Raw genomic sequence first — 43174 nt, 5'->3', positions numbered from 1 at the left:
GGACGCACAATCATTTGATCGGCTAAAGATTGAGAAGAGGTTGAAACAGCAGTTTGTTGTTTTTCATCAGAAAGAGGATGAGAACTTCCTGAACCTAAGACTTCAGTAACGTGACTTCTAAGAGAGGAAATAGTTGGAGATACAGAAGCCTGAGATTTTTGCCTTAAGTTTTGGCGGTTTTTTCTTCGACGTGGGAATTTAATAGCATGCTCTTGTGGTGCTGTAATCGTTGAAAGAGAAGAAACTGATTGATTTTGATTTAAATGCCGCATAGATCTGCTTCTGCGTGGCGCACTATCCATGTAAACTGCAGTCAAATACCAAATTTTTCCCTCTTCATTCTCAATATTTTTGTGTTTTAAGCCATAAGTATAAGTTCCTCCATCAACCATTACAGTTTTTGCGCCAGAAAAACTTTGTAGAGTAAAAGATGCGCTACCACTTTGATCAAAAATTAAATCAAGTCCTGCTGAAGAAGGATCAACAACTTCAATACCAGAATCTACGGCACTTATTGTGTGAAAACCACTCCCATTCTCAATAAAGAGGTAATCACCTTTTCCTTCTGCAAGGCTGACATTAAAATCGAAGTGTAGACTCCCTGCTAGATTATTAATATAAAGCTGAGAGTAATATAAATCATCTTCAGAAGAGGTGAAAATGACTTTTCCTACACCGCTTAACTGCTGAATGCGTGTACTTTTGTCGTCAACCCCACGAGCAACGGAGTATAATTGAGCGTCTTCTCCATTTAATTCAATGTTTTCTACTATAGTTTGTTGACCATCACCTCCAGCATCAAGATAGATCCCACCAAAATCTTGAACTTTTATTTCTCCTCCTAATATTGCACTAGGAGAAATACATGAATTGGCATTACCTTCAATCGTTAGATTCTTCACAATTCCACCCGCATAGACTTCTTGAACACCACCAGTGCGTAAAATTACTCTATTCGCTTCACCCCCTGCTAATACCCGCTGTACACCACCCGCGAAAACCTCAGTATTCACAGCTAAACCACCACTCTTTTGTATAAAATCATCATCATCTGCGAACCACTTAGCAAGAGTTTGTATTCCTCCACTCATCACTTTTGTTCCCACAGCCATCCCATCATCATATACATTCTGCTGTCCTGGCGTATCACCTTGACCATAAAGTGTCGTGTTATAAGCGCTGCTCCCCACAATTCCACCATTTACATAACCATCTCCGAAAACAAGCTGCTCCCCACCATAAATTTCAGCTCTCAATGCGGTTCCTCCTCCCTCCACTCTTTGTTTTCCACCCTCGTAAATAATCGTAAATTCTGAAATCCCTTGTTCCCCTACAATCTCAACACCACCATTTTCAATTGTCGTATTCTTACTGAAACCACCAGTCTCAACATAGAGTGTTGCAGTTTCCGGAACCGTATTATTAATGGATAATTTAAAATCATCCGTTTCTCCATCACCAACAATATAAACTATGCTATTGTCACCGAGCACGGAGCTTTGCAAAATTTTTTCACGTGTGCCAGTAATGAAATCCTCTGCATGAAAACTGAAATCACCTTTATAAGAATTGGCTATAGAATCTTCCAAAGGAGAACCATACTTTTCTTGCTCAAAAGATTCAGCTATAGCCAACTCCGTATGAGATGGAGGAAAGATAGGAGAAGAATTTTTTTCTGGCATAGATGGTGTTGATAAAGACCAAATCTTTCCACCGTTATGATCTTTTTTCTTGAGAGCGTACATGTAGACTCCATTATCAACAGTAGCTATCTCTTCACCCCAAAAATCTATCAGAGTAAAATGCGCATTTCCGCTTTGATCATGAATTAAATCAAGTTCCAAAACTAAATTCTGATCTTGTAGAGGAGAATTGGTAATTTCAACACCAGAATCGATAACGCTTATGGTGTGATGACCTGCTCCTCTTTTTATGAGAAGATAATCACCGCGCTGTTCTACAAAATTAGTATTAAACCTAAAATGTAAATTACCTGAAAGATTACCGACCTCAAGTTTAGAATAATGTGGATTAAACACGGTAGAAGTAAAAATAACGCGCCCATTCCCGCTTAAATCCTCAATCAAAGAGCTTTCACCGTCCATCTTGGAAGCAATAGAGTATAATGTGGTATCTTTGTCATTTAAAACAATTTTTTCTACTTCAGTACGAGATCGCTCAGTACCAGCATAAAGATAAATCCGTCCAGAATCATGAATCATAGTGCTTCCTTCTAATGTTGCACCAAAATGTAACCACGATTGTGCTTGATCCTTAATTATTAAATCTTTTACATAGCCTCCTAAATCTATTGCTTGGAAAGCATTCCCTTGTAAGAGAACACCAATCGCGATTCCTCCCGCTAAAACGTGTTGCTCTCCACCAGAAAAGACCTTCGTATCAAATGCAAAACTGCTATAATGGTCTAGATCTTCTTCCACAAAAAGATTTTGTACCCCTCCTTCCATGATCTTTGTGCTAAAAACCTCTCCATCATCATACACATTCTGGTATCCTAACACTCCATTTTTACCAGAAACGATAGTGTCATAGGCACTGCTTCTTACCATCTCACCTTTGATATCAGACTTTCCTGAAACAAACTGCTCACCACCGTAAATTTTAACCCCTTCAGCTTTTCCCCCATCTTCAACCTTTTGTTTTCCCCCTTTCTTAACTGTACTATCCTGTGAAAGACCCTGTGTTCTAACAAGCTCAGTGCCGCCTCTTTGAATTGTTGTATACAAGCTAAAACCACCGTGATAAACGGAGATCTTTCCACTGTCTTTAACTGTATTACTAATCGAAGTTTCTCCAGTGCTTTCAACTTTCTCACTGTTACTATCAAAGCTAGGATCAGCAATCGTAACAATCATTCCCTTTTCAATTGTGCGTTCTGTGAGATCATTCGATAATGAAGCTATAGCAGATGGTTGCAAGCTAAAATCAGAAAATAAAGAGGTATTTGTCTCATCAAGAGCATAATTCGCATCTAAATACCAAATTTTACCATTGCTCTCATTTTTTCTCTGTTTCAAACTGTACATGTAAGTTCCGGCATCAATAGCTTTGATTTTTTCACCAAAAGTGTTTGTCAGAGTAAAATGAGCGTTTCCACTATGATCAGAAATTAATGTAAACCTTTTGTGGGAAGAGATTGTGATCTCACCCCCAGAATCAGTAATACTTACTGTATGATAACCTGAACCACTTTCTTTAATGACAAGATAATCACTAAGGTGCTTGGCAAAATTGACATTAAAATTGAAATGTAAAGAACCTGAAAGATCATCAATATTAAGCTGAGAATAATGCTTATTAGTCCCTAAAGACGTAAAAATAACTCTGCCACTTCCCGTTAAATTCTGGACATTAACCTGAGGTTTTTTGCTGTTATCTTCAGACGCAATAATGTATAGTTTGGTATCTTCTCCATTTAAATTAAGATTGTCTACTTCCGTAACAGCTTCACCATTTCCAGCATAAAGATAGAGGTTGCCAAAATTATTAACATTTGTATTTTCACCTAATATCGCACCAGCAAAAACCCATGATTTTGCTTGATGATTAATTGTTAGATTATCCACGTATCCAGAATCATATATCTTCTGAGTAGCTCTATCGTATAAAGTAACTTCGCTCGCATTCCCTCCTGCTAAGATATTCTGCGCACCATTTTTAAAAAGTTCTGTACTCAGTGCAAAAGCCCCTTCATTTATTGTAAAATCCTCACCCTCTATATCAGTATCTTCTGCAAAGCCGTTATTAGAATTCTCTTTACCATCAAGATTCTGGACACCTCCTTTCATAACCTTTGTGTCAACAGCCATCCCACCACTATAGACACTTTGTAGTCCTAGCATTCCATTTTCAGCATAAATTTCGGTGTTATAAGCACTACTTGCCTTATCTTTTCGCGATAAACCAGATCCAAGGCTTCCCTTACCAAAAATAATCTGCTCGCCACCATGGATTTGAGCCCCTTCTGCATTTGCACCACTCTCAACAATTTGTTTACCACCTTTTTTTACAGTGGCATATTCCGAACTGCTCAAGTTTTGTACAACCTCAATCCCACCACTCTCAATTATCGTATCCCTGCTAACACTTGCTGCATCAATGTAGAGTTTTCCACCTTCTTGAACCGTATTATTGATGGAATAGCCTGCATCTTCATATTTAAAGCTATTTATTTCAGAATTTTCAGAGTCACGATTAGTAATATAGATAGTAGCACCATCACTTATTATTGAATTTGTGAGTACTTCAAAGAATAGGTTTTCTAATCTCTTCCTTTCCTCTTCTGAAGGATTACTTCCTTCTACTATCTGTTTATTCTCTATCCTTTTTGATCCCTCATTTTTTTCTTTTAATCCCCTCACTTCCGATAACAATTTTTTTGTCTCTTCTAGGTGTTCACTGATACTTACTGTTGTTAATAACTTTTCTTTTGGTGCTGCTACTCCATCTGCACTCGCAATCTTGACAAAAAAACCACTGGTTATTAATGCACAAAAACTTAATTTCAATTTGCGTTGCATTATTCACACTCCATAATTTTAAATTTAAATTCTCCCATTTAGAAAAAAGTGCATAGACCAAAACAACTCAATGCAATTGCTCAACCTCATGTTTTTTTAAGATAACAAAGCATTCGATGGATTAAACTCTGACAGATCAAATATACATCATGTGTTTTAAAATGTATGCACAACTAAAAGATTTAATTTGTTTTAGATACACTTTAAAAGTGTTATAATTGCATCCATGAAAAATATTTTTAATATTTTAAGACACTAAACACCGATCTACGAAGAAGATTGATTCCTTAATAGATAAAAATAGCATTAAACTTTAAAAGAAACAGCAATGTGAATGAGAGCTGCGTTTATGGCCACCTATTGCCATCTTCTACAGCATTTAAAGCAGTGTCTTTATTTTATTCAATATGGATAATATGTAGACCACTTATTCATACTCATCAGTCCATAATCATTGTTCTAATATATAACGAAGTGTCATAATATTGACTCGACACTGATTTGAAATTTCTATAGTTATAGTCAGTTAACTCGTCATTTGATTTGTCATATACTGAAAGGGACATTCTATTCATGTCTATAAACTCAGAAATGAAAGCTACAAGCAACAGAAATTCCCCTCGTCGCATTTTGTTTGCAAGCCTTATTGGCCCAACAATTGAATTCTTTGATTTCTATGTCTTTGCCACTGCCGCAGCTCTCATATTTCCTCATGTGTTTTTTCCAACACAAAATGATCAGATTGCCATTTTACAATCTTTCCTGATCTTTGGAGCGGCCTTTTTTGCTCGGCCCTTTGGATCAATTGTTTTTGGACATTTTGGAGATAAAATTGGAAGAAAAGCAACACTTATTGCTTCTCTTCTCACAATGGGTCTTTCAACAGTCATTATTGGTTTTCTTCCTACTTATGAAACCGCTGGATGGTTTGCCCCTTTCCTCTTGACCTTGTGCCGTATTGGACAGGGAATGGGATTAGGAGGAGAATGGGGAGGAGCTGTTTTGCTCGCAACAGAAAATGCCCCTCCAGAAAAGCGCGGCTGGTACGCGATGTTCCCCCAATTGGGTGTTCCAATCGGTTTATTTTTATCTATTGCCGTTTATTTAGGTCTGTTGCATTTCCTTGATCATGAAGAACTTTTAGCTTGGGGATGGCGCATTCCTTTTATTGCTTCAGTTGTTTTTATGATTATAGGATTATGGGTCCGTCTTTCAATCAATGAAACTGTTCAATTCAAAAAAACTCTTGAAAGTAAAGAACGTGTCAAAGTTCCTATCATCGATGTCTTTTTAAAATGTCCACGAATCCTATTTCTTGGAATATTTTCTGGTATGGCAACATTTGTTTTGTTTTACTTGGTCACTGCATATTTGTTAAGCTACTCAACAAACCATCTGCAATTGCCATTTTATCAAGCTCTTCAAGTCGAAATTGTTGGTGCTATTTTCTGTGGAATTTTTACTGTCATCACTGGAAAACTCGCTGATCGTATTAGACGTCGAACTTTGATGATTTGGGTTACAATCATCACCGGTATCTATTCTTTTGCAATTCCTTATTTCTTAAATTCTGGAGTTATAGGAGTCCTTGCAATGTCTGTTATCGGTTTGTCTATCATGGGGATGATATACAGTCCTCTTGGTGCTGTTTTGGCTTCACCATACCCAACAGCAATTCGATATACTGGTTCTTCTATTACTTTCAACTTATCGGGTATCGTAGGAGCCTCTCTTGCGCCTTATATTGCAGAATATCTGGTACAACATTTTGATACATCTTATATCGGCTATTATTTGCTTCTTGCTTCTTTTATTTCACTGATTTGCTTCGTTGGATTTACAGATAATGAAATATCCAACTAAAATATAATAAAGAAGAATAAAATAAGTACTGGCAGCAAAAATGCTGCCAGTTTCATTTTTAAAGACAGGGGTTGAGGTATTTTCCACCACAATGTTCCCGCGAACAAGGCACTCAAAAAGAAAAATAAAAAATCTGCAATATTGCTTATATAAAAAACAGCAAACATTTCTGATAAGATATGCGTTGTCCCCAACCATGAAACGCAAAAGAAGGCCAACATCACAGCCCATAAAACAAGCAAAATTCGATCAATAATCATCATTATGGCGTTTCATTTTTTTAATTATAGTCCATATATTTAACATGCCTAAAAGAAAAATCACAATAAAAACCCAACGCCCTCCCCCTGAGCCTTCCGTAATAAAAAGTGCAGGATTTACTATTCCCAGTAATCCTATAAAAATCAGAACAATAGATACGAGACGCATTAAACCTGTTTTTCCCAGCGATGATCTTCAGTCTGTTGCCAATACGTTAAATTATGATTTTCCATTTTATATTTTTTCCACTGTGCACGAACGAGATTCAACAGCTCTTCACTTCTACCATCAAATATCACAACAAGCCGTTGATAAGCATCAATATCCGAACAAACAGCTCCCTCTATGAGAAAACGAATCTTTGAATCATTCGGATTTTCTTGTCCTGTCGTAAGAAATACAGGCTGAAAGTTTGGATATTGATCACACTCCGTTCCATGTCCAATAAATGATTCATCAGTATAAACCCATAAATGTATATCTATAGAATCGCGTTGTTCTTTACTCACACACTGTATTGTTACTGTACCAAAACGAGCCAATGCACGCTCCACAAGCGTCGGCAAAATATCCTTCAGCGTTGACTGCGTCAAATGATAGAATAAAATATCCAATCTCTTAAGCCTTCATCATTCTTTATAAAAAAGCTAACATCTTTAAAAAAAAACTTCTATATCCCTAATACAAAGGAAACGGTTCAAGATATAAACCCTCTTTTTTGATTGAGATGCATCATCTTTTTGCACGTATCTTTAAAAGACAATAATTTTTATTTTCAACGTTAATAAAAAGTTTTTTAAATTATTTTCTAGATTCTTCTAGTTTCTTTGTAGACTATAGTTGAAAATAAAATATAATGTACGGAAAATTTAAAGAGGACCTCATAGGCAATTTTATATTATTTATTTGGTAAAAATATCCAATTCATGAAAGGATATTTTTTCAAACTTTATTACATTTTAACCGAAAGCAGTAAGAATATTTGCTATCGAATTAAAAACTGAGGATTTTCCCCAATTTATGCGTATTATTGAGTTCTACATTCTGAAACGTGTCCTTGTTTTGTTTAGTTCTGTCATGATTGCAGCAGTGGGCGTTAGTTGGACTGTACAAATTCTTGCACGGATAAACTTTCTCACAACAAGTAAACAAACACTCCTCACAGTCTTACAATTTTCACTCTCATTGGTTCCTTCTGTTATTTTTCTTGTCATTCCATTTGCATTAGTGATCGCAGTTACAACCATCCTCTCAGCAATGCATCAAGACTCAGAATTTGCTGTCATCAATGCCTCTGGTTTTCCTAAAAGTACTGTTTGGAAACCTATCCTTCTTCTTGCTATTGTTACATCCTGTATCTCCTTTTCTATAGCTAATTTTGTTGTTCCTCAAGCGCGTCTTCATATGCGACAAATGCTAGCAAGCGCTCATTTTGATCTTATTAATCTATTCATTAGTGAAGGGAGCTTTCAAAAACTCGCCAATAACCTTTACATAGAAATTGGCGAACGAAATCCAAATGGAACACTTGAACGCCTTTTCATTGCCGACCAGCGTGATCCTAAAACTGATCTTTTTTATTATGCAACAGACGCATCCATTGTGAATAATAAAAACGGCAGTTTTCTGGTTCTCAATAACGGTGAAATAGAAAGAGTCAATCATCAAAATAACAGTGTTTCAATCGTGCAATTTAGCTCATATACTTTTAGCCTAGGAGAGTTTATCCCCAGTGATAAAACACCTACTCTTTATCCAAAAGATCGGTCTCTTTCTTATTTACAAAACCCTGACCCAAAAGATCCCTACTATCAACGAAAACCACTCCAATATAAAGCTGAATTTCACCGCAGATTAACACAATGGCTCTACCCTATTGTTTTTTCACTTATTGCATTAGCAGCGGCAGGGGATGTACGCTCCCATCGACAAGCTCGTCATTCCGCAAACCTCTGGGCAATTGCCCTTTCTTTTCTGGTATATTGGATAGGATATTTTTTCGCAGAAAAAGCAAAAAGCGATCTTGCATACGTTCCTCTCCTTTATATTATACCTATAGGAACAAGTGCATTTGTCTTTTTTATGCTTTTAACGAATCATAAAATTGGGCTTCCCACAAAAGTTAATGAGATACTTCAAATCGCTTTTCAAAAAATAATGAACAAATTTGAACATCGAAAATCTCAAGATTCCTCGGATAAAATATCATGATTGGGTGGACACTTGGACGATATTTTTTTATACGTTATTTTAAAATAACTTGTTATTTCTTGGGAAGCATTTTTGTTCTTGCTCTTTTAATCGATTTCACAGAGAATTCCGGTAGGCTATCTTCCCTTCCGCATTATACAGCAAAAGATGCATTTTTCCTCTCTGTTTTACGCATCCCTTTTATCATGCAACAACTTATCCCTTTCATTGCACTCTTTTCTGCAATAGCAACGCTTATCTCGCTCAACAAAAAACTTGAACTTGTGGTGACTCGTTCAATCGGTGTTTCTGCATGGCAATTTCTTATGCCAGCTTGTTTTGGAGCTTTTCTTTTAGGATTATTTTCAATTCTTCTCATTAATCCACTTGCTGCATGGGGATTTTCTCAAGCAGAAAAAAAGATGACTGAATGGCGCAATCACAATGTACTAACACCTCTTCACAATACAAGTATCCACTGGTTAACACAACGTACAAATTTAGGCAGAACAACCATTGGTGCTAAATCTATCACCGATCAAGGACTTTCTCTTCTCGATGCAACCTTTGTACAATACAATGACAATGCAACCGTTAAAAATTGGATTAACGTCCCAAAAGCAACCTTGACTAATGGATTTTGGCTATTAACAAATGGAACAATCTATAAAATAGGGCATCCTCCTGAAAAATTTACCGTGTTGCAAATAAAAACCAATCTAAAACCTGAATTTTTAACGGAACGTTTAGTGAATCCCGCAACTATTCCATTTTACCAATTGCCAAAAAAAATTATGATTGCACGTTCATTTGGCTATTCTGCTAATAATTTTGATATGTATTTCCAATCTCTGATTGCATTACCGGCATTGCTTGTGGCAATGACCCTCATTGCAGCAACTGTATCTTTAAATTTTACACGTTTTGGGCAATCTAGAATGTTGATTCTTGGTGGCGTAATAGCTGGGTTTATACTTTATGTTATTTCCGTACTTGTTCAAGCTTTTGGTAATGCTGGATATATTCCACCAATTATTGCAGCTTGGACACCCGTTGTTATTGCGTTATTCTTAGGAATCTCTTTTTTACTTCATAAAGAGGATGGCTAAGTGAAAGCATTAACACTTAAAAAAACTATTTTAACAAAATTAAGTGCTCTCGCTTTTAAAAGTATTGTGGGGGTTATTTTAGGAGGTGCTTTATCTTATTGTGCGCACGCTCAAAGCCTTCAATCTCCTTCTCAAAGTCGCATTCAAAATCCGGAACCTCCTCTTTTGCTCTCTGCGGATGAACTCATCTACAATCGTGATGAAAACACTGTTTCTGCACACGGTAATGTCCAAATCGAATATGATGGCAATAAAGTTGTCGCTCAAAAAATTATTTACAATCAAAAAACAGGACGGCTTATAGCACAAGGGAACGTTGAAATTACTCAAAAGGATGGTAATAAAATTTATTCCAACCAAATTGATATGACCCAAGATCTTGGCGAGGGTTTTGTAAACGCCTTACGTATTGATACAGCCAACAATGTTCACTTTTCAGCCCAAAATGCTACACGCAAACACAATCACATAACAGTCTTTGAAAATGCAACCTATACAGCCTGTGAACCTTGCTCTTATAACCCAGATCGAGACGTCCTATGGAAAATTAAAGCAAGAAAGATCATATGGAATAATAGCGTCAAAAAAATTCGGTTTGAAAATAGCAGTTTTGAAGTTTTTGGTGTACCGATTATAAAATTTCCAAATTTTGAGATCTATGATCCAACTGTCAGGCGTGCTAGCGGTCTGCTTACTCCTCATTTTTTTTATACTGATTATCTCGGTATGGGGATAAAGAATTCTTATTTCTTGAATCTCGCCCCCCATTATGATTTTACCCTTTCTTCTACGGTTTATACCCAACAAGGGCTTTTAACCGAAGGGGAATGGCGTCAGCGTTTAAAAACGGGCCGTTATAACATTCGCTTTGCTCATATATATCAAATGAAACCGCATAGATTTGATAATGATACGATTGATGCCCAACATAAAAACCGTTATATGCTGGCGACAAAGGGGGATTTTCGTATTAACTCACACTGGACTTATGGATGGGATATTCTTGCACAATCGGATCGGCATTTTAGTCGTGCCTATAAACTTGAAAACTATAACAATCCTACACAACTTTCTCAGATCTATTTGAATGGTCTTGCAGGAAAAAATTATTTTGATATGCGTTTTTATCATTTTAAAGTTCAAGATTCAATACTGAATGATCCTCATTATGAACGTCACTCTCGACAAGCGTGGGTCTTACCACGCATCGATTATTTTTTCACACCAAATGAACCCATTTATAATGGAGAGCTTACCTTCCATAGTAATATACAATCAGTTTATCGTCGCCATGCTGACTTCAATTCACCCGACCAGAACGGAAACCCTCTCAATACAGTAAGACTTTCTGGTATGGCTGGAAATAGTTTGCGTTTAACAAACGAGCTTCAGTGGAAAAAGCGCTTCAACACGCACAATGGACTCATCTTAACCCCTCTTCTCTCTCTACGAGCTGATATCATTACAACCAATGCAAGCAAAAATCATACAGATTCTATAGAAAACAATGCCTTATCCGCAACTCATGGTTCAGCAATTCGTGGCATGGCAACAGCAGGGTTGGAACTACGCTATCCCTTCCTCATTACCGCTGATCATTCTACACATATTATAGAACCAACTGCACAAATTTTTATACGCAATAATGAACAATATATTGGACAAATTCCTAATGAAGATGCTCAAAGCTTTGTCTTTGATGCAACCACTCTCTTTCAACGAGACAAATTTTCTGGTTATGATCGTGTAGAAGGTGGTACAAGAGCCAATATAGGTATAAGATATTCTGGAAGCCTTAATGATAATTGGTCTCTTTATGGTCTCATTGGACAATCATTTCATCTAGCAGGAAAGAATCCTTTTGCAGAAAAGGACTTTATCAATGTCGGTACTCATTCTAGCTTAGAGGCAAAACGTTCAGACTATGTTGCAATGTTTGGTGCAACCCATAAAAGTGGTTTTTCCTTAGAAACGCGTGGACGCTTTGACAAAAAAACAGGAAAAATGCGCCGTAGTGAAATCGAAGCATCACAAAAATGGCAAAATTTTTGGGCGGCTCTACAATATGCCTATATCGCAAAGCAACCAGATTATGAATATTCTCAAGAGCGCCAAGAAATTTCTTTTCAAACAGGACTTAAATTGGCAGATTATTGGTCCATTAATAGCAACGCCGGTTATGATTTAGTATCTGGTACATTTATAAAGCGAGGAATTAGCTTGAGTTATATGGACGAATGTTTCGGGTTAACATTCGGTTATCAACAGGTAACGAATCCAGGCAGGAAAGCCCCCTTGCAAAACTTTAATTTCTCTCTTTCATTGCGTACGATTGCAGATATAGGAAAAAAGATAGATTAATTTATAAAGGGAATGTATCAGTCATTTAACTTATCATTGTTTTTATGAAAGAAAGCGTGTATTTTAAGTTGTTGATGAGAATTAATAAACAATGCGAAAGCCTATTTACATGAATAAATTGAAAAAGCGTTTTCTTGCTTTATTTTATATTGCGTCTTTGAGCGTAAGTAGCCTGCTAATAAATGGATTTTTTATTCCGACAGTCTTTGCGCAGACTTCTATTGTTGTTACAGTTAATGGCAACCCCATCACAAATTATGATATACAAAGACGCCTTTCTTTTCTCAGGTTACAACAAAAGCAAGGCAATTTGGTGGCACAGGCTAAAAAAGAGCTTATTGACGAAAAGCTAAAAAATATTGAAATAAAACGTCGTAATATTGAAGTAAGCAATGATGAAGTTGATAGAGCTTTTGAGAATTTTGCGACACAAAATAATATGACGATTGATCAGCTCAACCAGATTCTGATCCAAACTGAGATCACTGTGCAACACTTTAAAGATTACATCCGTGGACAAATAGGATGGGGGCGTCTTGTTAGTGCACGCTATCAAGCTGAAACAGGTATGATTAGCGAACAAGAAGCTGTACGCAGAATATTAAAAAATGGTGGTGTAAAACCTTCAACCAACGAATATACATTACAGCGAATTGTTTTTGTCATTCCTGCACATCGTCGTTCAGAAATCTTTGCAAGACGTCAAAGAGAAGCAAGTAATTTTCGCGCACATTTCCGTGGATGTGCCAATGCTCACAATCAAGCAAGAGGTATTTTAGACGTTACTATCCGCCACTTAGGAAAGTTTCTGGAGCCACAACTTCCTAATGCATGGGAACAAGCTATTCTTGAAACGCCTGCTGGCAAAATGACAAAATTACAAGAAACATCTGATGGAATCGAAGCAATTGCTGTCTGCAAAATAAAAAGAGTTTCTGATGATTATGTCGCTCGACTGATATTTTCTCTTCAAGATAGTAAAAAAAGAAGCCCGCAAAAACTTGAAGAATTAAGCGAAAAATATTTAGGAGAACTGCGGCGAGTGGCACGCATTCAAAATTCATAATGGCTGCTCTTATTGTTAGCGGTGGTGATCCTGCCGGAATTGGTCCTGAAATAGTACTAAAAGCGTGGAATTTGCGTGTTACGCGCCAAATTCCACCTTTTGTACTTCTTGCTGATCCAGATGTTATTCGTTCGCGCGCTCGTTTTTTACAGATTGATGTTGAGGTGCAATCTGTTTTAATCAATAATCCTGCAAAAAATTTTCAAAACGCTCTTCCTATCATACCGTTAAAAAACAAACAAAGTGATCAATTAGGTATACCTTCATCGAATAATGCCGCTGGAATTATTGAAGCAATTAAACGCTGTGTTCAATTGATTCAAAATGGCCATGCATGTGCACTTATCACTTGTCCTATTGCAAAAAAGAGTCTTTATGATGCGGGTTTTCAATTTCCAGGTCATACAGAATTTTTAGCCGATTTAGCCCATAAAGCTTTTCATAAATGTTATCATCCAGTTATGATGTTAGCAGGACCCCGATTAAAAACAGTACCAATAACTGTTCATATTCCATTTAAAAATGTTCCTTCACAGCTTACCCGTGATTTAATTATTCAAACGGTACTTATTACTGAATATGACTTAAAAACAAGGTTTAAAATAACGTCACCCCGACTAGCTGTTGCTGGTCTTAATCCTCATGCTGGAGAAGAAGGTGCAATGGGAAAAGAAGATATTGAAGTTATCACTCCTGCTATTGAATATCTTAAAAAGAAAGGACTCAATATTGCAGGCCCGCTGCCTGCCGACACAATGTTCCATGAATGCGCAAGAAAAGCATATGACGTTGCCATTTGTATGTATCATGATCAAGCCCTTATCCCTGTTAAGACATTAGACTTTGATAGCACTGTTAATGTCACGTTAGGTCTACCTTTTATTCGCACGTCTCCAGATCACGGAACTGCTTTTGACATTGCTGATAAAGGGATAGCCTCTCCCGAAAGCTTTATTGCTGCTCTTAAACTTGCAAATCAACTTGCAAAAAATAGTTTAAACCCATGCCAATAGATAATCTCCCTCCTCTGCGTGAGGTCATTGATATATATGGATTACAAGCGCATAAATCTTTGGGGCAGAATTTTCTTTTTGATCTTAATTTAACATCTAAAATTGCTCATCAAGCAGGCAATATAGAAGGAAAACCTGTTCTTGAAATTGGTCCAGGTCCTGGAGGTCTCACACGTGCCTTGCTAGCAAAGGGTGCCATTGTAACAGCAATAGAACGCGATGAGCGCTGCATACCGGCTCTCTTAGAAATAGAAAAACACTATCCTAAAAAATTAAAAGTTATTTGTAATGATGCACTGAAGCAAGACTTCTCAAAACTCTTTGAAACAAGCCCTGTAAAACCGCGCATTATTGCAAATCTTCCCTATAATATTGGGACACAACTCTTATTAAATTGGCTTTTAACTGAACCATGGCCTCCTTTTTATGAATCAATGACATTGATGTTTCAACGTGAAGTTGCCAAACGGATTACAGCTAAACCTCAATCTACTCATTATGGACGTCTTAGTGTCTTAACTGGCTGGCGTACCACTGCTAAAATTGCTTTTGATGTTCCCCCTCAAGCCTTCATACCAATACCTAAAGTAACGTCTTCCGTTGTTCATATTATTCCGCGAACACAACCTCTTGCCTGCTCTGCAAAAAAACTAAGCCTCGTCACAAAAACCGCCTTTGGACAAAGACGAAAAATGCTTCGTCAAAATCTCAAAATACTTGGAGGTGAAGAGCTATTAGAAAAAGCTGGAATTGATGGAACGCGCCGTGCTGAAACGCTCTCGGTTTCTGAATTTGTAACTTTAGCGCATCTAGTGCTCTAAAAAATACACTTTGTGTTATAAAACCTTTTTTAATCACAACATTTATCGATTTTTTCAGCAATAAGCCCATCAACAAAAGAGCCAAGATAAGAACAACGCTCACGTTTTACGGTTTCAGCTAAATAAATTGATTTAATAAAAGATAAAGACTGATCTAAATCTTCGTTAATCACAACATAATCATAAGAAAGCCAATGCTTTAACTCCGTTCGTGCATTTTCCAATCGCAAATTGATAGTATCTTGACTATCTTCTGCTCGACGATGTAAACGCGAAACAAGCTCTTTCATTGATGGTGGAAGAATAAAAACAGATACAGTGTCTCCTAGCATCTTTTTTTGCAGCTGCTCGGTACCTTGATAATCAATATCAAATAACATATCTTGGCCAGCATTCAATGCGCTTTCAACAGTTTCACGTAAAGTGCCATAATAATTTCCGTGAACTTCTGCCCACTCAATAAATTCATCCCTATCACGCTTATATTCAAACTCTTCTTTTGAAATAAAGTAATAATGCAGCCCATCGACTTCACTAGGACGCCTTTTCCTTGTGGTCATACTTACGGAAAGCTCTAATTGTCCCTCTTTTAGAAGTAATCGAGAAATTGTTGATTTACCAGCACCTGAAGGTGAAGAGAGAATAAATAAAAAACCGCGGCGTTGATTCATTTTTATAGTACTCAATTTACTTTCAAAGACTGTCATTACATCACTCTACTTTGTTCATAAATGTTTCTCCAAAGTTTGAATTATACATTATCTCAACCTATCCCCTAATCAATGTGTTTTCTTAGAAATTCTCAATGTTATTCTGCTCTTTTTTGAGATAAGGTATTAGCAGTATATTCACTTCTTTCTTAAATATTTTTATCCATACGCTAATCCCACTTGTGACAGACAAGAAAATAATTTTTTATCATTCTCATAAAAAAGTTTAAATAGAAAAATTTTACTATATTTGAGATTTTCATTTACGATGGTGTTATCACTATAAATTCAATGTCTTGCCTTTAATTCTCGCCACTTGCGAACATTCATATTATGTTCTTCTAAAGTTCGAGAAAAAACATGCCCTCCTGAACCATCAGCAACAAAATAAAGTGCATCACTGCTTGGTGGATGTGCCACCGCTTTCAAAGAATCTCGACCTGGATTTGCAATAGCCGTTGGGGGCAAACCATTAATTTTATAAGTATTATATGGTGTTTCCTTCTCAAGATCTGAACGATAAATCGCACGACCGGATGGTTTTCCTTTTCCTCCGAAGAGACCATAAATCACTGTTGGATCCGATTGAAGACGCATATGCTTTGTAAGGCGGTTATAAAATACCGCAGCAACCATTGGTCTTTCTGCTGCAATTCCCGTTTCTTTCTCAACAATTGAGGCTAATATAACAAATTCATCAATTGATTTAATAGGTAAATCAGGTGAACGCGTAGCCCATATATCATGAATTAATTTTGTCTGTCCTTCACGCAATCTATTTACAATCTCTTTACGCGTTGTCCCCCGAATAAAACGAACAGTATCCGTCATTAAACAGCCTTCTGGAGGCAAAATTTTTGGAAGGTCTCCAATCAAAATTTCATTCGCAGCTAATCGATCGAAAACTTGCTGAACCGTTAAACCTTCAGGTACTGTAAATGTATATTCTATAGATTTTCCTTTCACAAGAATATCCATAATATCCTGCATCGAAGCATGAGCTGGAATTAAATATTCACCAGCCTTCAGATGCGTTGTTTTTTGGTGATAACCAACCCCATAAACAAAAATATCTGATGATCGAATAAAACCACGTTTTTCTAGCAATGAAGCAATTTCACGAATTCCGGTACCAAGATGGATAAGAACAATTTGTTCTTCCTCAATTTTTCCCTTTTCTTCAAAAATACTTTTTCCAATATAAAGAGGAATACTTATGGCAAAAAGAATAATCACAATCAGCATAAGAAAAAAATGACCGAGAATGACCAACGGATTACGGACGATAGATGATTTCTTTCGTTTTTTATGTATTAACATGTCATAACTATCTGCTAAATGATTCGAAGAGGAATCACTTACGTCCTTTAATGATTTTCCATTTTTCACATCGGACATAACCCCTCAATAGCGATTAAGGATAATATTATAATTTCTCATTCACCTTATAATAAAGTAGAAAACTCAAAAGCAGAAATTAAATAAAATACTTATTATCCCCTAAAACGTCGCATCACCAACGATGCATTTGTCCCACCAAATCCAAAAGAATTAGAAAGAATCGTATCAATCTTTCGTTCACGCGGTTTGTGTGGTACAAGATCGATTTTTGTTTCAATCGATGGATTGTCAAGATTAAGTGTCGCTGGGGCTATATTATCCCGTATAGCTAAAATAGAAAAAATAGCCTCAGCAGCACCGGCTGCACCAAGTAAATGCCCGATAGATGATTTCGTTGATGACATAGAAACTTGTGGTGCATAACTCCCTAAAACACGCTCAACAGCCGCTAGCTCTATGGAATCAGCCATCGTAGATGTACCATGAGCATTAATATAATCAAGTTCACTCACATTCACTTGTGCACGCTTAAGAGCAGCTATCATACTACGCTGAGCCCCTTCACCACTTTCTGAAGGTGCTGTAATGTGGTAAGCGTCACCAGATAAACCATAGCCAATAACCTCAGCATAAATACGTGCTCCTCGTTTTTTGGCATGTTCCAGCTCTTCTAAAACAACAACAGCTGCTCCTTCCCCCATCACAAAACCATCACGATCAGTATCATAAGGACGTGACGCCCGTTCAGGATCATCATTGCGACAAGTAGAAAGAGCTCTACAAGCTGCAAAACCTGCAAGAGATATCCGATTTATCGGAGATTCAGTCCCCCCTGCCACCATGACATCTGCATCACCAAACATAATCAAACGTGCCGCATCACCAATCGCATGCGCCCCTGTTGAACAAGCTGTTACAACAGAATGATTAGGCCCCCGTAAACCATATTGAATAGACACATAACCAGAAGCAAGATTAATCAAACGACCTGGAATAAAAAAGGGAGAAACACGACGTGGTCCCTTATCACGAAGCGTATAACCAGCTTCAACGATACCTTCAACTCCCCCAATTCCCGAACCAATTAACACACCTGTACAAATCTGATCTTCATCACTCTTAGGAAACCATTCGGCATCTGCAAGCGCTTGGTTAGCAGCAGCCATTGCATAAACAATAAATGCATCAACTTTACGTTGCTCCTTAGGTTCCATATACAAATCAGCATTATAGGTCCCCTCTGTTCCATCCCCTAAGGGGATACGCGCAGCAATCTGGCATGGCAAATCTGACACATCAAACTCAGTGATACGTCGGACACCACTTCTTCCTTCAAGAAGTCGTTTCCAACTATATTCAATATTACCAGCTAATGGAGATACCAATCCTAAACCAGTAACAACAACACGTTTCATAACTTCTAACCTTGAACTAAACTTCACCTCTCAAAGCTCTCTTTTCAAAAGAGCTCCGAAGAATATAGGCAAAAGCAATTTATGCCTTTGCCCTTTAGTAATCACGCAGAAGCTTTATCAATGAACTTGACTGCATCGCCAACTGTAAAAATCGTTTCAGCAGCTTCATCTGGAATTTCTACCCCAAACTCTTCTTCAAAAGCCATAACGAGTTCAACCGTATCAAGGCTATCAGCCCCTAGATCATCGATAAAGCTTGCATTTTCTACAACTTTATCAGCATTAACCCCAAGATGTTCCACGATAATTTTTTTAACGCGCTCTACTGTATCACTCATGTTGAAATCCTCGAATTTATATTTCCTATAATTTGGTTAACTATATCGGTTCATCTAATCAAGCAATAGATGCATTACTTTAAAAGATTTTAGTAATGATTTAAAACATCCTGTGGATATCCCCTACAAAATGAACCAATCTGACATTCTGACATCAATTGATTAACGACCATATTAAAGAAATAGATGCATCTATCCATTTCAATCGTTACTATCTAAAATAATACAACTCATAAATCAATGTGGAATAAAATAAATACTCATATCATTGCCATTCCACCATTGATATGGAGTGTTTGACCTGTCGTATAGGCTGCTTCATCGCTTGCTAAATAAACAGCAGCAGTAGCTATTTCTTGCCCACTTCCCATACGCTTCATTGGAATTGCAGCCATAATGGCTTCTTTTTGCTTTTCATTAAGCTTGTCTGTCATTGCAGATTTAATAAATCCTGGAGCAATACAATTGACAGTGATATTTCGCGAAGCAATTTCTTGTGCCAATGCTTTAGAAAAACCTATCAAGCCTGCTTTTGCAGCACAATAATTCGTTTGTCCAGGATTTCCCACTACACCAACAACAGATGTAATGTTAATAATTCTTCCATAACGGCGGCGCATCATAGAATGTATTAATTCACGCGTCAAAAGAGAAGCAGCTGTTAGGTTAACTTCTAAAACATCATCCCAGTCTTTATCTTGCATACGCACAAAAAGACCATCCCTAGTGATTCCTGCATTGTTAACCAAAATATCGACGCCATCCATTTTTCTCTCTGCAACTTCAGCCAATTGTTTAATCGATTGGCGTTCAGAAAGATTAGCGGGAAATACAAAAACATTCTGCCCTAATTCTGCCGCCACTTCTCTGAGCTTTTCTTCACGTGTTCCATGAAGTCCAACAATGGCTCCTTGTGCATGAAAGCAGCGTGCAATTGCCTCACCAATTCCTCCCGAAGCCCCCGTTACAAGAGCTTTACGTCCTGTTAATCTAAACATCTTTTAACTCCTTATAGATTAAACGCCAAGCATACCTAGCGCTGATTCTATTTCATCAACTGTTCCAATGGTTACCCCCTTTATATCTTTGTTAATACGACGCGTTAAACCTGTTAAAACTTTTCCAGAACCAACTTCAAAAAGCGTATCAACTCCATTAGCAGCGATCCATTCTATTGTTTCACGCCATCGCACCCTCCCAGTCACTTGTTGGACAAGAAGAGTAGTAATACGCTCTGGATTGCTCTCAGGTGCAACAGAAACATTGGCAATCAAAGGAACAATAGGGGACATTTTGTTAACAGTCAAAAGTGCTTTCTTCATGGCATCAGCAGCAGGTTGCATTAAAGATGAATGAAAAGGTGCAGAAACAGGAAGAAGAAGTGCACGTTTTGCACCTTTTGTTGATGCAATCTCTACCGCTGCCTCAACTGCTTTTGCTTTACCAGAAATAACAATTTGCCCACCACCATTATCATTAGCAATCTGACATAGTCCTTCTCCAGAAACAGTTTCACAAATTTCTTCCACAATGTGCTCTTCTAAACCAATTAATGCAGCCATAGAACCTTCACCAACCGCGACAGCAGCCTGCATAGCATTGCCACGAATACGCAAAAGTCTTGCCGTATCTGTGAGAGTAAATGTACCAGCAGCACAAAGAGCCGAATATTCGCCTAAAGAATGACCAGCAACAAACCTTACCTTTTCTTCTATACGAAGCCCTAATTGTTTCATCACACGAATGACAGCCATAGATACAGCCATTAATGCCGGTTGTGCATTTGCTGTTAACGTTAAAACATCTGCTGGTCCTTCAAAAATGATCTTTGATAATTTCTCACCCAAAGCATCATCAACTTCCTCGAAAACCATCCTTGCGACAATAAATTGCTCTGCAAGCGCTTTCCCCATACCAACAAGTTGACTCCCCTGCCCTGGAAAAATAAAAGCTGCACCCATTTATCAACTCCTAAAACTGTACAATTAAATTATTTTCTTTTGACCTTATTCATCCGCACAAATCAATATAAAGCCCTTTATTTAAAACGAATACCACACTTAAAATTATATTTTAAGGGCGGAATTTGATATAAAAACTTAGGAAAATAGGGTGCTATAAACTGAATAACACCCAAACTTATGAGACTTCCTAAAAGTGCACCTGCTAAAATATCAAAGGGATAATGTACACCCACAAAGATGCGCGCCCAACAGATCAAACACAAAAATACGGTGGCAAATTTAAAAGTAACTTTGTATCGGTAAAAATAAAAGTTAGCTGCATAAGATGCAATGGTCAAGGCATGATTACTAGGAAAAGAAGCTGTTGCACGATGTTGAATAAGCGGTGTCGTCAGCCCTACCACGAATGGGCGAGGATGAAAATAAAAAAGAGAAATGAGATAACCTATGAAAAGAGAGGCACAAATACTCATGCAAATGCTTAGCACAACACACCGTTCCCTCTCCCCACTACAAAACCACAACGCACAAAGATGGAGAGGAATAATATAAATTAAAAACTTTGCACAAAAAATACTAAACAAAACTATAATCGACCAAGCTTGATGATTGCCGACAAACATTTCAAAGAGTGTAACATCAATCTGGTTTAAAAAGTCCATTTTTCCCTCCTTTGCCTTTATATTACAGTATTATCTTTTTGTAGAAGAAGGAAATATATCAAGATTTAACAAATCAATTTTTTATGTGCATAAACTTGCTATTTTAAAAGATAACCTGTAGATATGAAATATTCGTTGCCGGCACTTTAGCTGGAGGTTGAACGGAGGGCTGTAAAATATCAGTAGGAAATACAATGTTTCCGGCCTCCCGTGTCTCCGCTCTGAGATGTTTCGAATTGTAAACGCGTCCTTTCTTCTTTGGATTTCCAAAAAAGACAAGTCGCAGAGGCTTTGCGCTAAAACCGGTGAAATTTAATTGAAGAAAGGCAAAACAATGGCTCTTTATGAACATATGTTCCTTGCCCGACAAGACATTGCTCCGCAGCAAGTTGATGAACTTTTGAGTCTCTACAAAGGTGTCATTGAAGCGCATGGTGGAAAAGTTGGGCGTATAGAAAATTGGGGACTTCGTCCTCTTGCTTACCGTATTCGGAAAAACCGTAAAGCTTATTATGTCTTAGTCAATATTGATGCACCAGCTTCAGCAATTGCTGAAGTGGAGCGTCAGATGCGCATCAATGAAGATATTTTGCGTTATATGACCATTCGCGTAGAACAACACGAAAAAGAAAAATCTGCTATGCTCTCACACCTTGATCGCAATAGTCACATTGGACATGATGAAGAGCGTCCTCGTTTTCCACGTCGTCAACGTGAAAATACTATAGAAGGGGTAGAATGATGACTGATACTAATCAAAACTCTGCACGTCGCCCCTTTCATCGTCGTCGTAAAACATGTCCTTTTTCAGGGACCAATGCTCCCAAAATTGATTATAAAGACATCAAGTTGTTACAACGTTATATTTCCGAACGTGGGAAAATTGTTCCTTCACGGATTACTGCTGTTAGTCAGAAAAAACAGCGTGAATTAGCTAATGCTATCAAACGTGCTCGCTTTTTAGGCTTACTTCCGTACGTTATAAAGTAAGCAATCAATATGCTATGCAACTGGAGAGTTTCTCCAGTTGCATTTCTTATATGGTTTAAAATAGCTTGTTGTATCCTATGTTAAGCTATTAAATGTCAAAGTTGGGGTATTGATACGCCTCTAACTGCAGAAAGCAGGACAGCAATAAATGAAAAAAAATCGTACTTATGAGATATTAACCGGTATTTTAGCAGGATTATTTGCTGTTGTGATAGGGCTGGCAATCATCAGTGTTGCAAATATCGTGCCCTTTTTTTCTCTTCTTCTTGGCTGCTTTCTTTCATTACCAATTTTTATTGTTGCGTTCGGTCAAGGAACATTAGCCAGTCTCATCGCCCTCATAAGTGCTACTGTTGTTCTTATCATAACCACTAATACCTATATTGCTCTTGGCTTTATGGTCTTATTTTTCCTTCCTGCTGTCTATGCTTCTTGGCTTCTTGGGCTTGCACGACCAGCGCAAAAAGAAAATGAACTGATATGGTATCCATTATCATCGGTTATTTTTCATTTAACTAATTTTATCGCTCTTATAGCAACTTTCATTGGGCTCTATGTTCAAACACGTCCTTCCACACCCATCGTTGCAAAAAAAATCACCGAAAACATAGCACAAACTCTGCAACAAACACAGTCAATAAAAGAAGCCTATATACGCGCTTTTAGTGAGCTTTTAATGACGCATACAGCAACTTTTACTGCTTTTTCTTTGACTATTTATAGTTTGGTTTTTCTCATTGGTAACCTTTACTTTTCCATTATAGCAGCACAACATATGAAATGGCTGAAAAGACCCCGTGATGATTGGAGCCAAACTCTCCGCCTTCCAATTTCTGGAATTATTATTTTCATTATTGTTTGCATAACATCGATGGTTGAGCTGAGCGCTTCTCTTAACTTGAGTACCCTTGTCTTTAGTACTGCATACATTGTCATCATATTAATTAGCGGTCTAGCATATCTTCACAATATTACAAAAGGGGTAAACGGTCGAATTATTATACTTTCTCTTGTTTATATTGCTATTTTTACAGTCGTTTTTGCTCCACCTATTGTTTTCATGGTACTTTTGATGGGAATTTGGGCTGCTATTCAATACAATTTTCAATCACGCAAAAAACTCCACTAAATTTATTTGTTCGAAAGGAAAAACTATGGATATTATTTTACTTGAGCGCATTCCTCGTCTTGGTCAGATGGGTGATATTGTCTCAGTTAAAGATGGTTATGCGCGTAATTTTCTCTTGCCTCAAGGTAAAGCTTTACGCGCAAATGAAGCTAATAAAAAACATTTTGAGGTACAACGTGCACAACTTGAAGCACGTAATCTTGAACGCAAAAGCGAAGCGCAAAAAATTTCTGAAAAACTTGATGGACAATCATTCATTGTTGTTCGTTCTGCTGGTGAAACGGGACAACTTTATGGTTCTGTGTCAACACGTGATATTGCTGAAATCATAACAGATGAAGGCTTTTCTATTGGAAGAAATCAAATCGAACTTAATCATCCAATAAAAATGATCGGTCTTCACACTATCACTCTTAGTTTACATCCAGAGGTTCAAATTTCTGTGATTATTAACGTTGCGCGTTCTACCAGTGAAGCACAACGCCAAGCAGAAGGTGAAACTCTCACTTCGGCTAAAGAAATATATAATATTCAAGAAGAATTATTAGAAGAAAGTCAGGAAGAATTATTGGCAGAAGAAATTAATGACAACGATATAAACAGTTCTCATCAAGAAGCTTAATTGCTATTTTTCTTTCTGTTTTATATTTTTTATTCCATTATAAATATCGCTCATAAAATACTCACACTTTAAAAGTGAGTATTTTATGGCTATCGTACATAAAGAACCTTATTTTTATGAAAGAATTAGAAGTATACTATTTAAAGGCATTACATGCCGAGAATGATAATATTACTAAGAGGAAATGTCTTTTGTTTTCCAGCATATAAAGCAAAAATAATTTAAAGTTCTACCCTTAAGGCTAAAGTTTGTATGAGCGTTAAGTTGATTACATCCTCACATGATCTGAAATAATTTCAGTTATAAAAAAATAATTCTACTTACACAGATATTGGAATTTTAAGGTTAAGTAACTTAAAAATACTTAAATTTAGAGTAGCAAAACTTCCACTTTAAAATCACATATTATAAAATAGATAGACGTTATATAAATAATACACAAATGATAAATGAGAAACGAAAAGAGAGTTTTAAAAAATTATATAATTTTAACTTAAAATGAAGGTTTGTAGCTCTATTCTTTTAATTATACGATTTTCAATTTATCGCCTAAAGTAGCTAGACTTAGAATTTTAGTGGAAAAATATTATGGAAGAAACTAACGTTGTTAATGTCAGCTCTTCAAAGAAAGAGGATTCTCCTTCTTTTCGGCAACTTCCGCATAATATTGAAGCTGAACAGGCATTGCTTGGTGCCATCTTTATCAACAATGATTCTCTTGACCGCGTTTCAGATTTTCTAAAACCAGAACATTTTTTTGAACCATTGCATCAAAAAATTTATCATGTTTTATCTCACCTTATTAAAACAGGAAAACGTGTAGATCCAGTTACAATCAAGCCCTATATCCAAATGGAAGAAAAAATTGGAGATATTACTGTATACCAATATGTTGTTCGCTTAGCCACAGAGGCAGTCACTATTATTAACGCTGAAGATTATGGACGCGTCATTTACGATCTTTTTATCCGACGGTCTTTGATTAACCTTGGAACTCAAGTTGTCAATACAGCCTTTGATGCTCCTGTAGAGCTCACGCCTACCCAACAAATTGAAACTGTTGAAAATCAGTTATTTGAGCTAGCAGAAAAAGGGAAATATGGAGGTGGATTTGAAAATTTTAATGAGGCTATTAAAAAAGCTATCGATATGGCAAGTGCTGCGAAAAAGCGCTCTTCACAATTATCAGGGATAGCCACCCATATTAAAACACTTGATGAAAAAATGGGAGGATTACAAGCATCTGACTTAATTATCCTTGCGGGCCGCCCTGGTATGGGTAAAACCTCACTGGCTACCAATATTGCCTTTAATATTGCTAATGCTTATAATCGTAATGCCAATATCCAAGAAAATGAAGGCGGCATTGTGGGATTCTTCTCACTTGAGATGTCATCCGAACAGCTTGCAACCCGTATTATTTCTGAACAAACAGAAGTCTCTTCTTCTGATATTCGGCGTGGCAATATTTCAGATGAACAATTTTCAAAAATTATTCGTGCGGTGAACCAACTACAAAAGGCACCACTTTATATTGATCAAACTGGGGGAATATCAATTACGCAATTAGCTGCTCGTGCGCGGCGTCTCAAGCGGCAACATGGTTTAGATATCTTGTTTATTGACTATATCCAACTCATGACAAGCAGTTCAAAGCGTTCATCAGAAAATCGTGTTCAAGAGATCACAGAAATTACCACAGGATTAAAAGCATTAGCAAAAGAATTGAATATTCCTATTATCGCTCTCTCTCAACTTTCTCGTCAAGTAGAAAATAGAACAGATAAACGTCCACAGCTCTCAGATTTACGTGAATCTGGTTCAATTGAGCAAGATGCCGATATCGTTCTGTTTGTCTATCGCGAAGAATATTATCTCAAAAATGAAGAACCAAAACTAAACACTTTGGAACATCAAAAATGGCTAGAAATAATGGACAAAGCTTTTGGAAAAGCTGATGTTATTATTGCAAAACAGCGCCATGGTCCGACAGGAATCGTTCCCCTTGCCTTTCAATCTGACTTCACACGCTTTAGTGATCTAGCCGATAGTAATTATCTTCCAGAGCAAATTGGTTAAATCAAAATGGCACGCAACCGTATTCAATTTATCTGTCAAAATTGTGAAACCATTCTTCTTATTAAAAAATGTAGTTCTTATCAAGAATAAAATTTCTTACAAAGAATCATTTTTCAATGATTCTAGCCGCCGTTATTTGCTATTTAATAACATTCTTCTTGCATGAAATGATAACACATCTCTTAATGTTGTAAGTGGGGTACATATATTAAAATCCATAGCTAATCTAAATCTTTCTATATTGTTCCTTCTTTTAAAAAACTCCTTCTCACAAGACACTCATTTTCTTGTTTTTAAATTCAAAAATAATTGCTGCTGTTGTGCAAGGCTGACTATTATGTAGAATATCAGAAACTTTCCTCTTTATAGGACAACCTCTAACCTTTTAACAAAAATATTTTCTAATCTATCTGAAAAATTACCCTAATTACCGCAATATAAAAACAAGCAGTGTTTTAAATACTACAGCACAGAGAAAATTCTACAATATGCAAAATATTCTTGATATAAAATTGCATAAAAACTGATATCTAACAAAAGGAAAGTGTATAATTATGCTAGAAAAAAAAGAAGACTGCGATAGTAGATTTGACAGTCTTGATGAAGCTATCAAAAGAGTTGTTGATATAGCAAGTGCTGCAAAAAAGCGCTCTTCGCAAATATCAGGGATAGCGACTCATATTCAAACACTTGATGAAAAAATGGGAGGATTACAACCATCCGACTTAATTATCCTTGCGGGACGCCCTGGTATGGGTAAAACTTCACTTGCTACCAATATTGCCTTTAATATTGCCAATGCTTATAATCATAATGGTAATATCCAAGAAAATGAAGGCGGCGTTGTAGGGTTCTTCTCACTTGAAATGTCCTCAGAGCAGCTTGCAACACGTATTATTTCTGAACAAACGGAAGTCTCTTCTTCTGATATTCGACGTGGTCATATTTCAGATGAACAATTTTCAAAAATTATTCGTACGGTAAATCAGCTCCAAAAGGCACCCCTTTATATTGATCAAACTGGAGGAATATCAGTTTCACAACTGGCTGCCCGTGCTCGGCGTCTCAAGCAAAAACATGGTTTGGATGTCTTAATTATTGATTATATCCAACTCATGACAAGTGATTTAAAATACACATCTGAATATCATATTCAAGAAATCACTGCAGAATTAAAAGCTTTAGCGAAAGAATTAAATATCCCTATTATTGCTCTTTCACAACTTTCACATCAAGTTGAAAACAGAACAGATAAACGCCCAAAACTTTCAGATTTAGGTGGATTTGGTTCTATTGAGCAAGATGCCAACATCGTTTTATTTGTCTATCGTGAAGAATATTACCTCAAAAATGAAGAGCCAAAGTTCGGTAGCCTTGAACATATGAAATGGATAGAGACAATGGACAAAGTTTTTGGAAAAGCTGATGTTATTGTTGCAAAACAACGTCATGGACCGACAGGAATCGTGCCCCTTGCCTTTCAGTCTTCTTTCACACGATTTAGTGACCTAGAAGATAATGATTATCTTCCAGAGCAAATTGGTTAAATCGACATGGCGCGTAATCGTATTCAATTTATCTGTCAAAATTGCGGAACCATCCATTCTCGTTGGGCAGGAAAATGTAGCGCTTGTGGGGAATGGAATTCCCTTATCGAAGAAACTATAAATAGCGGTATAGGAAGTGGTCCTAAGCAAAATGCCCGTAAAGGACGCATTGTCACACTCACATCTCTTTCTGGAAATATCGAAGATGCTCCACGTATTCATTCTGGTATTGCTGAACTTGATCGTGTTACCGGTGGGGGCTTTGTCCGTGGATCAGCACTCCTTGTTGGAGGTGATCCGGGTATTGGTAAATCAACATTGCTGACACAAACAGCCGCTGCTTTATCACGTAAAGGATATAATGTCATCTATGTTTCAGGTGAAGAGGCTATTGCGCAAATTTGTCTGCGCGCACAAAGGCTTGAAGCAAACAATACAGAAGTGAAACTTGCTGCTGAAACCAATGTTGAAGATATTCTGGCAACCTTAAGCGAACATAAAAACCTTGATATGGTGATTATCGATTCGATTCAAACCCTATGGTCAGATACAGCAGATTCAGCACCTGGCACTGTCACACAAGTACGTATCGGTGCTCAGGCAATGATCCGCTTTGCCAAGAAAACAGGAGCCGCTGTTGTTCTTGTTGGGCATGTTACAAAAGATGGACAAATTGCTGGTCCTCGAGTCGTTGAACATATGGTTGATGGCGTTCTCTATTTTGAGGGTGAAGGAGGACATCATTATCGCATTCTTAGAACTGTAAAAAATCGCTTCGGACCAACAGATGAAATTGGTGTCTTTGAAATGTCTGATAAAGGATTACGCGAAGTGATAAATCCATCTGAATTATTTTTAGGGGAACGTAATGAAAAAGCACCAGGCGCTGCTGTTTTTGCAGGAATGGAAGGGACTCGCCCGATACTCGTAGAAATTCAAGCGCTTGTTGCTCCTTCTTCCCTTGGGACACCAAGACGTGCGGTTGTCGGATGGGATGGAAATCGCCTTTCTATGATTCTTGCCGTTTTAGAAGCCCATTGTGGCATTCGTTTTGGACAGCATGATGTCTATCTGAACGTAGCAGGTGGATATCGCATATCAGAACCCGCTGCTGATTTAGCTGTAGCCGCTGCTTTGGTATCTTCTCTTGCCAATATCGCATTGCCAACGGATTATGTATATTTTGGTGAAGTCAGTCTTTCAGGAGCTACCCGCGCTGTTGCACATTCAGCACAGCGCATCAATGAAGCAAAAAAACTCGGCTTTCAAGGAGCCTTTCACCCCACAACAACAACCGAAATGATGAAGTCGCTCAACTTTCAACAAAAAACTTTCTCCGACCTTCCCGAACTCGTTGCTACTCTTACCGTAAGTAAAAAATGATCTGCACCACAGATATGATAATATAGAAAAAACTCTATAAAATACAAAAGATCCTTGCTATAAGAACAAAAAATGGCATAACAAAAAATATATTTGCACACAGACTTAAAAGAACATAACTTTATGTATAAGGAACAAACAAATGATCATAACAATCCTTGATGGAATTGTCGTAGTAATCATCCTGTTGTCCGCTTTTCTTGCTATGCTTCGAGGATTTTCACGTGAAGTGTTATCGTTGATTTCTTGGGCAGTTGCAGCTGTTACGACACTGTTTTTATTCAAACCTGTCTTACCTTTCTTTGAACAATATCTCTCTAATAAAATGATTGCATTGATCACAACATTGGTCACTATTTTTATTATTGTTCTCATTATTACTTCAATTATTACAATGAAGATCTCTGATTTTATTATTGATAGTCGAATTGGTATACTTGACCGTACTATTGGTTTTATTTTTGGAGCACTTCGTGGTTTACTTATCATGGTCATCGGTATGTTGCTGATTAATGCACTGATTAAACCCGAGCTTCAAGCGAATTGGTTAAAAAATGCAAAAACAAGGCCTATTTTAGATTCATTGGGACAAAAAGTTTGGGAAATACTCCCAAAAGATATTGGATCTGTTCTCGAAAAGACGGAAAATTTGTTTAAAGACAGCAATAAACATACGTATGAGCAACACTCTCATGAAAAGATAATTTTCAAAAAATAGAAAATAGTTTTTCATGAGGAAAGAGAACTAAATGATGTAAAATATGATATTAATGATTCCTCCATATCACAACTGAAAGAATATGATGATAAAAAGCGATGTTTTCTGTCAAGAATTTTCATTAGATGATGATACCCTTCATGAAGAATGTGGAGTTTTTGGTATTCTTGGGCATGAAGATGCTGCAACATTAACAGCTCTTGGACTCCACGCACTTCAGCATCGTGGGCAAGAAGCAGCTGGGATTGTTTCTTACCATAATAAAATATTTCATCAAGAAAAGCATTTAGGTCTTGTTGGAGATCACTATACAAACCCTGCAACACTTGCACGCTTACCAGGAAATCGTGCTATTGGACATACCCGTTATTCAACAACTGGAGAAGTGGCATTACGCAATGTTCAACCCCTTTTTGCTGAATTGAAAGTTGGAGGTATTGCTATTGCGCATAATGGTAATCTTACCAATGGTCTCACATTACGCCGTGAACTCATCGCTTCTGGTGCTATCTGTCAATCAACGTCGGATTCAGAAGTTTTTCTCCATCTTATTGCCCGCTCACGTTATGAATCGTCCTCTGATCGTTTTGTTGATGCGATTCGGCAAGTAGAAGGTGGGTATGCTATGTTAGCGCTCACACGTACAAAACTTATTGCGGCACGCGATCCAACAGGAATTAGACCTCTCGTGATGGGGGAACTTGATGGTAAGCCTATCTTTTGTTCTGAAACTTGTGCTCTTGATATTATTGGAGCAAAATATGTCCGTGATGTTAAAAATGGAGAAATCATCATATGTGAAATACAAAAAAATGGGGAAATTACGAAAAAAATTATAAAACCAGAAAATACAAAACCAGAAAAACTTTGCTTGTTTGAATATGTTTATTTTGCCCGCCCAGACTCAATCGTTGGAGGGCGTAGTGTTTATACAACACGCAAAAATATGGGAATCCGTTTAGCACAGGAAGCCCCTTGTGAGGGTGATGTTGTGGTTCCTGTTCCTGATGGAGGAACGCCTGCTGCAATTGGCTATGCACAAAAAATTGGAATTCCCTTCGAGCTTGGTATTATTCGTAATCACTATGTTGGCCGCACTTTTATCGAACCAACACAACAAATTCGTGCTTTTGGCGTCAAGTTAAAACATTCGGCAAACCGTCCTGTGATTGAAGAAAAACGTGTTATTCTGGTTGATGACTCTATTGTACGTGGAACAACATCCCTTAAAATTGTACGAATGCTTCGCGATGCAGGAGCAAAAGAAGTTCATATGCGCATTTCTAGCCCTATGATTTTTTATCCTGACTTTTATGGTATTGATACACCTAAAGCTGAAAACCTTTTAGCAAATCAATATCCAGATTTAAAATCTATGTGTGATTTTATTGGAGCGGATTCATTAGAATTTCTTTCAACGGATGGATTATATCTTGCTGTAGCAGGGGAAAAACGGAATAACGCCGACCCACAATTTACTGACCATTATTTTACTGGATATTATCCTACGCATCTGGTTGATCAAGAAAATCTCTCCAAAATTCATCAATCATTTGTTCTTAAAACAAGAGATTAATGATGACAAAACGTGACTTTAGTCTCCATGGACGTGTTGCACTTGTTACTGGCGCATCAAGAGGGATTGGCTATTATTTAGCACTCGAGCTTGCTGCACGCGGCGCTCATATTATTGCTCTTGCACGAACAGTCAGTGGACTTACTGAATTAGATAATCAAATCCGAGAAAAAGGGGCTCATGCAACCCTCGTTCCCCTTGACTTGCATCATATGGAAAACATCGATACCCTTGCTATCTCAATTGCCAAACGCTGGAAAAAACTTGATATTATCGTTGCAAACGCAGGAATTCTTGGAACACTCTCATCAATAGCGCATATAGAAAACACGGTATTTGAAGATGTTTTTCAAATAAATCTTTTCAGCCAATGGCGCTTAATGAAAGCCGTTGAGCCTTTATTACGTGAATCTGATGCTGGACGAGCCATCCTGTTATCCTCAAGCGTTGCGCATGCTGCGCGCCCTTTCTGGGGAGCTTATGCAGCCTCTAAAGCGGCTTTAGAGGTGATTGCCCGCTGTTGGGCAGAAGAACTCAAACAAACCCCTATTAAGATTAATTGTGTCAACCCTGGTGCGACACGCACTGCCATGCGCGCTGAAGCTATGCCCGGTGAAGATCCACAAACTCTCCCTTCACCACAAGAGGTTGCAAAAAAGATAGTCCATTTGTTATCACCTGATTTAAATGAAACTGGAAAACTCTTTAATGTCCATAAAAATCGGTTTGTAGATTATCACGTACCTGATTGATCATCATATGAGAAGTAAATTGTTCGACTCTCTCTTTTTTCTGTGCTTCTCGATAGAAGAATGAAGCACTTTATAATTCTTGGATAGCTTTAGCATCAGCCTTTTTCTCTTCTAAAGTAGCACGTTTATTATAAGCGATAAAACTACAGGGGAGAAAAATCATATAACTAACAGCTGTAATCAATAAAGTTTCCCATGTGTAAGTCGCAAGAAAACCGACATAAATAACAATGACCAACATGCACGGTATAACGATATCGCGCCTTAAATTTTGATCAATTGTTTTTGCATTCCATACCGGTAAACGACTAATCAAAAGAAAAGCAATAATTACAGTATAAAGACTAAAAAATAATGCCCACCCCCAATTGGGGACCAAACCAAGAGTGCCTAAATAGGTAGGCAATAAAAGTAATAATGCTCCTGCTGGTGCTGGAACACCAACAAAATAACTTCTCTGCCACTTAGGTATATTGGGGTTATCTAACATCACATTAAAACGTGCTAATCGCAAACAACAAGCAACACAATAAACAAGGGCAGCAACCCACCCAATATGATTCGCTTGATTCAAGATAAAAGAATAAACAATGAGTGCAGGAGTAACACCAAAATTTATAACATCAGCAAGAGAATCCATCTGTGCCCCAAAAGATGAACTACCATCTATTAAACGGGCAATGCGACCATCAGCACCATCTAAAACTGCGGCCAAAAGCACCATTAAAATAGCAGCTTCATAGCGATGTTCAAAAGCCAAACGAATGCTGCTCATCCCTGCACAAATTGCTAAAATAGTAATGATATTAGGAATAACATACCGCATTGATGTAGGTGAACGCCGCCGATTTGCAACATCATCATGCTGCCCCTCAGGATTGAATGAAGAAAATGGCGAAAAATTTTTCATTGTGAACCCTAGTCGTATCTGAAGTCCGTTGTGGCACTCTTATCATCAAAAGAACCCAAAACTGTTTCTCCAGCAATTGCTGTCTGTCCAACTGCAACACGCAATTTCATTTCAGTTGGTGTATAAATATCAAGGCGAGAACCAAAACGAATCAATCCAAATCGCTCACCAGTCATAACGGCATCGTTTTCTTTTGACCAGCAAACAATCCGGCGCGCAACCATTCCCGCTATTTGTACGACACCAATTTTACCATGTTTGCTATCAATTACCACCCCATTACGCTCATTAAACTGACTAGCTTTATCAAAGTCAGCATTGGTAAATCGACCTGGATGATAAACGATAGACTCTACTGTACCACTGATAGGAATACGATTAATATGGCATGAAAAAACATCCATAAAAATGGAAATACGAATCATTTCATCTTTTCCTAATCCTAATTCTTCAGGTGGAACACATGATTCCACAAATGAAATACGCCCATCTGCAGGCGACATAACCCAATTTGAATTCAAAGGGATCACACGATCTGGATCACGGAAAAAGTATACACACCACACCGTGAGAACGAGACCAAACCAAAACAACGGACTCCATATCCAACCAAGAATGAGCGAAATAACAAAAAACGCTACAATAAAAGGATAACCTTCTTTATGAACCGGTACAAAGCTATTATGAAAAGATTGCAGAATACTCATATAATTTCCTATTCATCGTAAACTTAAACAAGCAACAAAGCTTTTTGTTCCTCTTGTGTCTTTTTATGTATTTAATCAATCACTCCATATAAAGATATAGATTACATTTTGCTCTATTTATTTTTTACGATTAACAACACTCGTCTCATCTTCTTCACGCATTTTACGTAATTTTTCTTCCGCTTGCGATGCTTCAAGCTGCTTATTCCACATTGAAGCATAGAGACCTTTCTTGCGTAAAAGCTCTGTATGCGTCCCATTTTCAATAATACGACCACTTTTAAGAACTAAAATTTCATCCGCATTGATAACAGTAGAAAGACGGTGCGCAATAATCAATGTTGTACGTCCACGGCTTACAATATCCAATGCTTGTTGAATTTCCTGTTCCGTCGCCGTATCAAGAGCCGCCGTTGCTTCATCTAGAATAAGAAGTGGAGGAGCTTTTAAAAGTGTCCGTGCAATAGCCACGCGTTGTTTTTCACCACCTGATAATTTGAGACCTCGCTCTCCTACCATAGACTGAAAACCTTCCGGTAAAATTTCAATAAATTTTGATATTTGTGCCATTTCAGCAGCTTTGCGCATCTCTTCATCTGTAGCACTTGGACGCCCATAGCAAATATTATAGGCAATTGTATCATTAAATAACACCGTATCTTGTGGGACCATGCCAATCGCTTCACGCAAACTCTTTTGTGTTACGTCACGAATATCCTGCCCATCAATTGTGATAGAGCCTGCATCAACATCATAAAACCGAAAAAGCAACCGAGAAATAGTAGATTTACCGGCACCCGATGGACCGACAATAGCGACTGTTTTTCCTCCAGGAACTTCAAAATCAATATCTCTGAGAATCTGACGTCTCGAATCATAGGAAAACTTTACCTGATGAAAACAAATGGTCCCATCGCTTATCTCTAACGGTTTAGCATCCGATTTATCAACGATCTCTTTCTGAACATCTAAAAGATCAAACATTGCTTCAATATCCGTTAAACCTTGTCGAATATCACGATACATTGAACCAATAAAATTTAGTGGAATGGAAAGTTGCATTAAAAGCGCATTAATAAAAACAAAATCTCCTAAAGTTTGTGTCTTATAAAAAACTTCATAAGCTGACATCAGCATCATGATCGTCATTCCAATACCAAAGATAAGAGTCTGACCAAAATTAAGCCAGCTTAACGATGTCCAAATCTTTGTTGCGGCTTTTTCATAACCTACCATAGAAGCATCAAATCGATCGGCTTCTAGAGTTTCATTACCAAAATATTTGACCGTTTCAAAATTCAAAAGAGAATCAACAGCGCGAGTATTCGCCTCAGTATCCGCTGTATTCATTTTTTGCCGAATGCGAATACGCCAATCACTCGCCTTAATGGTAAACAAGATATATAATCCAACTGTTGCAACAACAATGAGAAGATAATGCCACCCATAACTTATGTAAAATACCAGTGCCGTTAATATAAATTCTAAAACTGTCGGTACTGTACTAAGAATTGAAAATCTTACGATCGCTTCAATTCCTTTTGTCCCACGCTCAATCACACGAGAAAGCCCACCTGTTCGGCGTTCCAAATGAAATCGCAAAGATAACTCATGCATATGTACAAAGGTTTTATAAGCTAATTGACGAACAGCATATTGACCAACAGTGGCAAACAGGGAATCGCGTAATTGATTTAATCCAGCCTGCATAATACGCGCGACATTGTATGCCAAAACGAGCATGATGGGAATAATCCAACTGGATGGGAACCATTTAGGTGGCTGAAAGCTTGAATCAAGCACATTCGTAGAATATTTAAAGAAATACGGTACAGATATGAGAACGAGCTTAGCCAAAACAAGATAAAATATTGCCCACAACACACGCATTTTTAGATCACGCCGACCTACTGGCCACATATAGGGCCATAAATTGTAAAGTGTGTGCAGAGTTCTCCCTGTATCTGATGATACAGTTTTTGTCATTTCATTGCGTTTCATAAAGTCCTTACTTCTCTATCATCCGCACAAACAGGCAAAATACCCTCTGTGGTTGTTTATAGATTCATCTCTTCATTACGGGGCTTCCAATAAGCTATACCTACCCGTTTTTTGAAGTTAGACTGTTTTTGAAAAAGGAACAAGAAATAATCCACTATACAATTTATTATTTTGATCTATATTTTCATACCATTCTGCTGCGAATAAACTTTCAACTTTTACATGTTTTTTTTTCAATTCTGCCTGAAGCCACTTTTTTGTTTTACCAATCTCTTTAAGTCCCTCATCAATAACTTCACCATTTTCTATTAAAATCGTCGATTTCTTTCCCTCTTCCTTTTTAATGACAGTGAAATCACCATTGGTTTCCAAACGAACAAAAGCAGCTTCATGTAAGTGACACCCTTTAAGACGTAACATCGTAATGAGATCATTAATATTGATCCCTAAGCTCTTAATCTTATCCATTTGGAAAACTCCATCTAAAACTAATGTAACATTCCGCCCTGCAATAAGACGACGAAAAAAAACTGAATAGCGTGCAATAAAATTAAAAGATGTAATCAAGGTTTGCCAGATGAGTAAAACAAGCAATAATTGAATGCTACTAATATTCTGATTATAAATAACTCCTCCAATAATACCTCCCATGACAAAATTACTGACCAAATCAACTGGTGTCATCTGACTAAGACTCCCCCGCCCCGTCGTTCTTAAAATAAATAAGAAGGCAACAAGGCCTACAGCCAGTTTAAGCGCGATATATCCATAATGATATAAAAATTCCATCATATTCTCCTTTTTTATGAAGCTGCTGGAATAGAGAAATTAAAATCGTTTTATTTCCCACACAGTTATGCGCTCACCACTCTGCGGATCCTTACTGTCTTTTAAAAGAACCCCCTCGGCTGCAAGCTCATCACGAATTGTATCCGCAGCTTCCCACTCTTTATTATGGATAAGTCTTAGTCTTTCGGCAATGCGCTGATCAATAAATTTTGTATCAAGGAAAGTTTTTCTCATAAATAATGGGCAATCTATTTCTTTAATCCATTCTTGTCTTAACAGTCCTAATAAATTCATCCCATTCAGAAGAGCCAAAGCATTTCCTTCTTTATAAAATTTTCGCAAAAGAGTCAGTGCTTTTGGAGTATTAAGATCATCACTAAGTGCATCTATCAAAGTATCATCAATTGCTTCATTGTTTTTCATCTCACTCTTTTTGCTGCGAAGCCATTCATACCAACGATACAGTTCGCTGCTCGATTGTATTAAACGCTGTGCTGTCCAATTTAATGGTTCACGATAATGCGTTTGCAACATCGAAAAACGCGCAGACAAACCAGCCCAATTTTGCTTCATTTCATCGGTTAAAATACCATTAAACTCCCCCAAATTATTCTCTAAAATAGAACGAATAGTTCTGAAATTGCCAAAGCTTTTCGACATCTTTTTGCCTTCAACTTGTAAAAAACCATTATGCATCCAAAAATTAGCCATTCTCTCCGTCCCAAAAGCTGAACAACTTTGTGCAATCTCATTTTCATGATGAGGAAAAATTAAATCAATTCCACCACCATGGATATCAAAAACATTGGCAGACGGATCATCACAGGTTAAACCACCGCCATAGGGCGCTAATAACTTTGCCATTGACATTGCAGAACATTCAATATGCCAACCTGGACGACCTAAAACAGGAATTCCGCCCGGTGATTCCCAACCTGGTTCTCCTTCTACAGAAGGCTTCCACAAAACAAAATCCATCTCTTCCCTTTTATAAGCAGCAACATCGATACGCGCCCCCGCCCTCATTTCATCTAAAGAACGATTTGCAAATGCCCCATAATGGGGAGGATTTTTTATGCTACTTACAGAAAATAATATATGATTTTCCGCTTCATAAGCGTGCCCCTTTTCAAGCAAACTTTCAATTAAAGAGCGCATCTCCTCTAAATGCTCAGTAGCGCGTGGCTGACTGGTTGGCAACAGACAACCAAGTGCTATGGTATCTTGTTGAAACTGAGAATATGTACGTTCTGTTAAGTGACGAATAGCCTCATTCAATGATACGTTTGGATATTCGCTAGCTGCTCGTGCATTAATTTTATCATCGACATCTGTAATATTACGCGCATATAGAACATGCTCATTGCCATAAACATGACGCAATAAGCGAAATAAAATATCAAAAACAATAACAGGACGTGCATTTCCTATATGCGCATAATCATAAATTGTTGGTCCACAAACATAAAGACGTACTCTTGTCGCATCTATTGGTGTAAATTTTTCTTTTTTACGTGTTAGCGTATTATAAAATCGCAACTCTTTCATTTATTGACTCCATGGACGATATTATGCACCGATCCTTTTAGATGTATCTTATCTCAAATCATTGTATTACGCGGTTTAAGCTAAAAACTTGTATCTTATAATAAATTCTTCTTACCATTTTCCCATTGTATTTACGGCTGTATTCATCGTTTATCATAAAAACAATCTATTTTATTTGATTGGACAAAAGCGTTCTATCATTAGAGATGCTTTCCCTCCTTAAAGAAAATGAGCTTAGAAAAAAATCTATAGGCAATACAATATAAATCTATGTGAAAAATAGATAGCTTGCAGGCAGAAAATCTTAAATTTTTAACCACACAAAGCTTCGTCAGTATTTTCAATATTCCACAATGGGTTCCTTACTTCCTCTTACGCCCTATATTTTATAATCAATAATTGAGAATAATGTAGCAATTAACTTTATTTTTTACACCGTTCTCATGACAAAATTATTTTATCCTTACAGAGTTTTATTCAAAGAAAGCAATAAAAATAATGCATAATAGATTGATAAACATCATTATTTTAATATTTCTTGTCATTTCAATGCCAGCCTTTGCACAACAATCTCCACCTTATGAAAAAAAATTACTCCGACTAGCAGAAATTTTGGGATCATTGCATTCTCTCCAAAATCTTTGCGAGCCTCCAACAAACCAATGGTATGACTATATGAATGCACTGATTGAAGCAGAACACCCCATTCCACAAAGACGTGCTTATTTTTATGAAGCGTTTAATGAAGCATATCGTGCTTTCTCAGAAAATTATCATCATTGTACACAAGCTGCCATTGAAGCCAATCAAAAATACATTGAGGAAGGAAGAATTTTATCTGAAAACCTCCTCATGCATTATAAATAATTAATCTATACAAAAAGTAGCTTTCTCAATTTTAGCGATATCAATGATACTCCTTTCACAAATGCGGGGAGCAATAAACCAGCTCTGAAAATAGAGAGACGTTTAAAGAATAATGTCTCGATACGCTTTTATTCGTATGAGCGCCTTTTTCCCTATACAAAATCGTTCTTTGGCTTCCTCCCCACACCTCAAAGGATGAAGATTGTTAACTAAATTTGCTCTGTAAATAATCTAGGTTCTTGTTGAACAAGATTCCTCTTGGCTTCTAACTCATGTAATTTGCTTCATAGTTTCTAAAAACAAGCCTAAGAATATTCACCACGCATAAAAAAACACTTATGTACCAAAGAGGCTGACATACCCTATATCACCACTCTAAAAGATGGTATTTTACGGCATGCTTATGATTTTAATTTGTTTACACCAAAGTTTCCATAAATTTAACAGGCTCTCCTTGTGAAGGTGTGACAATTTCACCTTCCCACATAACACGCATACCACGGATAATAGTCCCAACAGGCCAACCTTTAACTTTTTGACCATCATAAGGTGTCCAACCGGTACGCGAACCAATTAAGCTATTCGTAATAATTTCTTCTCGCTTAAGATCAACAATGGTTAAATCAGCATCAAACCCAACAGCAATGCGCCCTTTACAACTTATACCAAAAATACGACTAGGGCCATGTGAAGTGAGATCAACAAAACGTTCAAGAGATATTTTTCCTGCATTCACATGTGTCAACATAATTGCTGCTGTTGTTTGCACGCCTGTCATACCTGAAGGTGAAGAGGGATAAGGTTGAAGTTTTTCTTCAAGAGTATGAGGCGCATGATCTGAACCTAAGACATCAATAATTCCTTGTTGAACACCGTACCAAAGAGCGTCACGGTGGCGCGGCTCACGAATAGGCGGATTCATCTGAATTAATGTACCAAACTTCTTATAATCATCAGCCGTGAGCGTCAAATGATGTTGTGTCACTTCAATTGTTGCAACATCCTTATGTTTTTTTAGAAAATCAATTTCTTCTTCTGTCGAAAGATGTAACACATGAATCCGAGCCTTCGTCTCATGAGCAATTTTTACCAAACGCTGCGTACATTTTAATGCCGCAACTTCATCACGCCAAATCGGATGTGACGATGCATCCCCTTCAATACGCAATATTTTACGCTCTTTGAGCCTCGCCTCATCTTCAGAATGAAAAGCCGCACGACGGCGTGTATTCTTCAAAATAAGGCGTACACTTTCATCATCATCAACCAAAAGATCACCGGTAGAGGACCCCATAAAGACTTTAATTCCAGCCGCACCAGGAAGTCTTTCTAATTCAGATAATTCATGAGCATTTTCACGCGTTCCTCCAACCCAAAATGCAAAATCACAATGCATTCGATGAAATGCGCGTTGAACCTTATCGCTTAATGTTTCTTCTGATGTTGTCAATGGATTGCTATTAGGCATTTCGAAAACTGCCGTAACACCCCCTAACACAGCAGAATACGAGCCACTTTCCAAATCTTCCTTATATTCATTCCCTGGCTCACGAAAATGCACTTGGCTATCAATAATTCCTGGTAAAATATGAAGCCCTGTACAATCAATGACCTCACTAGCCGATGCACATGTAAGGTTGCCTATTTCAGCAATACGACCATTTGTAATACCAATATCACGCTTGCTTCTTCCATCATGATTCACAAGTGTTGCACCTTTAAAAATTGTATCAAATGTTTTAAACATAGCCACGCTCCTTACATATTGCTCACTTATCGATTATGTAACTTTGAGCAGAAAGGCAAGAACCATGATTGAAAAACAAAATGCCATTTGCTTAAAAAACCGCGGGCTTATTCAAATTATAGGGGAAGAAGCAACAGATTTTCTACAATCCTTGATCACGACAGATGTAAAAAAAATCAGTCCACAGGAACTTTTCCCTGGAGCCCTTTTATCCCCACAAGGAAAGGTTCTTGCTGATTTTCTTATCGGAAAAAAAGAAAATGGTTACCTGATTGATATCAGAATGCCTTTAGCTGATACGCTTCACCAACGTCTGTTGCTCTATAAGCTGCGTAAAAAAGTAGAAATTACACAACCATTACAAGAGCTTGTTACGGTTTCTTTGAATAATGAATCAGATACTTTAAATTTTGATTCAAGTTTTGTTGATAAACGCTTCCCACAACAAGAAAAAATAATACGAATCTATGGAAAAAAAACTTTTTTGACTTCAGAATATCATGATACATGGAATCAATTGCGTATCCGTTATGCAATTGCGGAAAGTGGTCAAGACTATGAAGTTGGCAAAGTCTTTCCTCATGATATTAATTACGATCAAATCAATGGACTTGCATTCAATAAAGGATGTTATATTGGACAAGAAATTGTTTCACGAATGCACCACCGCCGTGCAGCACGTCGCCGTATTTTTATTGTAAAAGGCCAGTGTAAATTACCCCCTCAATCTAGCATTGAAGCAGGAACAAAAGTGCTTGGCTACTTGGGAACATGTGTAGAAAATGAGGCTCTTGCTTTAATGCGTATTGACCACGTCAAAGATGCTATGGATCATAACATCCCCTTTACTGTAAAAAACATTCCTGTCACTATAAGCATTGCTGAAAATATGAATTTTACCTTTCCTGAAAATACTATAGAAAACACGCATGGCTAAAGCTGAATTATTAAAAAATGGAGAAGCCCGGGCTTGGCAAAGAATGCTCTCTGGAAGGCGACTTGATCTTCTCAACCCTTCTCCTTTTGATGTTGAAATTGAAGATATTGCCCATGGACTTTCTCGCGTAGCACGTTGGAACGGTCAAACACGAGGAGAGCATGCCTATTCTGTTGCACAACATTCACTTTTGGTTGAACAAATATTTCAAAAACTTTTTCCACAATCGGGAAACAACGAATGTCTTTATACCCTTCTTCATGATGCTCCAGAATATGTCATCGGTGATATGATTTCCCCTTTTAAAGCTGTCATAGGAAAACAATATGAACGCGTTGAAAAGCGCATCCAAGATGCTATCCACATGCGCTTTTCTCTTCCCGTTGATCTTTCTCAAAAACTTTTAAAAAAAATTAAACAAGCCGACCGTATTGCTGCCTATTATGAAGCGATTACGCTTGCTGGATTTAATACAGAAGAAGCCCTTCGCTATTTTGGCTCTCCCAATAATATTCTACCCGATGATCTTAATTTATCCCCCTATTCTACACAACACATTGAAAACGCATTTTTAACGCGCTTTAATGACTTAGATGCCCAAAGATTATAGACTCTTCGCATTGTTGATTCCTTGTCATTACAGACTCATCACACTGACTTATAATAATAATTCATTGTTTTTTCATTTTGAATGAGAGCTCCTAATATCGTAAGCTTCACTCATTTCAAATCTGTTTATATTGAATCAATCAAAATCATTCTCTTGCACACCACAAGCGGGGCTGGCGTGTGGGTAAAATTTTTTAAAGAAAGAGTTAAAATGCTTCTTATGGACCACCTCAAGTGCTAAGCGCTGTCGCAGCATTGAAAATTGGCAAAGTGTGTGATGATGCCGGCTTGCTCTCTTATGAAGCGTAAAGACGGGAGTGCTCTATAAATTTTATACACTTCATAAGGGACTTACCACTATACTATTCACGAACGCCATCGCGAAATAGGATTGGGTGCCTTAAGAAAGCTCTCTTTAAAAAAGCACGTGAATTAGCGACCCAATGGCGTTCTGTTTTGCATGAGAGGCGTGACTCCATTCAAGAAATGGAAAAATCACAGCTCAAATTGTATACAAAATATATTAAATAATGCACATTTATTATCAAAATAACAAATGTTCTCTTGTCAAACCTTTCATATTAAACTGAAGTTTATTTTAGTTTATA

The 43174-nt window shown here is 37.4% G+C and carries 37 protein-coding genes and 2 pseudogenes (1 of these 39 running past the window's edge); 21 read left to right on the top strand and 18 right to left on the bottom strand.

Annotated elements, in window-relative coordinates:
* On the bottom strand, window positions 1-4541 hold a 4541-nt coding region (locus tag ACFIMX_RS01990), incomplete at its 3' end, for a pertactin-like passenger domain-containing protein (RefSeq protein ID WP_375693944.1).
* Between the two features lie 573 nt (window positions 4542-5114).
* Here ACFIMX_RS01990 and ACFIMX_RS01985 point away from each other — a divergent pair.
* Window positions 5115-6404, top strand: a complete 1290-nt coding sequence (locus tag ACFIMX_RS01985) for an MFS transporter (protein WP_375617669.1) — start codon at window positions 5115-5117, stop codon at window positions 6402-6404.
* On the opposite strand, the gene ACFIMX_RS01980 is transcribed toward ACFIMX_RS01985, so the two are convergent.
* From ACFIMX_RS01980 to ACFIMX_RS01970, 3 genes are read right to left on the bottom strand one after another with little or no spacing between them, the layout of a single operon-like run.
* Window positions 6401-6664: a hypothetical protein gene (locus ACFIMX_RS01980; RefSeq protein WP_375617714.1), complete on the bottom strand. Its 264-nt coding sequence runs from the start codon at window positions 6662-6664 to the stop codon at window positions 6401-6403. The two genes, ACFIMX_RS01985 and ACFIMX_RS01980, sit on opposite strands and share 4 nt — an antisense overlap.
* On the bottom strand, window positions 6654-6833 hold the full coding sequence (locus tag ACFIMX_RS01975; protein ID WP_375617668.1) for a hypothetical protein: 180 nt from the start codon (window positions 6831-6833) through the stop codon (window positions 6654-6656). The genes ACFIMX_RS01980 and ACFIMX_RS01975 overlap by 11 nt, the downstream gene beginning before the upstream one ends.
* Window positions 6833-7279: a DNA polymerase III subunit chi gene (locus tag ACFIMX_RS01970; protein WP_375640547.1), complete on the bottom strand. Its 447-nt coding sequence runs from the start codon at window positions 7277-7279 to the stop codon at window positions 6833-6835. The genes ACFIMX_RS01975 and ACFIMX_RS01970 overlap by 1 nt, the downstream gene beginning before the upstream one ends.
* Before the next feature lie 406 nt (window positions 7280-7685).
* Here ACFIMX_RS01970 and lptF point away from each other — a divergent pair, with 406 nt between their 5' ends.
* The 6 genes from lptF to rsmA all read left to right on the top strand — a co-directional run bounded on the left by lptF (window position 7686) and on the right by rsmA (window position 15225).
* Window positions 7686-8876, top strand: coding sequence for an LPS export ABC transporter permease LptF (gene lptF, locus ACFIMX_RS01965; protein WP_375617666.1), 1191 nt, complete (start codon window positions 7686-7688; stop codon window positions 8874-8876).
* Window positions 8873-9964, top strand: coding sequence for an LPS export ABC transporter permease LptG (lptG, locus tag ACFIMX_RS01960; protein ID WP_375640548.1), 1092 nt, complete (start codon window positions 8873-8875; stop codon window positions 9962-9964). The genes lptF and lptG overlap by 4 nt, the downstream gene beginning before the upstream one ends.
* Window positions 9965-12325, top strand: coding sequence for an LPS-assembly protein LptD (locus tag ACFIMX_RS01955; RefSeq protein ID WP_375693943.1), 2361 nt, complete (start codon window positions 9965-9967; stop codon window positions 12323-12325).
* Window positions 12326-12434: 109 nt separating this feature from the next.
* Window positions 12435-13391, top strand: a complete 957-nt coding sequence (locus ACFIMX_RS01950; protein WP_375640550.1) for a SurA N-terminal domain-containing protein — start codon at window positions 12435-12437, stop codon at window positions 13389-13391.
* Entirely contained in the window at window positions 13391-14404 is a 1014-nt protein-coding gene (gene pdxA, locus ACFIMX_RS01945) for a 4-hydroxythreonine-4-phosphate dehydrogenase PdxA (protein WP_375640552.1), read from the top strand. Before ACFIMX_RS01950 ends, pdxA begins: the two co-directional genes overlap by 1 nt.
* Window positions 14395-15225, top strand: a complete 831-nt coding sequence (gene rsmA, locus ACFIMX_RS01940; protein ID WP_375636282.1) for a 16S rRNA (adenine(1518)-N(6)/adenine(1519)-N(6))-dimethyltransferase RsmA — start codon at window positions 14395-14397, stop codon at window positions 15223-15225. Before pdxA ends, rsmA begins: the two co-directional genes overlap by 10 nt.
* 29 nt (window positions 15226-15254) lie before the next feature.
* Here rsmA and gmk read toward each other — a convergent pair whose 3' ends face one another.
* The 7 genes from gmk to ACFIMX_RS01905 form a co-directional block, all read right to left on the bottom strand.
* The gene (gene gmk / locus ACFIMX_RS01935; RefSeq protein WP_375629245.1) at window positions 15255-15932 is read right to left on the bottom strand and encodes a guanylate kinase; all 678 of its coding nucleotides are present in this window, start codon (window positions 15930-15932) and stop codon (window positions 15255-15257) included.
* 291 nt (window positions 15933-16223) lie between these two features.
* Window positions 16224-17333 (bottom strand): endolytic transglycosylase MltG, encoded by a 1110-nt coding sequence (mltG, locus tag ACFIMX_RS01930; RefSeq protein WP_375693942.1) that lies wholly within the window; start codon window positions 17331-17333, stop codon window positions 16224-16226.
* Between the two features lie 95 nt (window positions 17334-17428).
* Entirely contained in the window at window positions 17429-18691 is a 1263-nt protein-coding gene (fabF, locus tag ACFIMX_RS01925; RefSeq protein WP_375617658.1) for a beta-ketoacyl-ACP synthase II, read from the bottom strand.
* 101 nt (window positions 18692-18792) lie between these two features.
* Complete coding sequence (locus tag ACFIMX_RS01920) at window positions 18793-19029, bottom strand: acyl carrier protein (protein WP_004860281.1); 237 nt, start codon at window positions 19027-19029, stop codon at window positions 18793-18795.
* A gap of 260 nt (window positions 19030-19289) precedes the next feature.
* A complete protein-coding gene (fabG, locus tag ACFIMX_RS01915; protein WP_375617657.1) occupies window positions 19290-20027 on the bottom strand; it encodes a 3-oxoacyl-[acyl-carrier-protein] reductase in 738 nt (245 codons plus the stop codon).
* An 18-nt stretch (window positions 20028-20045) separates the two neighbouring features.
* Window positions 20046-20990 (bottom strand): ACP S-malonyltransferase, encoded by a 945-nt coding sequence (fabD, locus tag ACFIMX_RS01910; protein WP_375612933.1) that lies wholly within the window; start codon window positions 20988-20990, stop codon window positions 20046-20048.
* A gap of 77 nt (window positions 20991-21067) precedes the next feature.
* The gene (locus ACFIMX_RS01905; RefSeq protein WP_375617656.1) at window positions 21068-21655 is read right to left on the bottom strand and encodes an undecaprenyl-diphosphatase; all 588 of its coding nucleotides are present in this window, start codon (window positions 21653-21655) and stop codon (window positions 21068-21070) included.
* 334 nt (window positions 21656-21989) lie between these two features.
* Between ACFIMX_RS01905 and rpsF the strand changes: the two genes are divergently transcribed.
* The 10 genes and pseudogenes from rpsF (at window position 21990) to ACFIMX_RS01855 (ending at window position 32451) form a co-directional block, all read left to right on the top strand.
* Window positions 21990-22397, top strand: a complete 408-nt coding sequence (rpsF, locus tag ACFIMX_RS01900) for a 30S ribosomal protein S6 (RefSeq protein WP_375617655.1) — start codon at window positions 21990-21992, stop codon at window positions 22395-22397.
* Window positions 22397-22645, top strand: a complete 249-nt coding sequence (gene rpsR / locus ACFIMX_RS01895) for a 30S ribosomal protein S18 (protein ID WP_012754957.1) — start codon at window positions 22397-22399, stop codon at window positions 22643-22645. Before rpsF ends, rpsR begins: the two co-directional genes overlap by 1 nt.
* Window positions 22646-22793: 148 nt before the next feature.
* Complete coding sequence (locus tag ACFIMX_RS01890) at window positions 22794-23774, top strand: hypothetical protein (RefSeq protein ID WP_375634326.1); 981 nt, start codon at window positions 22794-22796, stop codon at window positions 23772-23774.
* 25 nt (window positions 23775-23799) lie between these two features.
* Entirely contained in the window at window positions 23800-24396 is a 597-nt protein-coding gene (gene rplI / locus ACFIMX_RS01885; protein ID WP_375617653.1) for a 50S ribosomal protein L9, read from the top strand.
* Window positions 24397-24984: 588 nt separating this feature from the next.
* Window positions 24985-26475 carry a replicative DNA helicase gene (locus tag ACFIMX_RS01880; protein WP_375617652.1) on the top strand — a complete coding sequence of 497 codons (1491 nt, stop codon included), beginning with the start codon at window positions 24985-24987 and terminating at the stop codon, window positions 26473-26475.
* A gap of 602 nt (window positions 26476-27077) precedes the next feature.
* Window positions 27078-28022 (top strand): annotated as a pseudogene (locus ACFIMX_RS01875) (DnaB-like helicase C-terminal domain-containing protein); the annotation flags it as partial.
* A 6-nt stretch (window positions 28023-28028) separates the two neighbouring features.
* Window positions 28029-29405 carry a DNA repair protein RadA gene (gene radA, locus ACFIMX_RS01870; protein WP_375612937.1) on the top strand — a complete coding sequence of 459 codons (1377 nt, stop codon included), beginning with the start codon at window positions 28029-28031 and terminating at the stop codon, window positions 29403-29405.
* Between the two features lie 142 nt (window positions 29406-29547).
* Entirely contained in the window at window positions 29548-30123 is a 576-nt protein-coding gene (locus ACFIMX_RS01865) for a CvpA family protein (protein WP_375617651.1), read from the top strand.
* Between the two features lie 82 nt (window positions 30124-30205).
* Window positions 30206-31699, top strand: coding sequence for an amidophosphoribosyltransferase (purF, locus tag ACFIMX_RS01860; RefSeq protein ID WP_375693941.1), 1494 nt, complete (start codon window positions 30206-30208; stop codon window positions 31697-31699).
* A 2-nt stretch (window positions 31700-31701) separates the two neighbouring features.
* Window positions 31702-32451, top strand: coding sequence for an SDR family NAD(P)-dependent oxidoreductase (locus tag ACFIMX_RS01855; protein ID WP_375693945.1), 750 nt, complete (start codon window positions 31702-31704; stop codon window positions 32449-32451).
* A 70-nt stretch (window positions 32452-32521) separates the two neighbouring features.
* On the opposite strand, the gene pssA is transcribed toward ACFIMX_RS01855, so the two are convergent.
* The 5 genes from pssA to cysS all read right to left on the bottom strand — a co-directional run bounded on the left by pssA (window position 32522) and on the right by cysS (window position 38406).
* Window positions 32522-33361 (bottom strand): CDP-diacylglycerol--serine O-phosphatidyltransferase, encoded by an 840-nt coding sequence (gene pssA, locus ACFIMX_RS01850; RefSeq protein WP_375611225.1) that lies wholly within the window; start codon window positions 33359-33361, stop codon window positions 32522-32524.
* A gap of 8 nt (window positions 33362-33369) precedes the next feature.
* Window positions 33370-34068, bottom strand: coding sequence for a phosphatidylserine decarboxylase (locus ACFIMX_RS01845; protein ID WP_375617649.1), 699 nt, complete (start codon window positions 34066-34068; stop codon window positions 33370-33372).
* A 117-nt stretch (window positions 34069-34185) separates the two neighbouring features.
* Entirely contained in the window at window positions 34186-36069 is a 1884-nt protein-coding gene (locus ACFIMX_RS01840; protein WP_375617648.1) for an ABCB family ABC transporter ATP-binding protein/permease, read from the bottom strand.
* 117 nt (window positions 36070-36186) lie between these two features.
* Window positions 36187-36858, bottom strand: coding sequence for a DUF421 domain-containing protein (locus ACFIMX_RS01835; protein WP_375617712.1), 672 nt, complete (start codon window positions 36856-36858; stop codon window positions 36187-36189).
* A 39-nt stretch (window positions 36859-36897) separates the two neighbouring features.
* Entirely contained in the window at window positions 36898-38406 is a 1509-nt protein-coding gene (gene cysS / locus ACFIMX_RS01830) for a cysteine--tRNA ligase (RefSeq protein ID WP_375617647.1), read from the bottom strand.
* Window positions 38407-38904: 498 nt separating this feature from the next.
* Between cysS and ACFIMX_RS01825 the strand changes: the two genes are divergently transcribed.
* Window positions 38905-39273, top strand: a complete 369-nt coding sequence (locus ACFIMX_RS01825) for a TIGR02301 family protein (RefSeq protein ID WP_375617646.1) — start codon at window positions 38905-38907, stop codon at window positions 39271-39273.
* 418 nt (window positions 39274-39691) lie between these two features.
* Here the strand turns inward: ACFIMX_RS01825 and ACFIMX_RS01820 are convergent, their stop codons facing one another.
* Window positions 39692-41020 carry a dihydroorotase gene (locus ACFIMX_RS01820; protein WP_375640555.1) on the bottom strand — a complete coding sequence of 443 codons (1329 nt, stop codon included), beginning with the start codon at window positions 41018-41020 and terminating at the stop codon, window positions 39692-39694.
* Window positions 41021-41084: 64 nt separating this feature from the next.
* Between ACFIMX_RS01820 and ACFIMX_RS01815 the strand changes: the two genes are divergently transcribed.
* The 3 genes and pseudogenes from ACFIMX_RS01815 to ACFIMX_RS01805 all read left to right on the top strand — a co-directional run.
* Window positions 41085-41957 carry a YgfZ/GcvT domain-containing protein gene (locus ACFIMX_RS01815; protein WP_375640556.1) on the top strand — a complete coding sequence of 291 codons (873 nt, stop codon included), beginning with the start codon at window positions 41085-41087 and terminating at the stop codon, window positions 41955-41957.
* Window positions 41950-42567, top strand: coding sequence for a YfbR-like 5'-deoxynucleotidase (locus tag ACFIMX_RS01810; RefSeq protein WP_375693940.1), 618 nt, complete (start codon window positions 41950-41952; stop codon window positions 42565-42567). The genes ACFIMX_RS01815 and ACFIMX_RS01810 overlap by 8 nt, the downstream gene beginning before the upstream one ends.
* A gap of 351 nt (window positions 42568-42918) precedes the next feature.
* A pseudogene (locus ACFIMX_RS01805) lies at window positions 42919-43067 on the top strand (integrase); the annotation flags it as partial.
* A 92-nt stretch (window positions 43068-43159) separates the two neighbouring features.
* Here the strand turns inward: ACFIMX_RS01805 and panB are convergent.
* Window positions 43160-43174, bottom strand: the final stretch of a protein-coding gene (panB, locus tag ACFIMX_RS01800; protein ID WP_375693939.1) for a 3-methyl-2-oxobutanoate hydroxymethyltransferase. It continues 801 nt past the right edge of the window; the window shows 15 of its 816 coding nt (coding positions 802-816); its start codon lies off the right edge, out of view; it ends in the stop codon at window positions 43160-43162.

The sequence above is a fragment of the Bartonella sp. AD24XZML genome (assembly GCF_042196485.1).
GTDB lineage: Bacteria > Pseudomonadota > Alphaproteobacteria > Rhizobiales > Rhizobiaceae > Bartonella.
The sequence above is the reverse complement of the archived record's forward strand: the minus strand, read 5'-3'. Positions and strand labels throughout refer to the sequence as shown.

Coding starts and splice junctions, on each gene's coding strand:
- ACFIMX_RS01985 (WP_375617669.1), top strand. CDS start 5,115: ATGTCTATAAACTCAGAAATGAAAGCTACAAGCAACAGAAATTCCCCT.
- ACFIMX_RS01980 (WP_375617714.1), bottom strand. CDS start 6,664: ATGATTATTGATCGAATTTTGCTTGTTTTATGGGCTGTGATGTTGGCC.
- ACFIMX_RS01975 (WP_375617668.1), bottom strand. CDS start 6,833: ATGCGTCTCGTATCTATTGTTCTGATTTTTATAGGATTACTGGGAATA.
- lptF (WP_375617666.1), top strand. CDS start 7,686: ATGCGTATTATTGAGTTCTACATTCTGAAACGTGTCCTTGTTTTGTTT.
- lptG (WP_375640548.1), top strand. CDS start 8,873: ATGATTGGGTGGACACTTGGACGATATTTTTTTATACGTTATTTTAAA.
- ACFIMX_RS01950 (WP_375640550.1), top strand. CDS start 12,435: ATGAATAAATTGAAAAAGCGTTTTCTTGCTTTATTTTATATTGCGTCT.
- pdxA (WP_375640552.1), top strand. CDS start 13,391: ATGGCTGCTCTTATTGTTAGCGGTGGTGATCCTGCCGGAATTGGTCCT.
- rsmA (WP_375636282.1), top strand. CDS start 14,395: ATGCCAATAGATAATCTCCCTCCTCTGCGTGAGGTCATTGATATATAT.
- gmk (WP_375629245.1), bottom strand. CDS start 15,932: ATGACAGTCTTTGAAAGTAAATTGAGTACTATAAAAATGAATCAACGC.
- mltG (WP_375693942.1), bottom strand. CDS start 17,333: ATGTCCGATGTGAAAAATGGAAAATCATTAAAGGACGTAAGTGATTCC.
- fabF (WP_375617658.1), bottom strand. CDS start 18,691: ATGAAACGTGTTGTTGTTACTGGTTTAGGATTGGTATCTCCATTAGCT.
- ACFIMX_RS01920 (WP_004860281.1), bottom strand. CDS start 19,029: ATGAGTGATACAGTAGAGCGCGTTAAAAAAATTATCGTGGAACATCTT.
- fabG (WP_375617657.1), bottom strand. CDS start 20,027: ATGTTTAGATTAACAGGACGTAAAGCTCTTGTAACGGGGGCTTCGGGA.
- fabD (WP_375612933.1), bottom strand. CDS start 20,990: ATGGGTGCAGCTTTTATTTTTCCAGGGCAGGGGAGTCAACTTGTTGGT.
- ACFIMX_RS01905 (WP_375617656.1), bottom strand. CDS start 21,655: ATGGACTTTTTAAACCAGATTGATGTTACACTCTTTGAAATGTTTGTC.
- rpsF (WP_375617655.1), top strand. CDS start 21,990: ATGGCTCTTTATGAACATATGTTCCTTGCCCGACAAGACATTGCTCCG.
- rpsR (WP_012754957.1), top strand. CDS start 22,397: ATGACTGATACTAATCAAAACTCTGCACGTCGCCCCTTTCATCGTCGT.
- ACFIMX_RS01890 (WP_375634326.1), top strand. CDS start 22,794: ATGAAAAAAAATCGTACTTATGAGATATTAACCGGTATTTTAGCAGGA.
- rplI (WP_375617653.1), top strand. CDS start 23,800: ATGGATATTATTTTACTTGAGCGCATTCCTCGTCTTGGTCAGATGGGT.
- ACFIMX_RS01880 (WP_375617652.1), top strand. CDS start 24,985: ATGGAAGAAACTAACGTTGTTAATGTCAGCTCTTCAAAGAAAGAGGAT.
- radA (WP_375612937.1), top strand. CDS start 28,029: ATGGCGCGTAATCGTATTCAATTTATCTGTCAAAATTGCGGAACCATC.
- ACFIMX_RS01865 (WP_375617651.1), top strand. CDS start 29,548: ATGATCATAACAATCCTTGATGGAATTGTCGTAGTAATCATCCTGTTG.
- purF (WP_375693941.1), top strand. CDS start 30,206: ATGATGATAAAAAGCGATGTTTTCTGTCAAGAATTTTCATTAGATGAT.
- ACFIMX_RS01855 (WP_375693945.1), top strand. CDS start 31,702: ATGACAAAACGTGACTTTAGTCTCCATGGACGTGTTGCACTTGTTACT.
- pssA (WP_375611225.1), bottom strand. CDS start 33,361: ATGAAAAATTTTTCGCCATTTTCTTCATTCAATCCTGAGGGGCAGCAT.
- ACFIMX_RS01845 (WP_375617649.1), bottom strand. CDS start 34,068: ATGAGTATTCTGCAATCTTTTCATAATAGCTTTGTACCGGTTCATAAA.
- ACFIMX_RS01840 (WP_375617648.1), bottom strand. CDS start 36,069: ATGAAACGCAATGAAATGACAAAAACTGTATCATCAGATACAGGGAGA.
- ACFIMX_RS01835 (WP_375617712.1), bottom strand. CDS start 36,858: ATGGAATTTTTATATCATTATGGATATATCGCGCTTAAACTGGCTGTA.
- cysS (WP_375617647.1), bottom strand. CDS start 38,406: ATGAAAGAGTTGCGATTTTATAATACGCTAACACGTAAAAAAGAAAAA.
- ACFIMX_RS01825 (WP_375617646.1), top strand. CDS start 38,905: ATGCATAATAGATTGATAAACATCATTATTTTAATATTTCTTGTCATT.
- ACFIMX_RS01820 (WP_375640555.1), bottom strand. CDS start 41,020: ATGTTTAAAACATTTGATACAATTTTTAAAGGTGCAACACTTGTGAAT.
- ACFIMX_RS01815 (WP_375640556.1), top strand. CDS start 41,085: ATGATTGAAAAACAAAATGCCATTTGCTTAAAAAACCGCGGGCTTATT.
- ACFIMX_RS01810 (WP_375693940.1), top strand. CDS start 41,950: ATGGCTAAAGCTGAATTATTAAAAAATGGAGAAGCCCGGGCTTGGCAA.